The sequence below is a fragment of the Thalassotalea sp. SU-HH00458 genome (assembly GCF_040362795.1).
Lineage (GTDB): Bacteria > Pseudomonadota > Gammaproteobacteria > Enterobacterales > Alteromonadaceae > Thalassotalea_H > Thalassotalea_H castellviae.
The window spans coordinates 115343-173013 of the sequence record NZ_BAABWW010000007.1 but is presented as its reverse complement, the minus strand read 5'-3'; the positions used below and the strand labels follow the sequence as shown (position 1 = coordinate 173013).

The window sequence follows — 57671 nt, the reverse complement described above, 5'->3', positions numbered from 1 at the left end:
AATCAAAGCAAAAAAGGCACTTGATGCGGGTCTAGCACTCTTTGTTTCTGAATGGGGCACAGTGAATGCGAACGGTGATGGTGAAATCGCTAAAGAAAGTACCCAACAATGGCTAAGTTTTATGAAAGAGCATGCGTTATCTCATTGTAGCTGGTCTATTACCAATAAAGATGAAGGGTCGGCCATGTTAAAACCAACCACAACCAATGTTGGACCCTGGAAGGATGATGAATTAACTCCTAATGGTCTTTACCTTAAAAACATCATCAAACATTGGAGTATGCCTAAAAATGAGGATCGAGGTCTTTGAGGAATCAGGCTTAGCTACTTTGTAAATGACCCTGTTATTTCATTAGTCACTCATTATTTTAATGAGTGACTTAACAACCATTCATAAAAGTCACTACTGGCATACACACGCTTCCAAGCATCATGACCCATATCTTCATGGACAGTGAAACGCACCTCGTTATGTCCTAATTCTCTTAGCTTTTCGATACCTGCATAAAAGTATTGAATTTCTACTGCGTTATCAAGACCACCGGCAAATTGCCAAATAGGTAGTTGTTCAGCGGCAATGGCTTGCATTAAATCGGGATGTCCCCAACCAACCACAGGAGCAATAGCAGCAAATTTATTCGGGTACTGGCTCGCCATAAACCAAGTGCCAAACCCTCCATAACTTAATCCCGTTAAGTATGTTTTATTTTTATTAACATCATAGTTGGTACTTACTTCACTCAAAATATTGATTAAATCTAATTCAACTTTATCCCAACCCAATGGCAACAACGGTGATATTTCACTCATATCTTGCAGTGATGGTGCTCTTATAATCGGATTCTGAGGGCGAGATTCAACGCTAGGAGGTGTTCCTTGTGTTTGTCTTTGAGGTATATCAGAGTACTTCCTATTATCAATATAACCAATACCGCGTTGGTCAAAATCGAACATGTGTAACTGTGGAGAAATGATAATAAAAGGTAAATCTTGTTTCTGGATCCATGCTTGATAAACAGGCCCATGCTTTAAAACAAAATCTAATTCATCTTTACCATTACCGCGCTCACCGTTACCATGCAAAAACATCATTACAGGCCATTTTTTATCTGGCTCTGAAAAATAACCTTTCGGTAGATAAAGAAAATAATCTCTTTCTTGGTTATTTAGCTGACTGATATAACTTTTCCGAATGAGCTGCTCTTGAGAAGGGCTCTCTCGTTTTAAGGCACAAGCTGACAATAAACTTAACGTGCAAAGTAATATAAGAACCTTGGTATAATTTTTACTATACAAACTTAATCTCCAAAATGAATCCATTACATTTGCCCTTTTAAATAGGCTGTTCTTTCTACTTTGGTAAACTTTTCAATTGCATACCGTAGCATAGTACGTGGCATGTTTTGGTAATGTTTTTGCAAAAAACGCTCTGCAACTTGTTTATTTTTATTTCCGACTTCCCTTAACATCCATCCAACAATTTTATGGATTAAATCGTGTTTATCATGGAGTAGGATTTCTGCCAATATTAACGCATCATCAAATTGATGATTTTTAATAAAAGTGTAGGTTGACATCATTGCCATGCGCCTTTCCCATAAATGACTAGAAAGTGCTAATTGATGTAGGATTGATTTATTGCGATTAAGATAAAATTTTCCAAGGATTTTATGTGCCGAACTATCAACAATATCCCAACGGTTAATGTAGTGGGTATTCGCTAAGTAAGCTTTTACTATTTCACTTTGCTTGGCTTCATCTTTTTTTGATTGTTCAAAAAGCTGAACTAACAGCAATACCGCAAACAATCTTATTTCATGATATTCATGTTTGAGTAAGACTAACGCCTCCTTTAAAGTTGCGTTTTGATACAACTTAAGTGTCTGACGAAGCACAGGAATACGAATACCAATGAATTTATCACCTTCTCCGTATTCACCTTTGGCTGTTTTAAAAAAACGCTGAGAATGTTGAGCAATGTCTGGATTTCCAGCATTTATCAGTTGTGCTGTTATTTGCTCAACAAGCATGGCAGAGTCTTCATCATTGATTTTGATAAGTAAATGTTTCTTTTAATTTTATCTTATCTGACGAAGTACCAAGTTGCACTTCAAATTCTCCTGGCTCCACTAACCAATCATTGCTATTAGTATCCCAAAACGATAAATCTCTCTTTGTTAGGGTCATTGAAACCTGCTTTGTTTCCCCCGGCTGCAAGAACACTTTATCAAAACCTTTCAACTCTTTGATTGGGCGTTCAACACTTGCCGCTCTATCATGTAAATATAATTGCACCACTTCAGCGCCAGCAACTTTACCCGTATTCGTCACTTGTGCCGTTACCTGAACGCTTTGCTCATTGCTGATGGTTTTACTTGAAACTTGAATGTCACTTAAGGCGAAATTTGTATAAGAAAGACCATGCCCAAAGGCAAAAGTTGGTTTAATATTTTGTTGTTCAAACCATCGGTAGCCAATAAAAACACCTTCTGTATATAGCGATTCTTCCGCGTTATAATCATTCAAGGCAATAGGGGCGGTATGCTCTAATTTTTCCGGTAAGGTTATTGGCATTTTACCACTTGGGTTGACTTCACCAAAAAGAACATCAGCAAATGCATGGCCAGCTTCCATCCCTCCATACCAACCCCAAACAATCGCATTGGCTTGCTCAGCCCAAGGCATTTCAACAGCAGAGCCTGCAACTAAAAATACCACTGTTTTTTCGTTAGCCGCTAATAGCTTACTAATAATCTCATCTTGGCTGTTCGGTAATTTCATGTCGGGTCTGTCAATTGATTCCCGGTCATCACCATGACTTAGACCACCAAAGTAAATGACCGCATCGGCAGCTTTTGCCGCTGCCAAATATTCAGCTTCATCAGTAAATAAGTTCCCAGGGGCATCCCAACCAAGCGTGAACGAAGTATTGCCGTCGTATTTTATTTCAAAGGCATATTCTTTATCCGCATCAAGTTCAATATCATGACTTAATATTGCACTGTCAACACTGGTATGATTTACCACTACATCACCATCAACGCTCAAAGTAAAATCACCAACAGCTGATACATTTAACGTATGCACACCAGCTTTTAGCGGTTTAATTTGCGCCTTCATGGTGATGTGATCAACACCATTATCATTTAATGATGTAAACTTAGAATCAACTATCCAAGATTCTGAAGTTAGCTCTTTTCGGGCTTTATCTTTGAAATATGAAATATTCCATGCCGGTGTACCTGTCCAATGGCGAGAAGCAACATAATCACTTGCAATTGGTGCTAATACACTACTGCGAGCACGCATCACGGTAATATTAACGTCTTCGCCTAATTGTTCTTTTAATCCTGCTAAAGGTGTAATTTCATAGAGTGATTTTACTTCAGAAGACCCACCACCAGTGCCATGTTTTTTATCCGCATTTGGGCCTAACACTAATATGTTTTTAATGGCTTTTTCATCAAGTGGTAAGACATTTTTTTCACCAACGACTTCATTTTTAAGTAAAACCACACCTTCGGCCGCAATTTTACGTGCTGCTAACTGATGTGATTTGGTATTACGTTGTCCGGGCAATCGATTATCATCATACATACCAATGCTATATTGTACCCGTAAAATACGACGCACTTTATCGTCTAACACCGACTCAGGAATGTTACCTGCTTTAATTTCTTTCAATAGGGGTTGAGCAAGAAAATATTCATCATACGTAGGAACATCTGTACCCATTTCTAAATCTAAGCCGTGCAAAGCGGCATCATGGGTATTAATATCAACATTCCAGTCAGTTAAAAGTACTCCCTTAAAGCCCCATTCACCTTTTAAAATATCCATCACTAAGTGCTTACTTTGGTTCGCATTTGTACCGTAATATTCATTGTAAGCCCCCATCATTCCTAACACATTGGCTTCTTTTACCGCCGCCTCAAATGCCGGTAAATACACCTCTCGCAACGTACGTTCATCCGGTTTTGCATTAACACCGGTACGATTTAGCTCTTGTGTATTTAAAGCATAATGTTTTATCGTGGCAGCCACGTCATTTTCTTGGATGGCTTTAATTTGTGGGACAACAAGTTTTGCTGCAAGAATAGGGTCTTCACCCATATATTCAAAATTTCTGCCATATAAAGGTAAACGCGCTAAGTTTACACCTGGTCCTAAAATAAAATCTTTTTTACGATCTCTAGCTTCAGCTCCTAAAACCTTGCCATGTAAAATTGCCATCTCTTTATCCCAACTAGCGGCAACCGAGGTTAAATGAGGTAAGTAGGTAGCATGATCATCTGTCCAACCTGCAGATGCCCAATCATGTCGATTAATTTGGTGACGAACACCATGCGGCCCATCAGAAAGCCACATTTCTGGTATACCCACTCGCTCAATAGCATTGATATGAAACTTGCCGCTGGCATGAACTAATGACACTTTTTCTTCCAAGGTCAACTGAGCGAGCATTGCTTCAACGTTTGTCTCGACCGTGGCTAGTCGAGTATCGTGAGGTTTGTCTATTGACCCAGTTTTATTGACTGGCTCATTAGTAACTTTTGAGCAAGCAAGTAGCCCGATAATAGAAATTACAAAGCAGCTCTGTTTTAGATATTTTGTCATTGTTATACCTGATTAGTTTAAATAATTAACACACTCATGAAAGCGCTTACATTTATTATATGGAAGAATAATAAATATAGCAAAACCTCATATGTGAATTTACCTGTTATTGAAATAGCTTTTCGTTCAACTTCATCAATGATCCTAAAATTAAACGTTTTTTAACTTGATACACCCCGATTAAATAGTAATTTAACTACATATATTACTACTAAACCCGTAAAAACTTGTTAATCACCATGATTTGTTGTAATAATACAACACCACTAAATAGGTAGGTGAATATATATGACCGATGTAAATCAACAACCAACAGAATTAAGTAGCACTGAATTAAATCAAAATGAGTCAACTGAATTTGATTATGACAATTCAAATTTACCTCGTGATTTTGATATTCGTATTGAAAAAGCAGAACAACGCGAAGTGTTCGATATCACTTAATATTTACTGCAATTGTACTCTGAATAAAATCATCTGACATACGCTATCCTTGACAGTTTTTTGTAATATAGTCTTTGTGTAACGGCATTGTCTCTGCTGATTTATCTATCACTGATTTGATATGATCTAATCGGCGTTGTATTTCATCTTCGTCGAGAACATCAACCAAAGGATGATAGCCTTTAGGTTGTAAACCTTGGCCATGCATAACGGCAAGCCATGATGTCTCATTAAAAAGTTCGACATTCTCTCGGTAAATTCTGCCATTGGATTGATATAACTCAATTTTCGCTTGTAAACGGTCAGATACTTTCATATCTCGGCAAAACCGCCAAAATTCCGAATCGTCTCGATCTGTTACTTTATAATGTAAGACAATAAAATCTTTAATGTATTCGAGTTCAGATTTCAATTGTTGGTTATACGTATCGATATCAATTTGATCAAAACCTCGGTGAGGAAACAGCCCCATCAATTTAGCAATAGCACTTTGGATCAAATGAAGTCCAGTGGACTCTAGGGGTTCGACGAAGCCTGCAGATAAACCAATCGCAATACAATTTTTATTCCAGCCTTGTTTACGCATCCCCGTTTTCCAACGTAAAAAATTCGGTTTTGATAACGGTTCATTTTCCATTTGTTTGGTCAATATACTAACCGCTTCGTCATCACTCAGGTATTTGCTTGAATACACATAACCATTGCCAATACGATGTTGTAGAGGAATACGCCATGTCCAACCTACTTTCTGTGCAGTGGACTGGGTGAACGGCTTTAAATTTTCAGGTTCTTTGGCCATGCAAGGCATAGCAACAGCGCTATCACATGGCAGTTCATCACTCCAATCAATAAAGCCAGTTTTTAAAGCTCCTTCAATTAACAAGCCTTTAAAACCTGTGCAATCAACAAACAAATCACCTTCAATTCTCTCGCCACTCTCAAGCTTTATTGAGTCGATAAACCCATCACTATTTCTCAATAAAACATCGACGACTTTGCCTTCTGTGCGTTTTACGCCGCGAGTCGTTGAATAATCACGTAAATAATCTGCGTATAAAGTTGCATCAAAATGGAAAGCATAATTAATTTCGGAAAGTGGTGAGTTCCCCATATTTTGTGGTCGCATAAACCGACCTTGTCTAGCAGCAACAGCCGCAAGTGAATACGCTTCAAGGTCTGGTACTGTGCCTAGTTGATTCATCTTAAGCCAATAATGATGAAATTGTATCGCGTCCATACCTTTGCCATGATTGCCAAAAGGGTGCATATATCCGCCACCTTTTTTAGTCCAATCAATAAACTCAATACCGAGCTTAAAAGTGCCTTTGGTTTTCTTTATAAAGTCATTTTCATCTATACCTAAAATACGATTAAATAGTGTTATTTGTGGAATTGTTGCTTCGCCAACAGACACAGTACCGATGGCGTCAGACTCTATTAATTGTATCTCGCCGTAATTTTGACCTAACACTTTGGCCAGTGTTGCCGCGGTCATCCAACCGGCAGTGCCGCCACCGACGATCACTATTTTTTTTATATGATTATTTTTTGCCGACATAAACGTTCCATAACTGTTTGATATAACGATGCTAACACTCAATAAAAGAAAGTAAAAAGCCGATACTCAATTCTGAATACCGACTTTCACTAATACGATAATGTATGAGGGAAGTTACATTAATCGTATAAACTCACCTTAGAATGTGCCACGTACAACGAAGCTATAGCGTCTATCGTTGGTAAACCATGAGCGTGTTTTTTTATCGCCCGCTTGATTTATTTGCATCATCGTTTCGGTAATATTGTTATTTAAGTTAGTCCCTTGAATACCAAGTTTCCAGTTTTCAGTCACATCCCAAAATAACGATGCGTCAAGTTGCCCATTCGCTTGGTTATAAATAGGCAGGGTAGTAATAACATCACGCGTGGTCAGTAAGTACTCTGAACGCCAGTTATAAGCAATTCGCCCTGAAAAGCCATTTTTCTCATACAATAAAGCTGCATTGGCATTTTTTTCAGATAAACCTTCCAGTGGTAAATCATCAAAAGCAAAATCAGCTGCCTCACCACTATCCGGGTTAGAATCATTTAATCCGGCATTCGGTGAACCATCCTCATTAATATGTGTGTAATTTAACTGAATACCTAAGCCTGACAATGCGCCTGGTAAAGTATCAAAGAATTGTTGATAAGCAATTTCATAACCTTTAATGGTGCCTTTATCACCATTCGTTGCACCAGATACTTGCACCTGTTGAGTAGCACCATTATTGGTATAATCACGAATTGTAACGCCATTAATAAAGTAGTTACTTAAATCTTTATAAAATAGTGAAAAAGTAAGCGAGCCTGCTTCAGCAAAGTACCACTCTAAAGATAAATCATAATTATATGATTCCATTGGCTTTAAATATGGGTTACCTGAGTTTGCGGTATAACGATCATATGCCATAGACACAATATCAGGTTGGCCAGTTTCAGGATTAATATCACTACCATAAGTAATAACATTATCTTCACCAGTGATATCAACATAATTACGCAAATTTCCTAACGAAGGCAACGCAATCGCCTCAGAAAAGCCAAATCGTAATAATAGTTCGTCAGTAAGGTTTAATTTGAAATTAACGCTTGGCAGTATATTGGTGTACTCACTTGAAGCGATTTGGCTTTCAGAGCCACCATTACCAAACGCTTTTTGATCGGCAACTCGGTAAAAGTCACCATCAATAGTAACTGTGCCATCTCCATTATCGACCGGATCTTCTGGCACGTTATCCGGGTAAATAATAAAACCTGCGGTATCATTTTCTAATTTAACATAACGTAAACCAACATTGGCACTGTAATCTAGTCCGTCTATATCACCTTCAAAGTCAAATCTTACGTATGCTGCGGTACTTTTTTCTTGCGTATCATTAATTTCATTAGGAATAAAATCTCCGGTAGTATCGCCACGATCTGCTAACGGGTTCCACCCCCAATCAACCGCTTTAGCATTAGCCAATGATGCATTTAAATTACGATAATCACGCACTAAATCCATTGAAGGAAAAATGAAAGCATTTCCACCTTCCATCGATAATACGCCGCCCCGAGCAAAATTATCAAAACTGACAGTTTCATGAGGAACATCCGTATCGGAATACCAAATATTGCCTCCTGCCCAAGCTTCAGACAAGACGCCCCAGTTATAATCTGACTGACGAGTAGTTTGCTCTCTATCGGAATATCGCACACCGAATTGCACAGACTTAATAATACCTTCATCAAAGGTATATTCAGCATCTAATTGACTAGCAAATTCATCACCTTCATTATCCGATACATGGTCCATAGCACTTCTAAAAAAGTGTTTAGTTGGATCAGTAAATGGGTTTGCTGAAGTATCACTCCCTTCACCATCATAACCTGGATGATATAAGGTAATGTCTGCGACACCGCTACCGGTCAAATCCATTCCTACCACGGCACGCGTTGCTCCCATCAAAGAAACATCTTCAATCTCCATTGTTGAATCAACATATTGGATATCAAAATTAAATGCCCAAGAATCATTCGGGGTATATTTAACGTTAAAGCTGTAGTCATTAACAATTGATTCTTCAATACGTGAACGCGATTGCATATTGTGTTGCATTCCGTAACGCTGAGGATTGCCATCACCTCGCCACCCTGCTTCAGAAGTAATAACCCCACTCTCAAAATAACCATTTTCATCAAATTCAAACTCAGTACCCGCAACGGGTAGCATATTAGAATGAGAATCACTGTCATCCATTTCCATGACGCTTTCCCCCCAAGAGAGGCCAGCTTCAGAGCGAATATACTCACCGGTTAGTAAAATCGTTCTATCCGTATTTTCCCACTGTAAAGAGGTCGCAAAACCTTCACGGGTACGATCATCTAACTTTTTACTTAAACGCGTTGAGCGAGGAATAAACTTCGAGTTGTCCCAGCTTTGCATTTCATAAAGCCCAACCTGTACACCATTAGATTCTACTTTCATTTCAGAATTAGAATAATTTACTAAGAAGCCTAAACGACCTGTATCTAGTTGCCAAATATCGCTATATAACGCCGAAAAAGTCGGAGAAGTTTGTTCGCGTAAATCTGTGTATGTGGCATCGGCACTAAAAGCAAATACTCGCCCGTCGGCATCAAATGCTTTACGTGTATTTAAATTAACAGTCCCGGCAATTCCACCTTCAATCATATCGGCGGTTTGGTTTTTATAAATTTCAACCGATCCCATTAACTCTGGGGAAACATCTTCAAAGCTCAATCCTCGACCTGAATCTGCTGAAAAAGTATCTCTTGCATTAAACTCACTGCGAACATGTGTTAAACCACGAACAACCACGCCACCACCTTCAACACCAAAATGATCTGGATCGTCTGCTGCGGCAAAGCGCTCTATGGCAACACCAGGCATTCTTGAAATAGCTTCAAGCACACTTCTATCTGGTAATGAGCCCATATCTTCAGCGGAAATAGCGTCTATTACCGTATCGGCTTCCATTTTCATATTTTGCGCCGAAATTAAATTGCCACGTTGGCCTTTTACTTCGATAACTTCGATATCTTCTTGTTTGATCTTTTCTTCAGCTTGTACTGCTGTAGATGACAGTCCTACAATTGCAGAAGCAATTAAAGAATATTTAAATATGCCCCCTTTATTGTGATGATTTGAATTTTTTCGTTGAGAATTATTTCTCATGGTGCGAACTCCCCAAATGTTAATGCAGCGTTATAACGCTTGCTTATATTTTTTTGTTTTCAGGGTCTACGTTAGTCCGATGAACGACAAGAGTCGTTCAAAGAAAATAAATTTAAGGAGTTTGAACGTTCAACTTTAAGCAATACGTATAGATATACGATTGTGAACAGCAATACCTAGCATTTAAATCATTGAAATATAGATAATAAAAAACGCTATCAATAAATTTAATAGCGTTTTTTTAACGAATAATTATGGGAGGGAAATTACATTATACTCGTGCTAATTCTGCCTTTAGTTCATCTTTATCTATTTTGTTTTTATCTGTTTGCACTAAGGGTAGTGACTTTTTGTAAATGACCCGACTTGGGATCATATATGAAGCTAAGTGCTTTTTAAGTTCAAAGATAATTTCTTCTTCAGATATTTCACTCGCAGCGGAATACACCATAATAATCTCTTCTTCTATGAGTTCATTATCGATACCAAACACCGCACATTGATCAATTTGACTAATATTTTTTGCGACAACCGATTCAACTTCATAAGGCGATACCCTAAATCCACGCGTTTTAATCATATCGTCATGCCTTGAAACAAAGTAAAAATAACCCTCTTCGTCTTTATAAACATAATCACCTGTGGCCACGACAATTTCATCCGTTAATTGCCCTTCAAGTTTTATCACATCTTTTAAAATATCGATCGACTTGAACCGCAAAGCATTTTGGTTAGGTGCATTCCAAAAACCTTTATATATGTAGCCGCCACGATGAATCATTTCTCCGACTTCTCGCACCGCGCATTCTTTACCGTCTTCATTAATGATATAGAGTTCTACATCAGCAATAGGTTTTCCGATAGAATCAGGACGAATTTGTACTTGTGAGGGATCTAAATACGTTGAACGAAACGCTTCCGTTAAGCCATGCATCGAATAAAACTTAGCCTCAGAAAACGTATTTTTACAGTCATTGATCATTTTTTCTGTGACATTACCGCCAGATGAGGTAATTGTTTTCACATGAGAAAAGAGTGCTGCACTTGGGATTCGTTGACCTGAGTCTTCAAACATTTGTGAAATATTAACCGGCATTAACGGTAAAACGGTTACTTTGTCATTAATCACATGATTAAAAAAGTCATCCGGTAGAATAAACAAGTGTAATGCTAACGTGGCTTTTTTATAAAGGGTGCAAAATATTTGATTTAGACCGTAATCTAAATTAAAAATCAACGTACCTGAGATCACATCATCTTGTTCTAAGGCTAAATATTGCGAAACTACACGTGCTGAATCAATTAAGTTACGATGAGAAATTACAATACCTTTTGGTCGACCCGACATACCAAACGAATAAGTAATTACGGCACTGCTGTAACTATTAATATTGCAGTGATAAGGCTTATTATAATATTTGAAAATCTCTTCAAACGAAGCCATGTTGTTATCGGTGGTTTGATATGAAATGACTTTGCCTGAAAAGTTTATTTCTTCAATACTTTCAAGTTGTTGCTTATCAGTAATAATACACTGTATGCCACAATCGTTAATAATATACTCAACTTGCTCAGGTTTTAACAACTTAGTGAGCGGTACTAAAATATAGTCGGTCGATAAAATCGCTAAGATGGCAATTACTTGTTCAATACTTTTACTTGAATAGATACCAATGCGTGAATCTTTCGGTAAATCGAGCTCTTTCAAATAAAAAGCAACTTGATTCACTTTTGCAAAAAGTTCTTTGTAAGTTATTGATTTGTCGTTATATACAATGGCAGTTTTATCGCTATGCGTTTCTACCGCATTTTCAAGAAGCGTTCTAATACAGTTTATTGACATGCTGCTTTTCCTTTGGCACCTAATGTCCAGATATCATAATTACTATCTAGTACAGTCGCAGGATTGTGATCTGAATTCATAATTTTCTTATAAAAGAAGGAGATAATATCTTCAATTTCTTCCACGGTAAGCACTTTCGTGATCCCTCCGGTTAACACAAAAGAGTTCACAGATAATAATTTTAGGTTAACATATGCTTTTTTGTAATGTGATATTTTGCATAAAACTAAAAAAATGGCTAATTGCATCAAAATCTTAGTAGCTTTTTCACTTTGTTCTTCGAAGATATTTTCCGTCACTTTTAAATGCATTAATAACTCATAAACAAATTCGTTATTTTTCGCGGCAAAAATTAACGATTGTTTCGATTTATATACCCCTAATTTTTTGAACACTAAACGATCGTATTCATTTTCGGTGACAATGTTTTCATCAACTAAGTCTTTAGAGTAATGAATATCTGTGGTTGCGCCACCAATATCAAGCAAAACAAACGGATTGACCACTGAATATTTTGAATCAATAAACGGCAAGGTTTTATTGACTACGTAAGGCGTAGAAAAAATTTGATTATCGGTAATGTCGTATAAGTCTTTGATGTCTTCTTTGCCTTCAATATCTTGCTGATAAAGGTTAGTTAAATACTCTTTTAAGTCATCTTCAACAATATGCAACCGGTCATCAATAATATTGGGTAAGACCACAACATCGTTAATATTGTCTTTTATAAGTTGCGCATCACATTCGCTGCCTACATACACAATATTTGAGTAGGTCAATTTTGCTAAATAACGAAATAAATCATCAGAAAAATTATTCGCGTTTGAGTTAATGCCACCGGTAATAATCACCACATCAATTAAGTCACTCGGTACCGAATACGTTTCAATGTTTTGAAACAGTAGGGTATCGATAATATTGATGCCAGAATTAAAGGCGATATTGGTGGCATACTTTAACGAAAAAGAATTAGTCACACCGATAATAAGCGTACTTAAACCACCATTTGCTGAAGAACAAATATGAATATCTTTTTTATCAAAGCTGTCGATAGCATGGCCACATTTATGGGTTAAATCATCGATAATAGACTTATTAAAATCACGAAAATGTTGCTCAATACTGTTATTGGTACTTAATTTAAAATAAGTACTACCGACATCAATTAATAACTTTTCTTGGCCGTTATCGGCATTTTTTAGCTGGCTCATTGCATAATTCCTATGTCATGAATAATGTCGTTGACAATATCTGTGGTATCTTTTGTCAAATTACATTGAGCTTTTTCAAACGTGTAACAACGATCAGGAATCGGCACATTGCCACGTTTAATAATACGAATATTTTTGTTAGCATCGCGCACGGTGATCATATTATTGTGATTAATAATATGTGGTGAAAATGGCACATCAATGATGCCATTTTTAATTGAGTTAAACACTTTTCGCCATAAAGTATCAGCAGGATCGTTAAAAACTGCTTCCATAATCGCTTTCACTTCTAAAGTAAGAATTTCTTCTTCTTCTTCATCTACTACATTTGGTAAGCCATTTAAAATACCTAATGAATATTGCGTATTAGCTACGGTCTTTGCATTCGCTTCTTTGGTTGGAATACCAGAAGCTTCTTCACGGGTTTTAGTGATAATTTTATCTGCGCCAACCATAGAGGCAATCACCGTAGAAATACTAATTAATTGCTCGGCATAATTTTTGTTCATCGGAAATGCCCCCATCCATTGGTGATAAACCAAATTAATGGCGGCGTCTGAACAGTTAATTTCTGCGGCATAATGCTTAGCAAGTTTTTTAAGTACTGCACCGGTGACAATATCTTGATTCATTGAACCTTGTTGCGCGAAAGACACTGAAAACGACTTGACGCCTTCTTCTAATGACAACAACATTTCCAATAATTGAATAACAATGGTGATTGATGGCGGTACTAAGGTAGCGGTTAAAGGCCCAAATGACTCTCGGTTAATCGGCTCATTTAACTGTGAATAATTCGCACAAACTCGCTCAACATATTTCCAATACAAAAACGCTTTATCTAACGGAAAGTTCTTTGAATAAGGTAACAGATAAGTGATAGGTCCGCCTTCAATTTCAAAAATACCGGAAGCAATCGCCGTTTCAATTAGTAAGCGGGCATCTGGCGTACCATGACGTAAACTTACCGGCTTGTTAAAATGGGTGATCATTTTACGCGTTGTACGATAACCATGATTAACCAGCGGGTAACCATTTAACATATCCACATCGTTTTCTTCACTCAAACGTAGCATTTTCTTCGACGTAGCATAATCATTAAGGCGAGTATTAGAATCTATGGTAAGTGGTAATACATCAACATTGGCATCAACAAAAAATTCATATAACGCAAATTGCTTTTTGTATGTAGGAAATCCACCACGCGGTTGTACCAACATTTTCTTTTGATTTTTAAAATGATGTGAGATAAATAAATCTTTGCTGGCATTAGTGACAAATTCTGCCACTTCCGCAAAATCAAAACTATCAACGTATTCATTATTGAGAATAATTTCTCGTTCTTCTTGCAATAAACTCATTAGTTTTTTCTCACTTCTAATTGTCTTTCATTGATCATTTCTTCTAATGAGTCTAAACCAGTATTTAAATCTACTTGATGACAAACAATATCAAAACCGTAACCTTTGTAACGTGGAATAATGTCATCAGCGTTACCTGTACCAACCACTAAGTTGCCACCAATCATCATAATAACGTCATCTAGTTTCTTATATTTAGCTTTAAGCAGTTGTACTTCTCGCCCCCAACCTTCAGCTTCACCATTTAACGACGAGATCAATAAAACTTCTGCGCCAGTTTCGATAACAGCGTCAAAAAATTCCTCTAAATAAGTATTTACCCCGAGGTTAAACACTTCAAAACCCCTTGCTTGCAAGGAAAGATCAATCAAACGGTTGGCGACAACATGGATATCATTTCCCACAACGCCTGTTACAACTTTCATATGGTAAATTGCCTAATGTATATACAAGTATATTTATTCAATAAATGTGAATATATAGTATCAAATATTCTAATAAAACACTGCTTTAATGATAGAATACTGGCTTATAAGTAAGAACAGGAAAGATATATGACAATTTTCACTGCAGACCTTTGTGATGAATATAGTGACCAAGTACAGGTTTTGGCGGCTGGTTTTCAAAATTATGGCGGAGTAGATAACTGCCATGGCGAAATTATCACCATCAAACTCAATAAAAACAATAGTGATCTTATCAAACTACTTCGTGACGAAGATGGCACCGGAAAAGTCGTTGTTGTTGATGTAGATAAAGAATACTTTGCGGTAGTGGGTGAAAATTTAATGAAATTTGCTCATCAAAATAATTACGCCGGCATTATTATTAATGGTTATGTCAGAGACACGTTTCAAATAACCGATATTCCTGTTGCATTATACGCATTAGGGACCTGCCCAAGAAAATCAATTCCGGTAACTTCAGGCGAACGTGCCATTAAGCTCACTTTTGGTGGCGTTGAATTTAGCCAAGGTGGTTATCTTTATGCCGATACCGATGGTGTGATCGTAAGCAAGGATAAGATTGTTTAGCGATTGATAAAACTAAAGCTCAATTAAATTTAGACAAAAGCCCTGACTTTTAAATAAAGTCAGGGCTTTTTTATCAGTCTCTGAAGCTTTTAGCCTACAGTACTTTGGCAATTGACTGCGTTAAATAATCAACATTGTCAGTTGAAATGCCTGCCAAACTTATACGGCTAGAACCAACAATATAAATGCTAAATTCGTCTTGTAGACGTTGCACTTGCGCTTGATCTATACCTAAAAATGAGAACATGCCATTTTGACTCGTGATAAAACTAAAATCACGTTCTACACCGTTTTCTTTTAATTTATCAACTAACAACTGACGCATGTTATTAATGCGGTCACGCATTTCTTTTAATTCGCCATGCCATTGTGTTGTTAATTCATGCGAGCTCAAAATCGTTTCAACAATCGCTGCACCATGCGCTGGCGGCATAGAATAAGCAACACGTACTACAGAAAGTAACACTGAATTAATAATATCAGCAGCCTCTGCACTTCGCCCAATAATCGAGCAAGCACCAATTCGTTCACGATATAAACCAAAGTTTTTCGAACATGAACTACAAATAATCATTTGCTCAACAGTGTCTGCCATTAAGCGTAAACCGTATGCATCGGAGTCTAAATCAGTACCGAAACCTTGATAAGCCATATCAACAACTGGCATAAAACCAACATCTTTTGCAACTTCTGCTACCGCTTGCCACTGTTCTTGATTTAAGTCCATACCACTTGGGTTATGACAACAGGCATGAAGCAAAACCGCATCTTCTTGTGGAATATTTTTCAGTGCATTTACCATGCCTTCAAAATCTAAGCAGTTGTTTTCATAATCGTAATACGGATATGTTTTTACAATTAAACCTGCTGCTTCGAATACCCCTTTATGGTTTGCCCATGTTGGGTTACTGACCCAAATAGTCGCGCCAGGCGTACATTTTTTAATGAATTCACCTGCAACACGTAATGCGCCAGTGCCCCCAGGAGTAGACACAGTGCGAATACGATTTTCAGTAATAACCTTGTGATCGCCTAATATAAGGTCAGTCATTTTCGTATTAAATACTGGCGAGCCTGTTGAACCTAAATACGCTTTACTTGCTTCATTATCAACGCGAAATTGTTCCGCTACTTTTACACAGTCTAACACTGGCGTATTACCTGCAGCATCCTTATAAATACCTGCACCTAAATCAATTTTATTAGGGTTATTATCCGCTTTAAATTTAATCGATAAACCTAAAATTGGATCGGCGGGTAATTGCTTTAACTGGGAAAACATAACGATTGATACCTTTTACTGCGTTGATGAATATAGTTAGCGCGGATTATAACTCAAATTCGACTCAAATTCGTAGCAAAAACTGAAAGAATATACACAAAAAAGGAATAAATAATTACAAAAAGCAGGTAAAAATGCTTTTACTCTCTAAAGCAGAAAAATAGCTGCGTTCACATTAGCAATACTTGCGTGCTAAACACCTTGCTATTTCAATAATTATTTCACCACTGCAAAGCTAGGTAAGTCGCAAAGCTGAATATCCAATTTTCTGCTACACTCATCACATATGCAATAAATAAGGAGATTAGGTGAAAATTTTATTGGTATTTTTCTTGCTATTATTACCTAAGCTATCCGTTGCAAAAACAATCACCTTAAGTAGGGGACATGACGCGACTGTGCAAAGTGTTTCAGAAAGTGTGCTATTAAAAGCCTATCAAGATTTAGGCATAAATTTAACGATTATTCATGCTCCCGTAGGCAGATCATTACTTTTAGCCAACAATGGGGAAGTAGACGGTGAAGTATCAAGAATAACCAATGTAGAAAATCAATATAAGAATCTTATCAGAGTGCCTGTTGCGATTAATTATGTCGACATTAGAATGTTTACTTATAATAAAAAGCTCTTGAGCCATGAAAAAAACATAAGTAGTTTTTACCGGATAGGCTGTATCAAAGGAGTTGTTCTCGTTGAGAAAATTATCTCAAAACTCAATGAAACATGTCATAGTTTAACAGGCTTTAAACAAGCAATTGATATGTTGAATAAAAATAAACTAGATGCGCTCATACTTCCTTTATCGGTCGGATTACATTTCAAAAAAATAGACTCTCAGTTTTTTCATAGTATTTATGGCAAAACATTAGGGAAAGAACCGTTATTTCATTATTTGCATAAAAAACATCATGAATTAGTGCCTAAGTTAACGCATATTTTAAATAACATGGCACTAGATATTAATGCTGAAAGTTATCGAGAAACAATCAATAAAACACTTGTTAACCCCTCTACCATTAGACAATAACAAGAGAGTGTCATTTTTAAAAAAATGACTAACTTAGCGGCTAATCATGACAACTGCTAGTTGATTCTCTTTTTACTAAACTGGGTATATAACGATGCTTAAAGTCATTTTTCGATGCAGAGTTATTACCAAACTCGATCGCTAACTTGGCAGCATTTTCAGCCATATTTTCAATAGGATAATGCATAGTCGTTAGCTTAGGTCTTGAATACTGCGACAATAATACATCATCAAAACCGATCACGGACACATCTTCGGGAATTCGAATACCATTATCTTCAAGTACGGAAATAGCGCCAATCGCCATTGCGTCATTATAAGCAAAAACAGCTGAAAAAGGTTTATTTAGCGAGAGTAACTGTTGCGCCGCCATTTCCCCTCCTTTTAGCGTAGGTTCATGATTTATTTCTTGAATAATGGCTTGCACTGAATTCGCATTTTCAATGGTTTCAACAAAACCTTTACGTCTTAAATTTGGATCTTCAATATCAAAATTACTGTTTAATAAAGCAAAGTTAGCATGACCTAACGCCAATAAATGCCGCGCGGCAATTTTTCCGCCTTCAATATTTTCTAACCATATACATCTTTCTTCAATACCGGGAATGATACGGTCAATAAAAATGATACCTGGCACTTTTTTACTCAATTCTATTAATGTCTCATCAGCAAGTTTTTTGCTATGTACCACCATAGATTCACATCTTTGCTCAATCAGTAGGTTAATAGCATTCAGTTCACTTTCACAACTAAAACCACCAGTACTCAATAGCATATGTTGTTTCTTATCACGTGCGATACGTTCAACACCATTTGCTAATGAAGCAAAGAACGGATCATTTAAGGCAGGAATGACGACGCCTAACGTGGTATTTTTTTTCTTTACTAAGGCACGCGCATTTGCATTAGGCGTGTAGCCAATCTCAGCCATCACTTTTAATACTTTATCCCGCGTTTTATTGCCAACTTTAGGCCCGTTATTTACCACACGAGAAACGGTTGCAATAGAGACGCCTGCAATACTGGCAACATCTTTTATTGTCGACAAGGGTAATCGTTTAACCTTTACTGGGATATTTATATGACTAACTTAACGATTAATTAGATTGTATTCAATAAAAATCAGTAGAATTGTTGCAAATAAAAATGTAAACGTTTACCCTTTTATAAAAAGTCCAAGTGAATAAACAAGATGACAAATATATTTGATCCAACTGAACATCCTCATCGTCGCTTTAATCCATTAACGGATGAGTGGGTATTGGTGTCGCCACACCGCGCTAAACGCCCTTGGCAAGGGCAAATAGAATCAATAGAACAGATATGTCGTCCTAGTTATGACGAAAATTGCTATTTGTGTCCGGGGAATACAAGAATTAATGGCGAAGTTAACAACCAATATAACTCGACTTATGTTTTTCAAAATGATTTTGCCGCTTTAAAAACGGATACTCCTAAAATCAGTTCAAACGATCCGCTTTTTAAGTTTTCCGTAGAACAAGGAGAAAGTCGTGTCATTTGTTTTTCACCAGATCATAGCAAAACACTGCCACAGTTAAGTCAGAACGAAATTAGCGCCATTATCAAAACCTGGATTCAACAATATCAAGCACTGGGTAAAACGTATTGCTCAGTTCAAATATTTGAAAATAAAGGCGCAATGATGGGCTGCTCAAATCCACATCCGCATGGACAAATTTGGGCTCAACAACAAATCCCCACATTAATTGCAAAGAAACAACGCGGACAACATAAATATTTTCACGATTATCAACAACCGCTATTACTTGATTACGCCATTAAAGAGGCCAAAGCTGCGGAGCGAACAGTCGTTGAAAATGATGATTGGTTGGTGGTTGTTCCTTATTGGGCCGCTTGGCCATTTGAAACGATAGTGTTACCTAAATTCAATGTGCAGCGAATGGTAGATCTCACTTTAACCCAACAAACATCACTCGCGGATATTTTAAAGCAAATCACGATTCGTTATGACAATTTATTCAATTGCTCATTTCCTTATTCGATGGGGTGGCATGGTGCGCCATTTGATGACAAGCCCCACCCAGAGTGGCAATTACACGCAAGTTTTTTACCGCCATTATTACGTTCATCCACAGTACGAAAATTTATGGTGGGTTATGAAATGATGGCGGAAGCACAGCGAGATTTAACGCCAGAGCAGGCCGCTGAAAAACTCAGAAATACCTCATCAGTACACTATTTAGAGGATGTGTAATGGATAGAAAAACATGGATTACCAAGGCTTTTACGCAACATTTTACCTCCACACCCGATATAATTTGTCATGCTCCTGGCCGAGTTAATTTAATTGGCGAACATACCGATTACAACGCTGGATTTGTGTTACCGGCAGCGATTAATTTTGGCACAGATATCGCCGCCAAAAAGCGTACAGATAACATAGTCCGTGTTGTTGCGGTCGACTTAGATAGTGAAGTTATTGACTTTAACTTAGACGAAATTTCATTTAACCCAGACAGCATCTGGATTAATTATGTCGCTGGCACATTAAAAATATTACGTGAAGTTTTCCCACACTTTACTGGCGCAGAGCTTGTGGTAAGTGGCAATGTCCCTCAAGGGACGGGATTAAGTTCATCCGCAAGTTTTGAAATTGCCGTACTCAAAACTTTCGCACAACTTCATCACTTAGCACTAGATGGCGTCAAAGCCGCTTTAATTGGGCAGCAAGCTGAAAATACCTTTGTCGGATGTAACTGTGGCATTATGGATCAACTAATCTCGGCCCTAGGTAAGCAATCACATGCGATGTTACTAGATTGCCAATCATTACGTTATCAATATGCCAATATTCCTGATAATTTAGCTTTAATAATTGTCAATTCTAACGTTAAACGAGGCCTAGTTGACAGCGAATATAACACTCGCCGAGAGCAATGTGAGCAAGTTGCTAAGTACTTTAATAAGCCGACCTTACGAGCGGTTTCATTAGCGGATTTACAAGCTAATCAAGCAGAATTATCGCCAGTGTTGTTTCGAAGAGCCATGCATGTCATCACTGAAAATATTAGAACTGAAAAAGCGTTACAGGCATTAAACAATAATGACATGAAAATGATGAGCAAACTAATGCAAGACTCACATCTTTCCATGAAAAATGATTTTCAAATCACAACAACTGAAATAGATTACTTAGTAGAAATAGTTGCACAAGAGTTAGGGGAATATGGTGGAGTACGAATGACAGGAGGAGGCTTTGGTGGTTGTGTAGTGGCATTAGCACCCCATAAGATGACCCAACAGATCACCGAAAAAATCACTCGTTGTTACAAAGATAAAACCGGGTTAACTGCAGATATTTTTGTTTGTAGTACCACCAATGGCGCATTCTACGAGTAATCAAAAAAATTAATATATCTTAATATAATAAAAAACAGGTAGGTAGGAATAATGAATTTTGAAACTACACTAAGCACCCTAGATAGCGGTGTTTTTATGGTATATGTCGCAGGGCTACTCATCTTAGCCTTGTGGATTTCACGCAATGAAAAAAGTGAAGGAGCAAATACCGAAGATTACTTTCTTGCCAGTAAAGCACTTCCTTGGTGGGCAATTGGGGCGTCGTTAATCGCATCAAATATTTCAGCAGAGCAAATTATTGGTATGTCTGGTTCAGGTTATGCTTTAGGTATGGCCATTGCTTCATATGAATGGATGGCAGCAATTACTTTGATTTTAGTCGGTAAATACATGCTACCTATTTTCTTAGAAAATAAAATATTTACCATGCCGCAATACTTGCAACAAAGATATGATAATCGTGTTAAAACCGTTATGGCAATATTTTGGTTAGCGGTTTATATTTTTGTCAACCTTACCGCTGTTTTGTGGTTAGGTGGTTTAGCCATTGAAACAGTCGCAGGCGTTGATTGGATGTACGGTATGATATTTTTAGCCGTTTTTTCGATAGCTTATTCATTGTACGGTGGACTAAAAGCGGTTGCTTATACTGATATACTACAAGTAACCCTCCTGGTATTCGGTGGCTTATTTTTGAGCTATCTTGCCTTAGATGCGCTCGGTGCAGGCTCTGGTATTTTTGCGGGCTTTACTCGGATCACCACAGAAATACCTGGCCATTTCGATATGATTTTAAGCCCCGATCATCCAAATTATATGAGTTTACCTGGTCTTTCAGTGCTAATTGGTGGGATGTGGGTGATGAACTTCAGTTATTGGGGATTTAATCAATATATTATTCAACGAGCTTTAGCTGCTAAAAATATTAAAGAGGCACAAAAAGGGATCGCGTTTGCCGCCTATTTAAAATTACTTATGCCGTTAATTGTCGTTCTACCGGGTATTGCCGCCGTTATTTTACAACCTGACTTAACGACGCCCGATAAAGCTTACCCTTCAATGATGGCGTTAATGCCAGAAGGTATTAAAGGTCTTGTTTTTGCAGCCTTAGTGGCAGCAATCGTTTCTTCTTTAGCATCTATGACCAATAGTATTTCAACTATTTTCACTATGGATATTTATCATAAATTTAAGCCAAATCAATCAGAACGACACTATGTACGTATTGGACGAATTGCAGCTTTAGTTTCTCTTTGCATCGCATTAGTGGTTGCCGAGCCCTTACTCGGTAAGTTTGAGCAAGCGTTTCAGTATATTCAAGAATTTACCGGATTTTTTACTCCTGGCATTGTGGTGATATTTGTTATGGGAATGTTTTGGAAACGTACAACGTCCAACGGAGCCCTCGCTGCCGCAATCGGTTCAGCTGTTTTCTCATTAACGCTTAAATTTGCGTGGCCATCACTGCCATTTATGGATCGTGTTGGCTTAGTCTTTTTAATCTGTTTAGCATTATGTTACCTAGTTTCTTTACAAGGTAACACAGCTAATAGCGATAGCTGTGTTGATATCAAAAACATTAGCTTTTCAACGGAAAAAAGCTTCAATCTAGCGGCTCTTGGCGTAACATTGATTTTAATAGCTTTGTACGCGGCTTGGTGGTAATCAGTCGAAAAAATGCGCGAATCCCTAATAAAGAATCGCGCATTTACCTAAAATTATAATCGGTAATTTTCTTTGAATATAACGAGGTTGAATAAATTTCACCACGGAAGAATTTTTGCCTTACTTTGTTGCTGAAGATTTTATGACATCGTTACATTCTTTAACCATTGCTCAAAAGCAAATCATTAACAGTGCGTTGGACAAACCTATTAAACTTGTTACTTTAACCAACGATAATGGTTTAACCGTCTCATTATCAAACTTGGGAGCAAGTATTTGGTCTGTCACAGTACCTAGTCAGCACAACAACCAAGCTGATAAAGAATTAGTACTTAATTATCATAATGTTGCTGATTGGTCATCTAACCCATATTATTTTGGTGTGACAGTCGGGCGAGTAGCAAACCGGATCAGCCATGCTTGTTTTGCGCTTAATCGTAAAAAAATTAAATTATCAGCCAACGAAGGCGACAATCAATTACATGGTGGCCCCGAGGGAATAAGCAAAGCTATTTGGTCATTTGAAAGCTTTGAAAAACCGAATACTGTCGGCGTTATTTATCGATATCACAGTCCAGATGGAGATCAAGGTTACCCTGGAAACATGGACATTGAAATAACCTATAGTTTGAACAATAGCAATGAGTTAACACTCAGCTATCAAGCAATTGCCGATCAAACCACCCCTATTAATTTAACGAACCATACTTATTGGAATATTGCCGGCACAACATCCCGTGATATTTTAGATCTAACACTTGAGTTACCTGCCGAACATATCCTAGCGCTAAATGAACAACAAATTCCAACAGGAGCGTTACTACCTGTAACCAATACGGCATTTGACTTTCGCCACCGTAAATCCATAGGTAAAGATATTGAAACGCTTGCTCATGGTTATGATCATTATTTTATTATCGATCGTAAAACCCGTGATTTAATAAAAGTTGCTGAATTATTCGATCCAAAGTCGGGCCTTACCATGGAGGTTTTATCGACAGAAAAAGGCCTTCAATTGTATAGCGGCAACTTTTTAACCAATAGCCATTTTGGCGGTGATGGTAAACCATTGAATAAATTCAAAGGTTTATGTATTGAAACTCATGGCTACCCCGATGCGGTTAACCATGCAAACTTCCCCAGTATTATTGTCGAAAAAGGAGACATTTACCGACAAACTACTCTCTTTAAATTTAGTCAATTTTAACCGGTTCTTTACCCTCAATAACATTTTATTCTGGGTTTACTTGAGTAAGGTTACAACTGCTTAATTAATAATTCAAAGCCGTATTTCAGTGCTTTTATAAAGATATCTGCATCAGCTTTATTAAAAACCATAGGAGGCTTAATTTTTAAAATATTATGAAATTTGCCTTCTGTACTAAGAATTATCTGTTGAGCTTTTAAACACTCAATCAGTTGTTCAGTGAACTCCGTCGCTGGCTCCTTACTCGTTCGATCAACGACTAATTCAACACCAATAAATAAACCAAGACCTCGGATATCACCAATAACCTCATATACTTGTTGTAATTTTTCTAACTCTTGTTGCAAGTATTTCCCTGTCTCAAATGCATTGTCCATCAATTTTTCTTCTTGGATAACCTCTAAAACTGCCTGTCCAATAGCACATGAAACAGGATTACCCCCAAAGGTATTGAAATATTCCATACCAGTAACAAAAGCATCCGCTATAGCCTGTGTTGTGATCACTGCTGCCATTGGATGACCATTGCCGATAGGCTTACCTAAAGTAACAATATCTGGTACCACGTTTTGTGTTTCAAACGCCCACATATGGCTACCAACACGACCAAAACCTACCTGTACTTCATCTGCAATACAAACGCCACCTGCATCTCTAATCATTGAATACACAGATTGCAAATATCCAACTGGCATAATAATTTGTCCAGCAACCCCTTGTAGTGATTCACAAATAAACATCCCTGGCTTTTTATCTTGTGCACCAAGTTCAGTGATCACACGTTGTACATCTTCAGCATATGCCTGTGCACTAATGAGACTATTTCCGGAAAATTTTCCTCGATAGGGATCAGGTAACATAACTTGGTGCACATATTTTTTTGCTCCTTCTCCGCCTGGACCATCAAACTTATAGGGACTAGCATTAATACAGGCATTAGTATTACCATGATAGGCACCTTCGACGGTTAAGAGCTCTTCTGAACCGGTGTAATTTTTTGCCAATCGAAAAGCTAGCTCATTCGCTTCGCTCCCTGAATTAACAAACATACACACAGATAAAGGCTCTGGCATAGTTGCTAATAATTTCTCTGCATAAGTCACCAAGTTATCATGCAAAAAACGCGTATTCGTATTAAGTTTTGCCATTTGTGCTTGTCCAGCGGCAACCACTTTGGGATGGCAATGGCCTACATGACAAACGTTATTAACCATATCAAGGTAAGGAGTACCCAGTTCATCATATAGATATGTACCTTTTCCTCGGACAATTTTAAGCGGCTCTTTAAAACTAAGGCTTAATGTTTTACCTAGATGAGTTTCTCTAAAGGTTTTTATATCTTTTTTACTTTTCCCTGAGTCAGGATTTACATGACATGCCGCCTTTAGTTGACAAGTAATGGCAAAAATATGTTGTTGTTTGAAGTAACTAAGTAACTGCCAAGCGGGCGCTACTGAAACCGCTAAGTAGTCGTTATCGGGCTCTTTTTTCATGGCTAATGCTGCATTACACACACTGCTACACAATCTTAGTAGGATCAAACTCAGTAAAACATCGAATTCGTCGTTATTAAGTGGATACTCTTGATAAAAACCAACCACGACGCTTTTTAGGGTTTCAATTGGTTCAGCTTGTCCCATCATGGCATAAGCCGCTGTAACAGCGAGTTCATTGATAGAATGACTAAAAACCATATCGCCAAAATCAATCAACCCACAGATATTTTTAGGGTTAGTAATGTTATCGACTAAAAGATTATGATCATTTGCATCATTATGAATAACACTGCGTGGCAACTTCGCGAGAATCGGCATTGTCTGGGCTTGATAATTCATTAAACAGTCAGTGACAATTTTCTCTTGTTTTTTGTTGAGAAATTGTTTCTTTTGTTGGCAAATCGAAAAACCATGCGCTAGATCCCAGTCGAAATAACGGTAGGCGCCTGGATGTTGAAAATCTGCGAGCGCCGAAGTTACTGTTGCCATAAACTGCCCAAGGTTTTCCCATAACTCAGGCCCAACAGCTTCACAACTTGCTTGAGCGTAGAAATCACCTGTTAAATACGTAAGTACCCTTAAATAAAAGGTGTTATCGTCTTCGTCGTGAATTTCAGTAATGTAATAGCCATCTTCATTTTTTTGAGCCTGAGGAACAGGTAAGCCTTTCGCAGTTAAGTGCGCCATTGCACTGTTTTGCATTTCAAGCTCAACTTTTTTATCTGCTCCATTGGCAACTTTAATGACATAACGCTGTTGACCAGTATTTAATAAAAAATTTTGATCGCTATAACTTGCTAGAGGCGTTAACTCGCCTGCTAATTGATAGTGCTGCTTTAAATACGTTAATAAAGTATCCATTGTAAATGTTGGCTTTACTGAATTCATACTGATCTCTGTTGTGTAAGCTGATGCGAACCTCACTTTTTAGTAAGATTCACAACCATAAATACCTTAGTTAAGATTAATCGGCGATAAGGTAAAGCGATAACTTAAATCTGTCGCTTTAATGGAATATTTATCATGTACTAAACGCCCCCACGAGGTATCACCGCCTACCCCCATCTGCAAGTGATCGATATTTACTGTCGTTAAATCACGTCGAGGAACATCTATTGCGTGTTTCGTTGTTACCGGCACCAACCCAGATGCAGAAGCAGAGGCGTCACCTTTAGCAAAGTCAATATCAGCCTGTAAATAGGGCCATGCACTAACATTTAATAACTGCTCGCCTGCTGCTGTAAATCCGACACCGTTATCATTGGTGACCGTTAGCCAACGTACCTCAGTTTTATTGGCATTCTCTTGTGGACGAATATAGTGTTCAATTTGTTCATCTACTTTTGCTTTATACAATCCTACTTTTGCACCTGTTTTTCTATCCCAGTATGTCTCATGGGGTCCTCTACCGTACCAAGTTAAATTTTCAAATTGGCCTGGCATAACAAGTTGCATACCAAATCGAGGCAAGTTAGGTAACGTTTGACCATCGTCTAAATCAAGGGTTGAGGTAACTTGTAATTTGCCGTCTTTGGCAATCTCATAGTGTAAGCTAAATGAACCTGCAAAGTCCTTTGAACGGTAACGTGCTAACAACCCTGCATCGCTTACTTTTAAGCTAGTTAATGATAAACCTTGTTCTGCCGTTTGCCACATTGCAGCCCAGTTTTGCATATTATTACCTAAATCATTATCTGTAGGTGCACGCCAAAAATTAGGCTTTAAAGGTGCAAGCAACAGTTGTTCGTCATGATATTGATAAGCACTTAAATACCCGGTGTTTTTATCAAAAGTCGCCTTAAATTCATTTCCTGTGAAGTGGATAAATTGCCGATCTTTTGCTTGTATTAATTGTCCAGTCGCTGCAATGGTAAAAGGTGCTTGTTGTTCTTTGCTCTCAATAATAAATTGTTCAAAAGCAATTTCATGGCCGATAGGGAGTAAAGGTTGCTTACTCCTAATCACAGCACTTATCGTAATCACGTACTCTTTACTGTCATCAGTTAAAAGCTTACGAATAGGCAATGTTATTTTGCCTGTTTCACGGGGTGCGATAGCAGGCATAGATTGCTGGCCACTCGCTAGTTTTTCACCGTTTGCAGAAACCTGCCACTGTAATTGATATTCGCCGATATTGGTGAAGAAAAATTGGTTGTTAATTTCAAAAGTACCCGCTTTGGCATTTAAGGCGGTAAATTGAATATTTTGGTAAACCTTTTTTACTTCATATGCATGTGGGTGAGGTACACGATCTGGGTTGAATAAACCATTGTTTAAAAAGTTACCATCACTCGGTAATTCTGGATGAAAGTCTTTACCGTACGCATAGTATTTTTGACCATTATCATTAACATACTCCAATGATTGATCGACCCAGTCCCAGATAAAACCACCTTGTAATGAAGGATATTTTTCTATTGCTGCCCAATAATCTTTTAAATTGCCTACCGAATTTCCCATAGCATGAGCATATTCGATCATAATGCCAGGGCGATACGGATCAGACTCTGCATATTCAATTAAGCGTTCAATTGATGGATACATAGGCGCAAAAATATCAGTGTAATGCTCGGTACCAGCAGGTTCATATTGTACAGGGCGCGAATTATCGTTTTCTTTTAACCATTGGTAAGTTGCTTCGAAGACTTTACCTTCGCCAGCTTCATTACCAAGAGACCAAATAATAATAGAAGGGTGATTCTTATCACGCTCATACATACGACGAGTCCGTTCAATATGAGCAGGGATCCAGCTCTCTTCATTACCAATTTGTGTTGCTGGATTTGTTGCAAGCGGATGTGACTCAATATTTGCCTCGTCAATCACATATAGTCCATATTTATCCGTCAAATCATACCAATAAGGGTCGTTCGGATAATGGCTAGAACGCACAGCATTAATATTAAACTGTTTCATTAATTGAATATCACGTTCCATCGACGCTTTATCAACAACATGACCCGTGCGTGGATCCGTTTCATGGCGATCAACCCCTTTAATATAAATAGGCTGACCATTTACCAATAGTTGAGCATTTTTAATTTCAATATGACGAAAGCCAATATCATCTTTCACCGACTCTATTAACTGACCATTATGATCGAGAAGATTAATCACTAATGTATATAAGTTGGGGGTTTCTGCAGACCATAATGCAGGCTTGTCTAGCTCGCCTATTAACGAAATTTCCGTCGATTTTTTAGCAAAAAGTTGCACTTTTTTCTGACCACTAAGGACAGGTTTCATTCCATTTCTTGGATCTAGTAGTTTATATTCAATCTGAGAAACTTGCTTTTTATTTTGATAATTTTGAACGGTAACCGCTAAAGTAAATACACCTTGTGTAAAATTATTTATTAGACGTGGCTGAGCATGAAAATCGAAAATATGCTGCATTTTACTTGTAAATAAATAAACATCTCGTTCAATCCCCGATATTCGTAGCATATCCTGACTTTCTAAAAAGCTGGCATCGGTCCATCGTCTTATTTGAAAAGCTAAAAGATTGTCACCCGTTTGTATAAAGGGCGTTAAATCAAATTCAGCAGGTGTTTTTGCGCCTTGGCTAAAGCCCACTTTCTGTCCATTTAACCACACATCAAGCGATGACTTTGCTGCTCCTACATGTAAAAAGACTTTTTCCCCTCGCCACTGATCAGGTATGGTAAAGGTCTTCCGATAAGAGCCAATTGGATTATAGTCGGTAGGCACATTTGGCCACTTGGTAGTGAATGGAAACCTTTCATCTAAGTATATTGGGTAGCCATAACCTTCAATTTCCCAATTTCCCGGCACAGCAATTGTACCCCAATGACTATCATCAAACTCAGGTAAATAAAAGGATTTCGGTGCGCGTTTAGGTGTCTTTTTCCAGTCGAACGCCCATAAGCCATTCAGTAACATAAAGTTACTATTGAGTTCTTTTTGATCGATCAACGCGGCTTCTTCACTTTGAAATGGAAAAAGTGTTGCTCGTGGTTCAAGCTTATTAATTGCAAATACCGTATGGTCTCGCCATGGTTCTTTTAATTCACTTGCAACAACTATATTAACTAACAATAACAAGGATACTACTGCGAAAACTGGTTTTAATAACATTTTTATGCTCTTCTCAATCTTTATAGTATTTATACTACAATATATAATATAACAGACAAGAGAAAAATAGATATTTATTAAGCCTATTTCGTAATCACATGTAATTTAATGGTATTTTTATTATTAATGGGATAAAAATAAATGAATAATAAGTTAGTGCTGGAGTTAAGTAATTTACTCATTTATTATCAAAAGATTAAGTAAGCTTTCTCGGCTTTATTATAAATTCAAAGGGACCACATGCACGCTCGACATTTAAATTTAACTCAACAACTTGTCCATGAGCTTGGCCGAGCAATACTGAAAGGGAAATATAAAGTAGGCGATAAACTTCCTTCTGAAGCAGAGCTCGGTGAAATTTACGATATCAGCCGAAATGCTACTCGAGAAGCGGTAAAAATGTTAACGGCTAAAGGGTTGATTAATTCACGTCCCCGTAAAGGTATTCAAGTAGTTGAAAAGAACAAATGGAACTTGTTTGACACGGACGTACTCGGTTGGATTTTAGTAGGTAAACCTGATTTATATATGTTGCGTCATTTTTTACAGTTAAGGCAACCTGTTGAAGCACAAGCAGCATTTTTAGCAGCACATTATGCGACAAATGAAGACTATGAATCTATCGAACACGCTCTGTCAAATATGCAATTAGCTGAAGTTAATAATGATGCAGAAGCTACGCATCATTCTGATGTTGAATTTCATAAAGCCATTTTAAATGCAACACAAAACCCTTTCTTCATTCAATTAGAAAATTTTATTGAAACAGCATTACAAGTAAACTTACGCTACACAAATCGCATTAACCCAGTAACAGAACGTGAATACCAAGCACATGCCGATTTATTTGCGTCAATTAAAAATGGCGATGCCACTAAAGCATACAATTTCGCGATGAAAACACAATCAGCTACCTTAGCACTTGTTGATCAAGCAATTAAAAAGTTTGAAGCAAATCAATAGTGTAAAAACGGCTAAATTAAACTCATTAAGTAAAATTCAGCCCCCGACTTATAAAAAACAATGATTTAGCTATTTTTCCAGCGATAGCATGTATAAATGTGCTGCACTCCAACTAAAGTTTGTTGCTCCCTGCATTTCTCCTGTTTCAGGGTTATAATTTTCTCGAATTGGCTCGTTTAACACTAACCCTTGTGCATTATTAAACAGCTTATTAACCATAGTGTTTGCTTGCTTAGTGAAGCCGTAGTTGTTTAATGCTTCAATACCAAAATAGAATTGATCTAACCAAACACGGCCACGCCAATAAATATCTTTGTCATATGCAGGGTTTGTTAATGCTGCTGTTGGCATTGGAATTAGCGTATTAAATTGCTTTTCAGATAACATAGTTGCAACCACTTTATTTGCTTTTTCTGCAGAGGCAACTTCAGCCCAAAGCGGACTCCAACCTTCTGGCCCCATGCCACGATGTGTCAACAACTCACCCTGACACTCGAGTGGCTTCAAAGTTTTAGCACTTATTTGTAAGTCATAATAAAAACCAGTTTTTTGATCAAAAAAGCAATGATTGATCAAGCGAGTTAAGCTGTTTATATCTTTTAGCAAGTCATTTTTAAGTGACTCTTTGTTTAGTAAAGATGCCATCTCGGCTAATATTTTCTTTTCTTTCACCAAGTATGCATTTAACTCAACTGACTCTTGATCAATAGAAAAGCCAAGTAACTGACCTTGTCTGTCACGGTTTTCAAAAAACCTTACTTGCCAATCTTTTTTCGCTTTTGCTAAATTTCCTTGATAATGTTTTTGCGAATATGCGGTTAACTGGGTTTGATTAATAAAACCAAAGCGCGCCGCATTATCCATACCCGACTCCCAACCGGCGCCATGTTGAGCTCCAATGTCTAACTCTTTATAATCACCATTAGCCAGTACTTGCTCATAAAGTGCTAAACCTTGGCAAGACAACCATCCTTCATTAGCAGGCTGACAATGTTGTTTATATTTGTCATGACTTTTTCCGGTTACTTTCAAACTAAAACTGATATTGCCCTGTGCATCATTATGAAAACGATGTTTTGTTGCGCCATATTCAATTAATCCATTGTTATTATGGTCTCGATTTCGATACCACCAATCATGGTAATCTAATAAAGGTTCAAACATTTCTTTTACAAATGACAAATCTTGAGTTGTTTTATATATTTCCCAAACAGCCCAAGCGGCTAATGCGGGTTTGGTATTTCGTTCATTCCAATTGCCGCCGTCACCACTTCGCGCACTATCTTTGTTATAAAAAACAGCATCAATGACCATGCCATGATCTTGCGGACGAACTGGATCATTAGATTTGACCTGATAATCAAACATGGCTCTAATATTTTCTTTTGCCACTTCTGGGGCAAAATGCGCCATAGCAACTGCATGTTTCCAGCTATCCCATGCCCATACACCATTGAACCACCTTGCGGTGACTGAAGGCGTTACCCCATCATGTTTTAATTCACCAGCAGGGCTTCGCCAATTACCAATTAATGTTTCAATAGATTTGGCTGCGATATCTTGTTGTTTTTTATTTTCAATCAATTTAATACTGGTTAAGTATTGCTGCCAACGAATTGATGCATCTGATAAAAATTGTTCAGGGTTCACTAAAACTTTAGCGGTTAAATCCTCTCCAGACTTAGCTTCTTGTTCATTATGGTAATAGCTTTGCGTTGAATAAATAGTTTGATTTTCATTGGGTAATAAAGTCAGCGATGATTGGCTTGCATAAGACAACTGCTGCTGATCCAACGTTGTTTCGCTGTCAATTGAACGCTTAATAACATACTGAGAAGTTCCAGAAAACATCATGTTCCAAGTACTGCGAAGTCGTTCAAACTTAACCGTCACACCTTGTGCTGTTTTAGATAATTTACGTTGCCATCTCGAAAATTGCTCAGTCACTGATATTTCGGGCGTCCATTGCGATAATAATTCACCTGTCCATAACAAAGAAAGTTGTCTGGTTGTTGAGCTTAAATTATCGATTGAAGTGCTGACGAGTGCGGTTCGGTTTGACACAAATTGCAGGGTAAAAGTAACGTGGATATCTTCTCGACGATATTTCTGAACGAGCTTTCCAGGCAATGAATATTTTTCGTGGCTAAATGTTTGCCAGTCGATAACTTGACCATTTTCTTGATTGATCAGCGTTAGTTTTTCTAACTGCTGCGCGATAAATACTCCATATTCTTCTGCAATGACCATCGGGCCTGTAAAACCACCTAATTCACTATGATGAGTTGGTAACAAAAAGCCATGCCAACTACCAGCGTCAAATAACGGGTTATATTGTTGGTTACCATATTGGTCAAAATCTTGATGAGCAACCGGAGTGCCTGAACGATTAATCAAGTTTTTAAATTGATAATCTTCATCAAAAGCATGAACAGTACTCATTAAGAAAAGGGATAATCCCCCTATGAACCATCTATTTAACATAACGCCCTCTTTATTATTTATATCAAGTACTTATGGAAAAAATATTCACCCTCGCGATGAAACAATTTCGCGAACCCTTTCAAATATCCCATTTATACTATATATTTTACATTCTTCACATTTTTCGGGGAAAGTAAATGATTAAATCAATCGTTGTATTAGGTGGTGGTAGCGCAGGTTGGTTAACTGCATGCTTAATTGCCGCTAAACACGTTAACGAAAATTCTCCTTTTTCCGTAACCTTAGTTGAGTCTCCTAATATTCCAACCATAGGTGTAGGAGAAGGAACATGGCCAACCATGGTAAACACCTTACAACAAATTGGTATTAGTGAATTAACTTTTATGCAACGTTGCGATGCTTCATTTAAACAAGCGTCGAAATTTGTAAATTGGGTGAACAATAAACCAGGCGATGAATACTATCATCCATTTACCCCGCCACAGTCATTTGATCAAATCAGTTTAGGGAGAGCTTGGCAACAACAATACTCTGATAAGCCTTTTGCAGAAACCGTTTGTTTACAAGCATTACTTTGTCAGCAAAAACGTGCTCCTAAACAACTTAACCTTGGCGATTTCAAGACGATAGAAAACTATGGCTATCATTTAAATGCCAGTAAATTTTCACAGCTATTAACAGAACATGGCACTGAAAAACTGAGCGTTAAACATATCCTTGATGATGTTATCGCGGTAAAAAGTAAGTCAAACGGTGATATTGCATCATTAACCACCAAAGAACACGGAGATATTAACGGAGATTTATTTATCGATTGCTCGGGTCAAGCAGCAGCATTAATAGGTAAACATTATCAAGTGCCTTTTATCAGCAAAAAAGAGGTATTGTTTATAGATAAAGCCATTACAGTGCAGGTTCCCTACCCTTGTGAAAAAGCGCCAGTAGAATCTGCCACCATATCAACGGCACAATCCGCGGGCTGGATATGGGATATTGGCTTACCTAATAGGCGAGGCGTTGGGCATGTATTTAGTACAAAATATACAACTATTGAAGCAGCTACAGCACAACTTAAATCATATTTAGCACAATCTGTAGATAACATTGAACAACTTACTTTTAGAACACTTGATATCAACCCTGGATATCGAGCAACCTTTTGGCATAAAAACTGTGTTGCAGTTGGCATGTCTTCTGGCTTTCTAGAGCCTCTAGAAGCATCAGCATTAGTCATGGTGGAACTCGCCGCTAAAACACTTGCCCTGCAAATGCCAGCGAGTCGTGAAGCAATGGATGTTATCGCCCGCCAGTACAACAAAAATATGACCTTTCGATGGCAACGTATTATCGACTTTTTAAAGTTACATTATGTACTGAGCAAACGAGGTGATAGTGATTTTTGGCGTGATAACCGAGACCCAGCAACAATACCTGATTCATTAAAAGAGTTACTGACCTTATGGCAATACCAACCGCCAGAAAACAACGGTTTTTTAAGTCCTTACGATCTATTTCCCGCAGCAAGTTATCAATATATTCTTTATGGAATGGGGTTTAATACTCAAGTGAACTGTCTGGGTAACGAAACGGAATTAGCTAAATTATCAAACAATGCGATTGAAAAAGTAAAATCAAGACAGAGAAAAATGCCTGCTTTATTACCAACAAACCGTGAAATATTGACACAAATTAATCAATTGAATCGTGAAATTACTATAGACATTACTCAAGAAAATTTACCAACAAGTCAACCATGGCAATACGTACCCAACAATCATCTATCAAAAGTAAGCCAACAATATCCGGTGTTTTTTAAGAAAACAACATCCGGCTATTCACCTATTTATTTAACCCATTTAACTGACCAAGGTAAGCTTCTTCACGCTGACGATATCAATAGAAAAAGATACCTTGAGAATACGAATGCAACTACGCTATTACCAGTTAACGATGATGAATTATTAGAGCCGGTAAAACTCGACATTAGATTAAATGATGACACGGCAATAAAAGTGACCGGCTTATATGTATTTCAACAAATAAAATGGCAACAATTTAAGTCATCGCAACAATGTTCAGCAAAGTTAACCGAGCAGGTCGAATTAACGATGTCCTCTTTGCAACATGTATCACGGCTAATCGCCAAGGAAAACAAAGCAAGAAATATTTAATAAAACTGGTATTGGCGATAGCTTATGTTTGAATACTTACATTTAGTTTAATTCTGTACGATGCTGATTTAACAATTGTGTTAATTGCGCTTTTGTTTCTAAAGTATCCTTATGATTTCCCCCTAACACTACCGTTCTTGCTTGCAGCGTTTGTCGAAAGAGTGCTTCAGCAAATTTCACCCTTGTTGTTTCCATAAATAGCTTTGCTAAGTAATGATTTGCCTCTAACACTTCAGGGTGTTCTGAGCCATAAACAAGTGTGGCAGCTTTGATAAGTTGGGTTAATAAGTTTTCAGCCTGAGGATATTGCCCGTTTGCTAACTTTGTTAAAGCGAGCCCTTTTAAACAAAAAAGGCTATAAGGATTACTGATGCCTGATTTATTTAACCACTGTTCATAACAAAGCTGATAATATTGCTCTGCTTGTTTGTAGTCTTGCTGGGTATAATAAAGATCACCTAAATTTTCAACTGAATATAATGTATGACGAAAATTTTCGCCAAAAAACTCTCTACGCTTCTGATAAACCTGAGTAAAAATGTCTTCCGCTTGAGCAAATTCTTTGTTATTTAAATAATAACTTCCTAAATTGTCCAAGGCACCTAAGGTATCTTTATGATCATCGCCATAAATAGTTTTACTGACATCAATAGTTTCTTTTATTATCGTCAAATCATCCATGCCGTACTTTAAATTATTTAACCGGCTAAAATTGAACAATAAACCTAAATAACCTTCATCTTTTTCTAACTGATTTTCTTTGTATATATCAAACCCTTTAGATAAGTGTTGTTCTGCGGGGGCTATTTTCCCTAAATCAATATAAATAAGACCTAATGTTTTATGAAGTAAGGCTTCTACATGAGCGGGATAGGTATTTTGAGTAGGATCATTTAATTTTTTTCCGGCATCGATAAGCACATCAAGTAATGAGACTTCTTTACCTTGAGCAACAAAAGGGCTACTCGCCGCTAATGTATCTGTTAAAAATGTTGAAATTGCCTTTGTTTTTTGACTTTGCAGTAAAGCAATATCGCGCTCTTTCGCCACTTGTTTCGCTTGAAACCAAGTCAGAATGCTAAATCCCATAAGCGCAATAACGGCAAAGCTTAACACTAATTTTTTTCTTTCTTGGTAGCGTTTAGAACGCTTAATAAATGCAAGTTCGTTATCATTTAGCGTGATAGCTTTACTTTTGATTAAACCTTGAGCGTCGAGCACCTTTTGTTTGGAGTTAAGTAGTGCGTCATTCGCTTTGTGATTATCCAACCAAAATTGACAATCTTCCGCGAGTTGTTCTCGTTTATGTAGGGCAACGCTATTGTTGTTTAACCATAATTTAATACGTTGCCAATGCTGCAATAAAGCTTCATGAGCAATACTAATAAATTGAATATTTTGAGCACTGTAACCCCGATCTTCTGTTGAATAACGGCGTTGTTCACCGGTGTTAGTTTGAATGAGGGTGACAAATAAGCGGGCATTAAGAAAATGTTGAATGAATTTTTTTTCATCAGGCTTTTTAAAAAAATTTATCGGGACTTTTCGAGCAGTAACATTGTGTTTGTTTTTGTGGTCAACTTGAATTAACGCATGAAGAATATTATCCCAGCAAGCTTGTACACTTTTAGGCAACTCATTAAATACTTTTTCAGCTTGCTGTGCGATTGCCCCTTCAATCCCCCCCATTTTACGGTAAGCGCTCAGTAATAATACATTCTCTCGATTACGTTGCTGGTATAACAAATCTAAGGTGTATTCTAATAGTGGCAATGCATCGGGATTTTTTACTGCTGCCGCGAGTAATATTTCGTCTAAGCGTTCTTCGGTTTTTTCGTCATACTCAAAACTTAATCCTGCAGCAATGGCTGGATTTCTGATCATTCTAGTTATTTCAACCGGCGTAGGGGCTTGTAAGTCGTATTGTTTTCCTTGATCTTTTAATTCATAAAAACCATTTACATCAAGGCACTCAGCATAAAAGTCATTTCTAAGTATTGCGATGAAAAGTAACTGTTGGCATTGCGCGAGTATAGTTAAACAATTCACTAAATTTTGTTTATTGGCTTTAGTTAAATCTTCATCCAATAAAAATCTTTCAAATTGATCAATAACAAGCAATTTATAATCTTTAACTTGTTGAGATTGTTCAAGCTTAACTTCTTCATTCTTTTCACTAGGAATATCTTTTAAGGCACTTTTTAGCGCGAAAGGATCGTCAGCAATTTGTGAGATTAATGTTGGCAATTCAATAGAGGTATGTATTAAGTTAAGTTTTACTAAGGCATGTACAAGGGTTGCTATTGGTGATTCATCAATACTTTGGCTAGGGCTTACTATATGATATTGAGTTACTCTTAATTGTGAAAATCCAGTGTGACTGTTTAAAAAAGGTAACACTCCAGCTCTTATTAATGATGATTTACCACTACCGCTTTTACCTAAAAGCAATAAAAAGTTATTTGCTCTATTAACACTCGCTTTTAACTGGGAGATGACATCAACAATCGCTTTGGTTCTCCCGAAATAAACGTTACTGTGATGCTCATGAAACGTACTTAGCCCTAAGTATGGCGAACCTTTTGTCCACTTTTGTAATGATTGTCTTTCAGACACCTGGTTAGCTGTTGTTGGAAATTCAACTTCCGCTATTATTTTATAACCGCGACGATAAATGGTCTCAATATAACTGGGGTTTTTAGCATTACAACCAAGTTTTTTTCGTAACCCTGCAATACATTTTTGTACCGGTGCATCACCGTAAAAGGTACCGGACCAACAGGCAATTAATAATTGTTCTGCGCTAACCGTTTCGCCTATATGTTGGCAAAGGTAAATGAGAACATCCATCATTTTTGGTTCAATGACAAAGCGCTCACCTGCTTTTATCAGTTGGTTAGAATCGCCGTCAACTGACCATGCCCCTAAAACAAAAGTACGAGATAGATCTGATTGCTCTTTAGTCCTTTTAGAATCCACTCATTTCCTACCTTTTATTTAGAATAATGATAAATTTTTCCTAAAGCTTATAGTATAAGTTCAGGTTATGCCAATCAATGTCTATCTAAAAACCAAACTAAGCAACTGAATTTAATAGTTTTTATTAAAAACATTGAAATGGTAAGGAAACCGTAAGTCTTTTCTTCATTTTTTAAACAATAATGCTACGACATGGAGTAACCACTGAATATTAATACTTAGTATTTAACGTCGAAGGAGAAAATGATGAACTATACAACCAAACTATTGACAATAATTAGCCTAATGATTTTTCAAGCTTTAGCTAGTGCGAACAATATTAATGAGCATACTGTAAAAAGTAGTGAAAAATGGAGTTTTTCTAAAGAGTTAAAAGCACAGTTTGTTAAAAAAGAAAATGCTAATTACCTTGTTGTTAGTAATAAAAACAACGAAGTTATTGCTAAAAAGCTAATTCCAAGAGCTAAAAATTTATCTAACATCACTTGGTCGAGTAGCGATCAGTACTTAACATATACTGACAACGATCGAAGTTTATGGCTATTTAATATCGAAGAAAGCTCAGTAACGCTTATTGAACATAACCTGCTCAGCCAAACCCCTTTAAAATTTAATGCACAATGGTCACCAAATGGTCAATGGATGCAGTATATATCTAAAAACAACTCGCGATACCCAGCAAAAGTATATTCTTTACAACGAAAACGCTCTTACTTTGTACCTATTGCTTCAAATCTAATTTCTGATATTGCGTGGCATAGAGATAATAATGAATTAGTGATTAATGTTGAGCAACCAATACAATCACAACCTAAAATGTCGTTACTTGATATCAAGATGACCGTTAAATCTGGTACACAAGTAGTCCAACTTTATTAAAATATTATAAAAATTTAATTAGTTAGATTTTAGCGTCTAAGCAATTAATTAACTAAGGTATCAATAAAAAAACCCCTTAGAATCAACTAAGGGGCGACAGTGTTATAAAAACATAGTCAAGGAAATTCCTATTAAATCAGTTGCTCTATTTGCGCTGATTGACCCAGTGTTGCAAGTTTATCTAACCATTGTTGAGCAATTTCAGGTTGACTCGGTGCGGCATGAACACCTGCTGGAATATCGCCAGCTATCACAGCTTCTATGCCAAGCGCTACTGTAATAGACACTAAACGTGCCATTGCTTGCCCATTTCTATTACCGGCAGCGTCCATATAATAACGTTGATGCCAAATGGTGTTACCTGCTCGTTTTGCTTCAAGCTCAACAGACATAACGACACGGTCTGGTTCACCTTCTTCATAGCTATGCATGTCTTCTAAGTCCTTACTAATAGCTTCCATTTCTGCTAAACCAGCTTCGCCCTGTAAGTCACCTACTTGATCAAATAAATATTGCCACGCTTGTGACCAACCATTTAATCGTAAGGTGCCACGAACAAATTCTTCAATTTGCCACTCAGGTTCAAACTCATATTGCTCAACAAAAGGAAGAGAATCTCGGTTTGGATATGCTTGGAATGTTTCATTAACTGCACTAATGTGAATATCTTTTAATGCTTCCCATGGGCCTTTGGAAGTTTTTACAACCCCATTTTCTAGCCATTTTGCAGGCGATGTTAATGCTTTAAGTACGCCTAAAGGTGACCAGCTGAATTTATATTTGAAGTCATTTGCAACTTTAGGAAAGCCACCACAATAAGAACGAAAGTACAGTTTTGATTCCGTATTACATGCGTCACTTGCTTTAAAACGTGCGACTAATAAATGCGCAAATAAGTGATCAATACCTGGATCTAAACCAATTTCATTGATAAAAGTTAAGCCTTTCGCTTTTGCTTGTTGATCAAGCGCTTTCATTTCCGGAGAAATATAGCTGCTTGAAACAAAATGAGCCGATTTTTCTAAACAAAGCTGTGCTACTTCAACATGCATATTCGCCGGTAGCATGGATACCAAAATATCACCCGATTTCACTTTTTCAGCTAATGCAGGCCAATCTAATTGTTTCAATTCGCAGTGAATTTTAGCTTCGTTTAACATCGTTTGTGCTTTATCAATACGACGGTTCCACACCACTAAGTTATGTGAGGAGTTTGCTAAATATTTAATTCCTGGTGTGGCAGATAGCCCAACACCAAGCCAATGTATGGTGGATTTCATAAAAGGTACTCTTATAAATTTTTCGTTTTTTGATGATAAATATCGAGTGCTTGTTGCCAAACAGGTCGACTCAAATCATCTAACCTTGCTAAATAGGGCACTAATTGTTGGCCAAAATCTTCACTACTTTCTTTCGGTAATAACGACGGTAAATGATCAATCGCAATTAAGTGCAAATTATTTGGCTGCGGTATTACCTCTATTGTCGGTTCATTAAACGTGGTGCAATGGTCATAAATCCGAATAGGGTTATAATCACCATAAGGATCACAGCTAACATCACAAATAACGCTTAGAGTACGTTCAGCCGTATCAAGTGAGGTGTATGTTACAAACGGCGGTAGGTCTCGATTCACTAAAACACAGTTTACTAATACATCTGCATTGTTCACTTGCGCAAATGGACCACCAACCATCGTTTCTTCCATATCCCATTCAATGGTGTTTATTTGTAACGCTTTTGCTAAACCAATAGCGCCGGAGCCGCTTCGCCCTTTAGCGCCTATGACCATCATTGTTGGTTTAGTCGCGCACTGAGCAAGCAATATTGAGACCTCGCGAATCAACTGTGCTTGATCAGGAAAAGAACTGACGGGTGATAAGGCAGTTTTTCCCAGTTGTTTATTCGCCCAAGTCCATATCCCAAGTGCTGCGCCAGCAAAACCAGCCCAATAACCAAAGGCTGCAATGCGACATTGATTTTCGTCCACTAAAAATTCCAAATCATATAAGGCACCATCACCTTGTTTAAAACGAGATAAAATGTCACTAGCGCCTGTTTGCTCTTTATAAGCATGAGCGAAATAAATATGTTTATGAACCAAAGGAAAATTGTCTTCTGGTAATTCTTTTAGCCCTAAAATAAAAGCACTGTTGGGTGCTTGTGGCCAGCTTCCTTGTGCGACAATGTCACACCCCACTTTTCGGTACTTTTCGGGATCGAAAATATTTTGCTCACTTCGCTCAACTGACACTTTAAAGCCTGATTCAATTAATGTTTTAGCGCCTGAGGGGGTAAGTGCAGTGCGTTGTTCTTGTGGTTTTGTTTCGGCACGTAACCAAATATGCGTCTGACTCATAAAAATTACTACTTCTTGTTCAATGAATTCAAAAACAAAGTAAAAGTCAGTTAGCGTTTTTATTAAAAACAACTAACTGACTCAGCATCATATAAATTCTAAATTTAGAAATTGCCTCGAATACCGACCGAATATCTAGGTCCCGTTTCGGTCACAGTTAACGTTTGGTTAGCATATTCTGCGTTTTTAATATAAAGCTCGTTGGTTATGTTAATTCCTTCGAAAAATACCGTTAAGTTTTCAGTGAGATCATAACTACCGCTAATATCTACTTGTTTATAATCATCGACATAGTGACCATCGCGCCATGATTGCGGTTTAGATTGCATAAAACGGTCACGATTGTTGTAGGCAATCCTAAATTGAATCTCATCTTTCTCATAAAATAAGATTAAGTTTTGAGAATCACTTAAACCAATTAACGGTAGTTTTGCTCCGCCTTCATCAGCCGTTGATTCACTATCAACAAAGGTCATGTTTGCAATAACACCTAAGCCGTTAAAAGGTGATGGCAACTCAGTAAACATATGCTGAACAGCAATTTCAAAACCATCAATTTTGGTATTATCTTCATTAATAGGGCGCGACATTTTATATGTGTATGTACCACTTGGTACCGTCACAGTTTCTTCTGTTTCACCTGAACCTAAATACCCATCTACATCTTTGGTAAATCCAGCAATTGCGGCATAGCTGCCTTCTTGGTAATACCATTCAAGTGAGAAGTCATAATTGGTTGATTCAAATGGATTAAGTTTTGGATTGGAGCCTGAACCAAATAATTGATCTGTAGGACCATCACCGTAGTTAGCAAGCGGTGACATTTCAGACAACTCTGGACGCGTTAAACTTTTCGACCAAGCAAAACGTGCTATGACTTCATCGGTAATTTCAAGTTTACCATTTAAGCTTGGCAACACATTACTATAGCTATGACCAATCTCCACAGAGACATAATCATCAGAAGTAATAGCACGTACTTCGCCAGGCTTCTCATTAGACTCGACCAAGTTTAAAAGCGCTACTTGATTGCCTTTTGAAGTACTGTCAGTTTTCACATAACGAACGCCCGCCACTACTGACCAAGGCATTTCATTAACGTCTCCTTCAAAATAGAAGTCGGTGTACAGTGACATAAGTTCTTCATTTACATCATAGGCTGTCGGATCATCGACAATAGCAAAACCCGCACGGGTAAAAATATCACGTGCAACGTCTGGATCATCTAACTGGGCAATTGCTTCTTCTGTTCCTAAAAAGGCAAATAAATCATCTGAATTTAACGTTGGCCAAAATTCAGTAGGGCTCCCTGAGCCGCCCGATAAAAAGCCATCGGCATTGTATGTCGTTAACATACCGGCGGGTAACGGAATACGCGTGCTGTTATCGGCATAAATCCACGGCAATGGATTCTCTGTTTCAGCATAGGTTGAGCCTAATGTACGATCAGAATAATGCACGCCAAAGCCAACTTTCACTAATGCGCCCATTTCTACGAAGTAATCATTGTCGATTTTAGCTTCAAGTACTTCATCTTCTACCCGAGTACCTTGTAAAGATGCCCAACCAGCAGTTAAAACGTCACCATCTTTAAAGTTTTCAAAGGTCATAGTAGGCACTAGATCCCCTGATGTACGGTCATAGTTATATTCACCTGGACGACCAGCAACCACATCCGACCATCCTTTACCGGGATCATGCTCCGCTTTAGAGGTATTAATGTCTGCTGTTAATCCCCAGTTTTCATTAATTTGCCAATCGAGATTTAAGCCAAACGCTTTTAATTTATTATCCGCATCAGATTGACGTACTAAAGTTTCGATATAACTATCAACAAAATCAGCTTTTACTAAGGTGTTATTTTCATCGATAACAGGGTTTCTTACGTTGCCCGTTTCAAACCACATTGGGAAAACATCTTGACGATATTGCACATTAAAATCTGAGTACAATGCATCAGCAGTAACGGTAACATTTTTGCTGGGTTTATATTGTAAGACTAACGTGCCACTGTTTCTCTCTCGCGTTTCTGTTTGGGCAATTTGATCAAAGTTTTGAGGGAAGTATATTTCACCAAAATTTTGACCGTCTAAATCACTTTCTGTTTTATAGTAATATGCGGTATTAGCTTGGTCGTAACGACTTTCTCGTTTGTAATGCGAAAACGATGCGAGAACACCAAACTTGTCATCATCAAAGGTATTACTGACAAGACCAGAAAATTGCGGGCTCATTTTGCCCGTCATATCATCATATAAACCTTTAATGCTCCCTACAGCTTTAAAGCCAGGAAAGTCCATCGGTTTAACCGTACTTATATCAACCGTAGCACCAATAGCCCCTTCTTGGAGGGAAGCATTTTGAGTTTTATAAACTTCAGCACCATTGATTAATTCAGAAGCAAGTACATCAAAACTAAAAGCACGTCCACCACTTGTTGTTGCTAAAGTACGACCATTAAGTAATACCGAATTGAATTCTGGTCCCATGCCTCGAACGGTGATAAGTTGCCCTTCACCACCACTTCGATCAATTGAAACACCGGTTATTCGTTGTAAAGATTCAGCTACGTTTTGATCCGGAAATTTACCAATGTCTTCTGCAGAAATAGCGTCTACCACATTGCTCGAATCCTGCTTGATCCCCACAGAATTGATTAAACTGCCACGGATACCAGTGACAGTGATAACCTCAGTGTCATGGTCGGCTTCATTTTCTTCATTTGTAGTTTCATTCGCCCATGTAATTCCTGATACCCCAAGATTTAGCATGAGTAGAGATGATATATAGCTGAGTTTGAATTTCTTACCGTTTTTCATACCTATTCCCCATTTTTCATGTCAATAAAACGCATGTCTTAATGCATACTTATACTACTATCGTATTTATAGTATAAATCAGATAATAGTATTTTTATTCAGTGAATGTAAAGAGTGAATAGTAAATAATCATTTCATAGCTATAAAAACGTAGAGGGGTTTTAGGTACTTATGGCTCACGCAAAGCATTAATTCAGGGGGATGTTGATATAGAAAATAATAAACTATTGTTTATGTAAATTTTAAATTTAGCGCCTCTTTTATCAAAAGTGGTTAGGTTAGTAGGTTTATTTATTACCAATAAAAAGTAAAATTTACTGCACAAAACAAAGACAAAAATTCGATTTTCGATGAGGTATCTGCAGGTCATCACACAAGTGAGCGCATAATATAATTTCATTTTTATTAAACTAATTGCTCACTTTCATCGTATAACTGATAAAACTCAATATAGATTTATTATGTTATTCAATTTAATCGCATTTAATGCTTCTTGGTTAGGGTTAGTCTTGGTGGGAAATGCTGCTATTCCTATAGTATCTCTATGGCTTTTATTTCATATATATTCATCTAAACAGCGAATTGCTGAACTTAAATTAATTTTCTCCGTGACAATTGTTGGCGTATGTTTAGATACCATTTTAGTCGCTTTTGGAGTATTCACATTTAGTGATCATTTTATCTTACCATTGTGGTTAATCATGTTATGGGCAGCTTTTTCTGGCACTGTTGCACATAGTTTAAATTTTTTAACGGCGAATAAACGATTACAATTTGTTATTGGCTTCATCTTTCCGCCATTTAGTTATTTAGCAGGCGCTTCATTATCAAGAGTAGAATTAGGCTACCAAACCTTAACTACTTATTTGATCTTAGCGCCACTGTGGGGATGTTTATTCGTTTTTATTTATTTACTGAAAAATGCTTTTTATCTTGGGGAGGCGACAGAATGATTCGCCTGTTTTTATTAATACTTCTCTGCTCATCTAACACCTTAAATGCCAAAAAAAATCATTTACCTTTTAAGTTAACGGAAAACTTAACAACAGAAATGATCGAGTCAGAATATAAAAAAATAGGTAGTGCATTATTCAGTGTACTTTTTTGGGATATTTATAACAGTACTTTATATACCGAGTCAGGAAAATTCATTGAAGGAAGCGCACAACAAACAATTGTTTTTAAAATTGACTATTTTAAAGATATTACCCGTGACGACTTAATAGAACATACCGTTGAGCAATGGCAACATCTTAAAATTCATGAAAATGAATACCTACATTTCTTGCCAGAATTAGCTGAGGTTTGGCCAAATATATCAGCGGGGGATTCACTCACTTTATTGATTCAAAATCAAAATTCACGCTTTTATTTTAATGGTAATTTTATCGGTAGTATAGAAGAACACTCGTTCGGCTCCTTGTTCTTATCGATATGGTTATCGCCACAAACAAGCCAAAAAACACTTAGAAGTAAACTGCTTGGAGAAATTAAATAATGAACCGTTTATACAATATTCCATTGTTTTTTATAGTCTTTTTTTTAATATCAAGTTGCTCTACAGCTATCACCGATTACCAAAACAGTAATCCACCCTTTGACATTAAAAGTTACTTTAACGGTGAAGTTATTGCGTGGGGTATCGTTCAAGACTATAACAATAAAGTAAACAGAAGATTCTGTGTTGAGATAAAAGGAGATTGGCAAGGAAATACAGGAATTTTAGCTGAAACCTTTTATTTTAATGATGGCGAAGTTTCTTATCGAAATTGGCAGTTAACCAAAAAAGCTGATGGCACTTATCGAGGAACCGCTGAAGATGTAGAAGGAATAGCAATAGGTAAACAAAATGGCTTTGCTTTTCAATTTAATTACACCTTAAATCTTACACTTGATAATAAAACCTACCAAGTTGCGATGGATGATTGGATGTACCAAATCGACGAACATAAAGTGATGAATAAAACATCCATGAAAAAATTTGGTGTAGAAGTGGCAAACATCACGTTATTTTTTGATAAAGAACTCCCTGTAAAACAATGTCAAAAATAATCCTATTATTTTTGAATTAGATGGCTAAGTGCCGATTCAATGATTGGGTATTTAAACTTAAAGCCATTCTTTTGCAATTTATTTGGCACAACATGTTGACCAAAAAGTAAAAGGTCTGCCATTTCACCAAAGATTACTTTTAATATAAACGCAGGTGTTGTTATCAAACTAGGCCTATTTAATACTTTTGCTAATGTAGAAGTAAATACTTGGTTACTCACTGGATTCGGTGCCGTGATATTAACCGCCCCCTCTAACGTAGGTGTATTTTGAATAAATATAATAGCCGCGATTACATCCTCAATATGAATCCAAGACATCACTTGCTTACCATGACTAATTTTACCACCTAATCCTAATTTAAATGGCAATAACATTTTAGCTAAAGCGCCGCCTTTTTTAGCTAATACAATGCCCGTTCTCAAGATTGCAACACGAGTTTTTGACGATTTAGCTAACAGCGCAAAATGCTCCCAAGTGTTGCAAACACGATGAGTAAACTCTGGATGAAATTGCTGAAAATTTTCATCAATAACGTCATTATCTTGCCTGCCATACATCCCTATTGCACTGCCAGAAATGAATAAGCTAGGTGGATTTTTTGCTTGCTGAATATATGTGCTTATTTTTTCAGTAATATCCCAACGGCTCTTACATATTTTATTTTTTTGACTATAGGACCAACGTTTATCAGCAATCGGCTCTCCTGCTAAATTAATAATCGTGTCTTGGTTTTCTATATCCTCTAAAGAAAGGGAGCTAATTAACTTTATGTTTGCATTTAATAATTTTGAGGCTTTTTTAATATCTCTCGTCAAAACAGTAATCTGATCATTTTCAGTATTTAATGCATTAATCAAAGAACGACCAATAAGACCAGTACCACCAGTAATAAGTATGTTCATTTTATTCCTCTTACTTGTCGTTAAATACCCAAATTATTTTGTATTGTTAACTTAAATAATACGAATTTTTTTACGGTAGGGATCAGCAAAATAATTAAATATTTTTTTATTAATTTCTTGTGATCTCTGTTTGTTTTTTCGCCGTAGATTTCTCAGTAACATTAATTGAGAGAGCTAACATGAAATATTCAAAAATTATAAGCGTAACCCTTTTAAGTATGATGTTTTTGCAAGGTTGTAATGATTACGACAACAAAGTAATTGTAGAAGAATCAGAAGAAATTGCTGTCACTACAATTGTTGATGCTGCTGTGAGCAATGGTAACTTCACTACGTTAGTAGCCGCATTGCAAGCAACAGGATTAGACAACACATTAGCAGACACGAATAGCAGTTTCACAGTATTTGCCCCAACAGACGATGCATTCGCATTACTAGGACAAGAAACTATCGATGCGCTACTAGCTGATACCGATACGTTATCTGACATTCTTACTTATCATGTAATTGGTAGTGAAGTTGATGCTGAAACAGCCATTGGTTTAGCTGGCACAACGGTTGAAATGGTTAATGGTGATTTTATTGGTTTATCACTGGATGGTAGTCATTTATTAGTAAATACCGTGACAGTAACCACAGCAGATATTCAAACAGATAACGGTATTATTCATGTCATTGATGCGGTGCTTCTGCCACCTGAAGATATGATGGATCCCACGCTAAACATTGTTGAAACAGCTGTTGCCAATGGTAGTTTCACCACACTGGTTGCGGCTCTGCAAGCAACAGATTTAGATATTGTGCTCGCGGATGAAAGTACAATGTTTACTGTTTTTGCACCAACTGATGACGCCTTTGCACTGATAGGTGAAGAAACGATTACTACTTTGTTAGAAAACCCAGATGTACTTTCAAATATATTATTACAACATGTCATTGCTGGTAGTGCTGTCGACTCAGTAACCGCTTATTCATTAAATGGTACTATGGTTGAAACCGCTTCAATGGCAACAATTCCTTTAGCTATTAATTCAGCAACTGACATGCTGATGTTTGGTGGTGCCAATATCATCATGAAAGATATTTACACAACCAATGGTGTTATCCATGTAATAGATGCTGTGGTAGTCGGGGACGTTGAAGTGCCAGCCCCAGCAATGAGTTTAGTCGATGTAGCAGTCAATAATGGCAACTTCACAACACTTGTTGCTGCATTGCAATCAACCGGTTTAGACACAACACTAGCCGATTTAGACACTGATTTTACTGTATTTGCGCCGACAGACGCAGCATTTGCAAAGTTACCAGAAGGTACGTTAGATAGCTTAACGGCTGATCAATTAACCAATATTTTGCTTTATCATGTGCTACCTGGAAAAGTAATGTCTGATGCAGCAATTACCCTTGCACAATCTTCAGATAACATGGTTGAAGTTGCCAATGGAGACAAGGTTTCACTTTCATTTGTCGACTCTATGTTATTTGTTAACGGGGCATTGATAAGTACTGCAGACGTGATGGCTGATAATGGCACGATTCACGTCATTGATAACGTTATTTTACCACCAGCAATGATGGAAACTCCAACACAAAACATTGTTGAAGTTGCATTATCGGACCCTGACAACTTTTCAACGCTTGTTACAGCTCTAACTGCGGCAGATTTGGTAACAACATTATCAAATGAAGAGGCAATGTTCACCGTATTTGCTCCAACTAATAATGCTTTTGCAGCGATCGACCCTGATGCTTTATCAGCCTTATTAGCTGATACAGAAGCATTAACCAATGTATTACTAACTCATGTTATCGGCGGTGCAACTTTAAGTTCATTAGATGCTTACGCTGCTAATGGTAAAATGTTAACAACGGCTTCAGGCGAAACGATTGAAGTTATGATTAATGCAGAAACTGGCATGTTAATGATTGGCGGTGCACATGTCTTCATTTCTGACATCTATACCACTAATGGCGTTATCCATGTTATTGACACGGTGATCCTTAATTAACCAACAAACTCCCTTTCCACAATGCATACCATTTAATTGTACTGCATGGTTTTTGCCCCTGTCTTCAGGGGCTTTTTTTATCTTAAACTGATCAAGTATCTACGCTTGTTCGTATATCAATACATAGTTAAAAAAGAATATACTTATGAAAGCTGTAAACTCAAGATTACCTATTTTCCCTTTACCGGTATTTTTATTACCCAATGGCATCACGCGCTTAAGAATTTTTGAACCCCGTTATTTAAAATTGGTAAAAATAGCCTCCACAGAACAAGGGTTTATTATTTTATTAAACGCTAAATCATCATCTTTAACTGAAATAAAGTGGGGAAGCTGGGTCGATATCATCAACTTTGATGAAGGTGAAGATGGCGTATTGGAAATTGACGTTCAGTGTAAGTCTTTAGTAGAGATTTTATCCATTGAAAACGAGAAAGAACAATTAAATTTTGGCTGTGTTAAAGAAAAATCACACTGGTCCCAAAAAGTTAATCATATAAAACTTAGCGAACTTTCTTCATCACTAGAAGACGTTTTTGAAAACAATATCATGCTTAATACTCTTTACAATGAAAAGCCAACCCATAACGCTAGTTGGGTAGTGGCAAGATGGTTAGAACTTTTACCTATTAATTTAGCAATTAAAAATACCTTTATTAACGATCATTCTTATCAAGATGCAGAAAACTTTGTTCACGCTATTATTCTCAATGATTAGCCGCATCATCTTAATTACAAAAAAAATAGAATTAAAGTGATCTACTTTAAATTTTAACCCGTATAACTAACCATGTTTTAACCTAGTACTCGGTGATAAAGCGATGCAAACCCACTTGCTAAGCAAAGTGACAAATGCTAAATCTAGTAAAATGTCAGATAAAATAAATCATCCTCAGCTTTGCGAATGGCTTAATGCCGTAGCAATATCACGAGACAAAAAAGCGTTTACGCTATTGTTTAAGTTTTTTGGTCCTAAAATTCATGGCATTGCTCGCGGAAAGTTTCCTAATGAAGCGCAAGCTAGCGAAGTAGTGCAAGAAACAATGAGTAATGTTTGGCGAAAAGCTCATTTGTTTGATAAAAACAAAGGTGCTGCTACTACGTGGGTTTATACGGTAATGCGTAATGTAACTTTTGATATGTTGCGCAAAATTAAAGGTAATAGAGAAGATAACCTTAGTGAAGACATTTGGCCACTTGCAGAAAGTATGGTGAGTAACGATGAATCATTTGATGATCATCTTGAAAATAAGCAATTGCTTACCGTTATAGAAAAGCTACCTGAAGCTCAGCAACAAGTAGTAAAAGGTTTCTATTTTAAGGAAATGTCTCAAGAGCAACTCGCCGAACATCTCAAATTACCGCTTGGAACAATAAAATCTCGTTTGCGTTTAGCATTAGCAAAACTCAAAGTGCAGTTAGGAGAAAAAAATGATTAAACATCACCCTAAACTTGAGCTGATACAGGCCTTTGTTGACGGCGATTTACCAGCGTCATTATCAGCAGGTATAGCCATGCATGCTGAAATGTGTCCGCAATGCCAAGAAAAAATTGTCCAATTAACAGAGCATGCTGCTGAAGTTAGTTTCGAGGAAGGCTTCCTTGATAAATTTATTGTTGATGATAGCTCAAATAATGACATTGATTTTGAAGCGATGGCTAACCTTATTTCACAGTCAGATGATATTGCTATTTCAGAACCCATATTAGACAAATCAATTGTGTTTAATGATACAACTTATCAATTACCTAAAGTCCTGAATAATATGACAATAGGTAATACAATCAATATAGGCAAATTATCGAGAGCACGATTACAGTTAGATGAAAATGAAATTCACACCAGCCTATTAGAAATAAAACCTGGTGGCGGTGTACCTGAACATACCCATAAAGGATTTGAATTAACCCTATTGTTAGACGGCTCTTTTCATGATGAAAAAGGTGAATATACAAAAGGTGACTTCATTATGCTCGATAGTTCACACCAGCATCATCCAGTTTCAAACAACGGATGCCTTTGTTATACCGTAGCTAATGACGCTTTACACTTTACCCAAGGCATTAATAAATTACTGAACCCAATCGGCGCATTAATTTATTAATAACAAAAATAATAGGTGTACTTATGATTCATACCGTTGATAAAAAAGACTTACACATTGGTATTAGTGCGTGCTTAGTAGGAGAAAAAGTACGCTTTGACGCCAGTAATAAGCCCTCTAACTTTTGTATAAATGAATTGGGACAACATGCAACATTTAAATCCTTTTGTCCCGAAGTTGCGATTGGATTACCTATTCCACGCCCCACTATTCGACAAATAAAGCGTGATGATGTCATAAGTGTATCTAGACCAGATGGCTCTGGCGATGTCACTGAAGCACTAAGTGCCTACGGTAAAAAAGTGGCGTCTATGACACAAAACTTAAGTGGTTACGTATTTTGTGCAAAGAGTCCAAGTTGTGGAATGGAACGTGTAAAGCAATATAGTCCTGAAGGTAACTCATTAAAATCTGATGGCGTAGGTGTTTTCGCCAAAGAAATCATGGAGGCTAATCCATTATTACCTTGTGAAGAAAATGGCCGCTTAAACGACCCTATCATTCGCGAAAACTTTGTTGCTAGAGTTTATGCCTATAAACATTGGCAAACAGTTGAAGCCTCAGGTTTAACAAAGCATAAGTTAACCACTTTCCATAGCCAATATAAATACACGGTGATGAGTCACGACTTAGTTGCTTACAAACAATTAGGTCAATTATTAGCAAAAGCTGATATGCCATTAGCTGAAATGGCGGAAAAATATATTTTTGGATTAATGGCGGCTTTAAAAGTTAAAGCAACTCGTAAAAAACATGCAAACACACTTACTCACATTCAGGGTTACTTCTCAAAGCATTTAAAAAGTAATGAACGACAAGAGTTGTGTGAACAAATTGATGCATACCGAAAAGGTCTTATTCCTTTATTTGCTCCGCTGACATTAATCAAACACTATTTGTTGCAATACCCGAAAGATTATTTAGCAAAGCAAGCATATTTATCACCATATCCAGATGAACTTAAGCTGAGATATGCCTATTAATTTTAATACTGTAGTAATAAAAAAGGATTTGATTTGATACTTTGGTTTCGTAACGATCTAAGAACGCACGATAACCCCGCCTTACATTATTTTCTGACGCTTGCAAAGTCAGATTCCCCGCGTAAGGCGTTTTTTTTTGTGTCAGAAAAACAATGGCTAGAACATGATTGGTCCGAAATAAAAATCGATTTTATTAAACGTCATGCGAACGCATTAGTTTTAGAATTAGCTGAATTAAATATTGCTCTTGAGCTTGTGGTGCTACCCGATTTTTCCGCTCAAGTGACTTTTCTAAAAAACTATTGTGAAACCAATAATATTCAAGAAGTTGTAGCGAACAGTGAATTAGAATTTAATGAGCAACAAAGAGATGAAAATTGCATAGCGCAAGGTGTTCCATTAACCCTATTTGAAGCAGATGTAATTACCCCAAAAGGCAAGGTGTTAAATCAGTCAGGGACTATGTTCAAAGTTTTTACACCGTTTAAAAAAGCATGGATAAAGTATGTTCAATTATATGGCTTTGACTATTTAGGCAAGCCTGCAATATCAAACGAATCGTTAAGCAATACCATCGACACTAAGCCAATAGAACAGACTAACTTGTCTGCCGCATGGCCGTTGGCAAAAGAGTATGAATCAAACGCTTTAACGTCATTTTTTAGTCATAAAATCAGTGATTATCTTGACTATCGAGATATCCCTTCGATTAAAGGAACATCTGGCATTTCACCTTACTTAGCGGCTGGGGTAATTAGCCCTAGGTTTGTATTATTTTCATTATTACATCGTTTTCCTGATCTTTTACTCGCAACTGACAGTAAAGAGTTTTCCTGGCTCAATGAAATCATTTGGCGAGAATTTTATCGTCATCTTATGTTTCATGAACAACGCTTATGTAAGCATCAATGTTTTAATAAAAAGTATCAATCCCTTTCATGGAGTAATAATCAATCGTACTTTAAAGCCTGGTGTGAAGGTAAAACAGGTTACCCCTTGGTTGATGCAGCCATGAGGCAACTTAATCAAACAGGATGGATGCACAATCGTCTGAGAATGGTGGCAGCTAGCTTTCTAACCAAACACTTACTCATTGATTGGCGTTTAGGTGAACAATATTTTATGCAGCATTTAATCGACGGTGATTTAGCTGCAAATAATGGTGGCTGGCAATGGGCTGCTAGTACGGGTTGTGACGCTCAACCTTATTTTCGCGTGTTTAATCCAATAAGACAAAGTGAACGATTTGATCCTGATGGTAGTTTTATACGTAAATACTTACCAGAGCTAGAAAGTATTCCGGTAAAACATATACATTTTCCACATCAGTATATTGAAAACCAACAGTTAGCATTATATTGGCCGCCAATTGTTGAACATAAAACAGCAAGACTACAAGCTTTAGCGTTTTATAAAAAATAACTGACTGATATTTTTTATATTTTAAGGGGTTATTTTCTACAATTTATTTATTGCTGTAACAGAGAGTTCCAGCGTTAACTTGGGATTAAAAATGCAAACAAAAGTATTTAACGATCAACCTGAAAATAAGCCGTTATGGCTCAGAAATTTTGTGAGTATTTATCAAACGCTTTCTATAAGCAACCTAGATTTGTTGGCTCACATTTATCATGTTGATGTCACTTTTATTGACCCAATGCACAAGGTTGAAGGTATCGATGAACTCATCAAATATTTTGAAAGCCTTTATCAAAATATCGCCTCATGTCGCTTTGAGATTGATCATGTTATTACTGAAAAACATGAAGCCTCAATCTATTGGAAGATGACCTATCAGCACACTAAATTAAATAAAGGGAAAGATGTCACTGTTTATGGCAATTCACATATAAAAGGACAAAACGATAAAGTTATTTATCACCGAGACTATCTTGATTTAGGTGAGATGTTGTATGAACAGGTACCTATTTTTGGCAAACTGACTAAATGGATTAAAAACAAGGCGGCTAACTAATGTCGTCTAAACATATACTTATCACTGGTGCTACTTCAGGCATAGGTCAATCATTGGTTGAACAGTATGTTGCTAATGGCTATTCCGTAACAGCGTGTGGGCGCAATAAAGAAAAATTAACCGCACTTAACAATGTTCACAATACCTGTTTATTTGATTTAAATAATCAGAAAGAAATTTCACAATCTACAAAACATGTCGAAGAAATTGACGTATTAATTTTAAACGCAGGCGATTGTCGGTATATCGATAACGCAAAGCAGTTTGACGGTGAATTATTTGAAGAAATTATCTCAACTAACTTAATTTCTTTAGGTTACTTACTTCAATTTTTATTACCTAAAATGAAACAAGGTGGACAAGTAGTATTTATCAGTTCTAGTGCAACGATATTGCCCTTCCCAAGAAGTGAAGCCTACGGAGCTTCAAAAGCCGGTATGGACTATTTGGCAAATAGCTTACGGTTAGATTTATTAGCGCATAATATTGCAGTAACGCTAGTGCACCCTGGTTTTGTAAAAACACCTTTAACCAATAGAAACAACTTTGAAATGCCATTTTTAATCACCAGCGACGATGCCGCGAATAGGATCATTAATGGTATAAACAAGCGAAAAGCCTACTTACATTTTCCTAAACGTTTTACTTTTATATTAAAAGTATTGTCTTTCCTACCGTCTTCACTTTGGCAATGGCTTATCACAAGGAAACAATTCGCATGAAGCATATCGCAATTATCGGGTCAGGTATTTCAGGCTTAACAGCGGCTTACCTGTTATCAAAAAAACACCAAGTAACCGTCTTTGAAAAGAATAATAAAATAGGGGGCCACACGGCAACCGTTGATGTTAAAAAAAATGGTCAAAACTATGCTATAGACACTGGTTTTATCGTTTTTAACGATATAACTTACCCAAATTACCTAGCCTTATTATCGGAAATAGGGATAGGTAAACAAGCTACAGAAATGAGCTTTTCAGTACATAATTGCAAAACAGGAATGGAATACAACGGTCACAACTTAAATACCTTATTTGCGCAACGACGTAATATTTTTAACCCGCGATTTTGGATGCTAGTAAAAGAGATTTTAAGGTTTAACAAATTATGTAAAGCTATATTTCATCAAGGAAATTATCAAAAAGGATACGCTTTAGGGCATTTTTTAAAGGAAAATAATTTTAGTGAATTCTTTGCTGAACATTATATTTTACCTATGGGCGCAGCTATTTGGTCAAGCTCTTTAGCTCAAATGGAAGATTTTGAATTTCGATTTTTTGTCCAGTTTTTTCATAACCATGGTTTACTAAACATTGCTGATAGGCCGCAATGGTATGTTATTCCGAACGGCTCTCGCAGCTACTTAACGCCTTTGTGCGCTCCATTTGAGAAAAATATTAAACTAAATGCAGAGATTAGTGGCGTTACACGCTCTGACGAGAAAGTGCATTTACATTTTAATAATAGCTCGAGCGAAACATTCGACGAGGTCGTGATAGCCTGTCATTCTGATCAAGCACTTGCTTTATTAAATGATCCAACAGATGAAGAAGAAGCCATTTTATCAGCCATGCCTTATAGTGAAAACTCAGTCGTGCTTCATACAGATAAAAAGCTGTTACCCAAACGAAAAAATGCATGGGCAAGTTGGAATTACCAATTAAGTGATGATCGCAATAAAGCAGCTAGTGTTACCTACAACATGAATATATTACAGGGCATCAAAAGTGCAGATACCTTTTGCGTTACCCTTAACCAAAAAGAGGAAATAAATCCTGCCGAGATTTTAGGCGAGTATGTTTATCATCATCCAGTCTTTTCAACTCAATCAATTAAAGCACAAAAGCAACGTTCATTTATTTGTGGAATAAACCATACACATTTTGCCGGCGCTTATTGGCACAATGGTTTTCATGAAGATGGCGTAAGAAGTGCGGTAGAAGTCGCAAAGCGTTTTGATTGCTTTTTAGATGTTCATGCGAAAGGTGCTTAATGGATAATCCATTTAGTCAAAGTTATATATATTTAGGGGAAATATCCCATCGACGATTTTCGCCCAAAAAGCATAGTTTTAAATACCGTTTATATATGCTTGCTATCGATATTACAGACATTGAAAAACAAACCAATAAGCTTGGACTTCTAGGTTCCTCTTGGTATCACCCATTACACTTTGTTGAAAAAGATTACTTACCCGGTGAACCATACTCGTTACGACAACGTATAACTAACAAAGTACGTTTACTCAATGGTTATAAAGATATTGAGAAGATTGTCATGCTCGTACAAGTGAGGTGCTTTGGTATTTATTTCAGCCCAGCAAATTTTTATTTTTGCTATGACAGTTCTGGAAAATGTACTCAAATGCTCGCTGAGGTGAGTAATACACCTTGGAACGAGCGTCATTACTATTTAGTAGATTTATCGACAAACAACGAAAAGGTGAATAAAAAAGCGTTTCAAGTTTCACCTTTTATGGACTTAGACATGTCGTATTTTTGGCATGTTAAGCCGCCTTGTAACAAAGATAGCAAACTGGTGATTCATATCGAAAATAAGCGTATTGATAGCGACAAAAATATCAATAAAAAGTTATTTGACGCCAGCTTAGTAATGAATAAAAAACCATTAACAAAAACGAATTTAACCAAAGTTTGGTGCCAACTTCCAGTAATGACAATAAAAATAGTGTTCAGTATTTATTGGCAAGCATTGCGACTTTTTATCAAACGTATCCCGTTTTTAGGGTACCAAAAAGCAGATTAACTGAACGTATGAAAATGAATTATGAGGAACCAGAGATGGAAAAGATAAAAGGCCTAATGGTATTAAAAGAGGCAAATTGGTTTGATAAACGTTGCCGCTCAATCGTTCAGTCTGTTTTTTCGAAAATAAATTACGGACAACTTGAAGTTGTTGAAGGTACTACACGTTCATTTTTTCCTAACGAAATTATAGATAGCAGTATTAAAGGTAAAATACATATTCATGACATTAGTGTTTATCGAGACTTTGTTAAAGGTGGCAGCATAGGTGTAGCTGAAGCATATATTGACGGTAAATGGAGTAGCCCGAACCTGACAACTGTTATTCGTATTTTTGCTAAAGCTCAACAACAAACAGACAAGTTAGAAGCGAAAAAATCCTGGGCTAATAAAATAAAGAATGCCATCAGCCATTGGCAAAATAAAAACACTCAATCAGGTTCAAAGCGAAATATACTGGCACATTACGATTTAGGGAATGAGCTATATACTCGTTTTCTTGATCCTGAAATGATGTACTCATCTGCGATATACCCTAAAACAGATTCAACATTAAATGAGGCACAACTTTATAAATTAGACACTATCTGCCAACGTTTATCACTCAATTGCAAAGATCATTTATTGGAAATAGGCACAGGTTGGGGCGGCTTAGCTATTTATGCGGCTCAGCACTATGGCTGTAAAGTAACCACGACCACAATCTCAGATGCTCAATATAATTATGCAAAAGCAAGAATTGAAAAATTAGGGCTCTCAAATCAAATCACACTTTTAAAAGATGACTATAGAGATTTGTCTGGTTGTTATGACAAAGTGGTGTCAATTGAAATGATTGAAGCTGTTGGATATGAGTTTTTACCAAGTTTTTTTCAACAGTGTAACGAGCGATTAAAGCCCGGTGGAAAACTAC

The 57671-nt window shown here is 37.0% G+C and carries 44 protein-coding genes (2 of these 44 running past the window's edge); 25 read left to right on the top strand and 19 right to left on the bottom strand.

Annotated elements, in window-relative coordinates; genetic code table 11:
* Positions 1 to 310: the final stretch of a glycoside hydrolase family 5 protein gene (locus ABXH06_RS12395; protein ID WP_353518426.1), read on the top strand. Its footprint begins 731 nt before the window's first position; the window shows 310 of its 1041 coding nt (coding positions 732-1041); its start codon lies beyond the left edge, outside the window; it ends in the stop codon at positions 308 to 310.
* 53 nt (positions 311 to 363) lie between these two features.
* On the opposite strand, the gene ABXH06_RS12390 is transcribed toward ABXH06_RS12395, so the two are convergent.
* From ABXH06_RS12390 to ABXH06_RS12380, 3 genes are read right to left on the bottom strand one after another with little or no spacing between them, the layout of a single operon-like run.
* Positions 364 to 1320 (bottom strand): carboxylesterase family protein, encoded by a 957-nt coding sequence (locus ABXH06_RS12390; protein ID WP_353518425.1) that lies wholly within the window; start codon positions 1318 to 1320, stop codon positions 364 to 366.
* Positions 1320 to 2030 (bottom strand): DNA alkylation repair protein, encoded by a 711-nt coding sequence (locus tag ABXH06_RS12385; RefSeq protein WP_353518424.1) that lies wholly within the window; start codon positions 2028 to 2030, stop codon positions 1320 to 1322. The genes ABXH06_RS12390 and ABXH06_RS12385 overlap by 1 nt, the downstream gene beginning before the upstream one ends.
* A 13-nt stretch (positions 2031 to 2043) precedes the next feature.
* Positions 2044 to 4464, bottom strand: a complete 2421-nt coding sequence (locus tag ABXH06_RS12380; RefSeq protein ID WP_503012499.1) for a glycoside hydrolase family 3 C-terminal domain-containing protein — start codon at positions 4462 to 4464, stop codon at positions 2044 to 2046.
* A gap of 441 nt (positions 4465 to 4905) precedes the next feature.
* On the opposite strand from ABXH06_RS12380, the gene ABXH06_RS12375 reads away from it, so the two are divergent.
* Positions 4906 to 5061: a hypothetical protein gene (locus tag ABXH06_RS12375; protein WP_311582338.1), complete on the top strand. Its 156-nt coding sequence runs from the start codon at positions 4906 to 4908 to the stop codon at positions 5059 to 5061.
* Between the two features lie 43 nt (positions 5062 to 5104).
* On the opposite strand, the gene ABXH06_RS12370 is transcribed toward ABXH06_RS12375, so the two are convergent.
* From ABXH06_RS12370 to glmS, 6 genes are all read right to left on the bottom strand, one after another.
* Positions 5105 to 6619, bottom strand: a complete 1515-nt coding sequence (locus tag ABXH06_RS12370) for a tryptophan halogenase family protein (RefSeq protein ID WP_353518422.1) — start codon at positions 6617 to 6619, stop codon at positions 5105 to 5107.
* Between the two features lie 138 nt (positions 6620 to 6757).
* Positions 6758 to 9781, bottom strand: coding sequence for a TonB-dependent receptor (locus ABXH06_RS12365; RefSeq protein ID WP_353518421.1), 3024 nt, complete (start codon positions 9779 to 9781; stop codon positions 6758 to 6760).
* Between the two features lie 271 nt (positions 9782 to 10052).
* The gene (locus ABXH06_RS12360) at positions 10053 to 11624 is read right to left on the bottom strand and encodes an AMP-binding protein (protein ID WP_311582329.1); all 1572 of its coding nucleotides are present in this window, start codon (positions 11622 to 11624) and stop codon (positions 10053 to 10055) included.
* A complete protein-coding gene (locus ABXH06_RS12355; protein WP_353518420.1) occupies positions 11615 to 12835 on the bottom strand; it encodes a glutamate mutase L in 1221 nt (406 codons plus the stop codon). Before ABXH06_RS12355 ends, ABXH06_RS12360 begins: the two co-directional genes overlap by 10 nt.
* A complete protein-coding gene (locus ABXH06_RS12350) occupies positions 12832 to 14196 on the bottom strand; it encodes a hypothetical protein (RefSeq protein WP_353518418.1) in 1365 nt (454 codons plus the stop codon). Before ABXH06_RS12350 ends, ABXH06_RS12355 begins: the two co-directional genes overlap by 4 nt.
* Positions 14196 to 14621, bottom strand: coding sequence for a methylaspartate mutase subunit S (gene glmS / locus ABXH06_RS12345; protein WP_353518416.1), 426 nt, complete (start codon positions 14619 to 14621; stop codon positions 14196 to 14198). The genes ABXH06_RS12350 and glmS overlap by 1 nt, the downstream gene beginning before the upstream one ends.
* A 129-nt stretch (positions 14622 to 14750) precedes the next feature.
* Here glmS and rraA point away from each other — a divergent pair, with 129 nt between their 5' ends.
* Positions 14751 to 15230: a ribonuclease E activity regulator RraA gene (rraA, locus tag ABXH06_RS12340; RefSeq protein ID WP_353518415.1), complete on the top strand. Its 480-nt coding sequence runs from the start codon at positions 14751 to 14753 to the stop codon at positions 15228 to 15230.
* 94 nt (positions 15231 to 15324) lie between these two features.
* Here the strand turns inward: rraA and ABXH06_RS12335 are convergent, their stop codons facing one another.
* Complete coding sequence (locus ABXH06_RS12335) at positions 15325 to 16512, bottom strand: amino acid aminotransferase (protein WP_311582314.1); 1188 nt, start codon at positions 16510 to 16512, stop codon at positions 15325 to 15327.
* Positions 16513 to 16820: 308 nt separating this feature from the next.
* Here ABXH06_RS12335 and ABXH06_RS12330 point away from each other — a divergent pair, with 308 nt between their 5' ends.
* The gene (locus tag ABXH06_RS12330) at positions 16821 to 17540 is read left to right on the top strand and encodes a transporter substrate-binding domain-containing protein (protein ID WP_353518414.1); all 720 of its coding nucleotides are present in this window, start codon (positions 16821 to 16823) and stop codon (positions 17538 to 17540) included.
* Between the two features lie 40 nt (positions 17541 to 17580).
* On the opposite strand, the gene ABXH06_RS12325 is transcribed toward ABXH06_RS12330, so the two are convergent.
* Positions 17581 to 18588: a LacI family DNA-binding transcriptional regulator gene (locus tag ABXH06_RS12325; RefSeq protein WP_353518413.1), complete on the bottom strand. Its 1008-nt coding sequence runs from the start codon at positions 18586 to 18588 to the stop codon at positions 17581 to 17583.
* Positions 18589 to 18732: 144 nt separating this feature from the next.
* On the opposite strand from ABXH06_RS12325, the gene ABXH06_RS12320 reads away from it, so the two are divergent.
* The 4 genes from ABXH06_RS12320 (at position 18733) to ABXH06_RS12305 (ending at position 23754) form a co-directional block, all read left to right on the top strand.
* Positions 18733 to 19776, top strand: coding sequence for a UDP-glucose--hexose-1-phosphate uridylyltransferase (locus ABXH06_RS12320; protein WP_353518412.1), 1044 nt, complete (start codon positions 18733 to 18735; stop codon positions 19774 to 19776).
* Positions 19776 to 20921, top strand: coding sequence for a galactokinase (galK, locus tag ABXH06_RS12315; RefSeq protein ID WP_353518411.1), 1146 nt, complete (start codon positions 19776 to 19778; stop codon positions 20919 to 20921). The genes ABXH06_RS12320 and galK overlap by 1 nt, the downstream gene beginning before the upstream one ends.
* A gap of 51 nt (positions 20922 to 20972) precedes the next feature.
* A complete protein-coding gene (locus ABXH06_RS12310) occupies positions 20973 to 22547 on the top strand; it encodes a sodium/sugar symporter (protein ID WP_311582298.1) in 1575 nt (524 codons plus the stop codon).
* A 142-nt stretch (positions 22548 to 22689) separates the two neighbouring features.
* Positions 22690 to 23754: an aldose epimerase family protein gene (locus ABXH06_RS12305; RefSeq protein WP_353518410.1), complete on the top strand. Its 1065-nt coding sequence runs from the start codon at positions 22690 to 22692 to the stop codon at positions 23752 to 23754.
* 50 nt (positions 23755 to 23804) lie between these two features.
* Here the strand turns inward: ABXH06_RS12305 and ABXH06_RS12300 are convergent, their stop codons facing one another.
* Positions 23805 to 26138 (bottom strand): aminotransferase class III-fold pyridoxal phosphate-dependent enzyme, encoded by a 2334-nt coding sequence (locus tag ABXH06_RS12300; protein WP_353518409.1) that lies wholly within the window; start codon positions 26136 to 26138, stop codon positions 23805 to 23807.
* 66 nt (positions 26139 to 26204) lie between these two features.
* On the bottom strand, positions 26205 to 29348 hold the full coding sequence (gene lacZ, locus ABXH06_RS12295; RefSeq protein WP_353518408.1) for a beta-galactosidase, LacZ type: 3144 nt from the start codon (positions 29346 to 29348) through the stop codon (positions 26205 to 26207).
* Positions 29349 to 29588: 240 nt separating this feature from the next.
* Here lacZ and ABXH06_RS12290 point away from each other — a divergent pair, with 240 nt between their 5' ends.
* A complete protein-coding gene (locus ABXH06_RS12290) occupies positions 29589 to 30311 on the top strand; it encodes a FadR/GntR family transcriptional regulator (RefSeq protein ID WP_311582288.1) in 723 nt (240 codons plus the stop codon).
* Positions 30312 to 30380: 69 nt separating this feature from the next.
* On the opposite strand, the gene ygjK is transcribed toward ABXH06_RS12290, so the two are convergent.
* A complete protein-coding gene (ygjK, locus tag ABXH06_RS12285; RefSeq protein WP_353518407.1) occupies positions 30381 to 32795 on the bottom strand; it encodes an alpha-glucosidase in 2415 nt (804 codons plus the stop codon).
* 137 nt (positions 32796 to 32932) lie between these two features.
* Here ygjK and ABXH06_RS12280 point away from each other — a divergent pair, with 137 nt between their 5' ends.
* Positions 32933 to 34927 carry a tryptophan halogenase family protein gene (locus ABXH06_RS12280; RefSeq protein ID WP_353518406.1) on the top strand — a complete coding sequence of 665 codons (1995 nt, stop codon included), beginning with the start codon at positions 32933 to 32935 and terminating at the stop codon, positions 34925 to 34927.
* Between the two features lie 42 nt (positions 34928 to 34969).
* Here ABXH06_RS12280 and ABXH06_RS12275 read toward each other — a convergent pair whose 3' ends face one another.
* Positions 34970 to 37906 carry an nSTAND1 domain-containing NTPase gene (locus ABXH06_RS12275; RefSeq protein WP_353518405.1) on the bottom strand — a complete coding sequence of 979 codons (2937 nt, stop codon included), beginning with the start codon at positions 37904 to 37906 and terminating at the stop codon, positions 34970 to 34972.
* A 243-nt stretch (positions 37907 to 38149) separates the two neighbouring features.
* Here ABXH06_RS12275 and ABXH06_RS12270 point away from each other — a divergent pair, with 243 nt between their 5' ends.
* Positions 38150 to 38785: a hypothetical protein gene (locus ABXH06_RS12270; protein WP_311582277.1), complete on the top strand. Its 636-nt coding sequence runs from the start codon at positions 38150 to 38152 to the stop codon at positions 38783 to 38785.
* A 131-nt stretch (positions 38786 to 38916) separates the two neighbouring features.
* On the opposite strand, the gene ABXH06_RS12265 is transcribed toward ABXH06_RS12270, so the two are convergent.
* The 3 genes from ABXH06_RS12265 to ABXH06_RS12255 all read right to left on the bottom strand — a co-directional run bounded on the left by ABXH06_RS12265 (position 38917) and on the right by ABXH06_RS12255 (position 43963).
* Positions 38917 to 40065, bottom strand: coding sequence for a saccharopine dehydrogenase family protein (locus ABXH06_RS12265; RefSeq protein WP_311582274.1), 1149 nt, complete (start codon positions 40063 to 40065; stop codon positions 38917 to 38919).
* Positions 40066 to 40076: 11 nt separating this feature from the next.
* A complete protein-coding gene (locus ABXH06_RS12260; protein ID WP_311582271.1) occupies positions 40077 to 41144 on the bottom strand; it encodes a saccharopine dehydrogenase in 1068 nt (355 codons plus the stop codon).
* A gap of 104 nt (positions 41145 to 41248) precedes the next feature.
* Complete coding sequence (locus ABXH06_RS12255; RefSeq protein ID WP_353518404.1) at positions 41249 to 43963, bottom strand: TonB-dependent receptor; 2715 nt, start codon at positions 43961 to 43963, stop codon at positions 41249 to 41251.
* A 461-nt stretch (positions 43964 to 44424) separates the two neighbouring features.
* Here ABXH06_RS12255 and ABXH06_RS12250 point away from each other — a divergent pair, with 461 nt between their 5' ends.
* Genes ABXH06_RS12250 through ABXH06_RS12240 form a run of 3 tightly spaced genes read left to right on the top strand, consistent with a single transcriptional unit; the run spans position 44425 to position 46015 of the window.
* Entirely contained in the window at positions 44425 to 44916 is a 492-nt protein-coding gene (locus ABXH06_RS12250; protein WP_311582265.1) for a DUF2878 domain-containing protein, read from the top strand.
* Positions 44913 to 45461, top strand: coding sequence for a chalcone isomerase family protein (locus ABXH06_RS12245; protein WP_311582260.1), 549 nt, complete (start codon positions 44913 to 44915; stop codon positions 45459 to 45461). Before ABXH06_RS12250 ends, ABXH06_RS12245 begins: the two co-directional genes overlap by 4 nt.
* Positions 45461 to 46015 (top strand): DUF3833 domain-containing protein, encoded by a 555-nt coding sequence (locus tag ABXH06_RS12240; RefSeq protein WP_311582257.1) that lies wholly within the window; start codon positions 45461 to 45463, stop codon positions 46013 to 46015. The genes ABXH06_RS12245 and ABXH06_RS12240 overlap by 1 nt, the downstream gene beginning before the upstream one ends.
* A gap of 5 nt (positions 46016 to 46020) precedes the next feature.
* On the opposite strand, the gene ABXH06_RS12235 is transcribed toward ABXH06_RS12240, so the two are convergent.
* Positions 46021 to 46920, bottom strand: coding sequence for a TIGR01777 family oxidoreductase (locus tag ABXH06_RS12235; protein WP_311582254.1), 900 nt, complete (start codon positions 46918 to 46920; stop codon positions 46021 to 46023).
* A 179-nt stretch (positions 46921 to 47099) separates the two neighbouring features.
* On the opposite strand from ABXH06_RS12235, the gene ABXH06_RS12230 reads away from it, so the two are divergent.
* The 11 genes from ABXH06_RS12230 to ABXH06_RS12180 all read left to right on the top strand — a co-directional run.
* Positions 47100 to 48929, top strand: coding sequence for a fasciclin domain-containing protein (locus ABXH06_RS12230; RefSeq protein ID WP_353518403.1), 1830 nt, complete (start codon positions 47100 to 47102; stop codon positions 48927 to 48929).
* Positions 48930 to 49074: 145 nt separating this feature from the next.
* Positions 49075 to 49647, top strand: coding sequence for an LON peptidase substrate-binding domain-containing protein (locus ABXH06_RS12225; RefSeq protein WP_353518402.1), 573 nt, complete (start codon positions 49075 to 49077; stop codon positions 49645 to 49647).
* Between the two features lie 103 nt (positions 49648 to 49750).
* A complete protein-coding gene (locus ABXH06_RS12220) occupies positions 49751 to 50368 on the top strand; it encodes a sigma-70 family RNA polymerase sigma factor (RefSeq protein ID WP_353518401.1) in 618 nt (205 codons plus the stop codon).
* Positions 50361 to 51035, top strand: a complete 675-nt coding sequence (locus ABXH06_RS12215) for a ChrR family anti-sigma-E factor (protein ID WP_353518400.1) — start codon at positions 50361 to 50363, stop codon at positions 51033 to 51035. Before ABXH06_RS12220 ends, ABXH06_RS12215 begins: the two co-directional genes overlap by 8 nt.
* 23 nt (positions 51036 to 51058) lie before the next feature.
* The gene (locus ABXH06_RS12210; RefSeq protein ID WP_353518399.1) at positions 51059 to 52018 is read left to right on the top strand and encodes a YbgA family protein; all 960 of its coding nucleotides are present in this window, start codon (positions 51059 to 51061) and stop codon (positions 52016 to 52018) included.
* A 33-nt stretch (positions 52019 to 52051) separates the two neighbouring features.
* Complete coding sequence (gene phrB, locus ABXH06_RS12205; protein ID WP_353518398.1) at positions 52052 to 53440, top strand: deoxyribodipyrimidine photo-lyase; 1389 nt, start codon at positions 52052 to 52054, stop codon at positions 53438 to 53440.
* Positions 53441 to 53531: 91 nt separating this feature from the next.
* The gene (locus ABXH06_RS12200) at positions 53532 to 53993 is read left to right on the top strand and encodes a nuclear transport factor 2 family protein (RefSeq protein WP_353518397.1); all 462 of its coding nucleotides are present in this window, start codon (positions 53532 to 53534) and stop codon (positions 53991 to 53993) included.
* Entirely contained in the window at positions 53993 to 54715 is a 723-nt protein-coding gene (locus ABXH06_RS12195; protein ID WP_353518396.1) for an SDR family NAD(P)-dependent oxidoreductase, read from the top strand. The genes ABXH06_RS12200 and ABXH06_RS12195 overlap by 1 nt, the downstream gene beginning before the upstream one ends.
* Positions 54712 to 55986 (top strand): NAD(P)/FAD-dependent oxidoreductase, encoded by a 1275-nt coding sequence (locus tag ABXH06_RS12190; RefSeq protein ID WP_353518395.1) that lies wholly within the window; start codon positions 54712 to 54714, stop codon positions 55984 to 55986. Before ABXH06_RS12195 ends, ABXH06_RS12190 begins: the two co-directional genes overlap by 4 nt.
* On the top strand, positions 55986 to 56759 hold the full coding sequence (locus tag ABXH06_RS12185) for a DUF1365 domain-containing protein (RefSeq protein WP_311582223.1): 774 nt from the start codon (positions 55986 to 55988) through the stop codon (positions 56757 to 56759). Before ABXH06_RS12190 ends, ABXH06_RS12185 begins: the two co-directional genes overlap by 1 nt.
* Before the next feature lie 35 nt (positions 56760 to 56794).
* Positions 56795 to 57671 carry the 5' portion of a class I SAM-dependent methyltransferase gene (locus tag ABXH06_RS12180; RefSeq protein ID WP_353518394.1) on the top strand. It continues 350 nt past the right edge of the window, so only the first 877 of its 1227 coding nucleotides appear in the window; it begins with the start codon at positions 56795 to 56797; the stop codon falls past the right edge of the window.

Excerpts from the sequence above, each read along its gene's own strand:
- ABXH06_RS12250 (WP_311582265.1), top strand. The coding sequence starts at position 44,425 with ATGTTATTCAATTTAATCGCATTTAATGCTTCTTGGTTAGGGTTAGTC.
- ABXH06_RS12245 (WP_311582260.1), top strand. The coding sequence starts at position 44,913 with ATGATTCGCCTGTTTTTATTAATACTTCTCTGCTCATCTAACACCTTA.
- ABXH06_RS12385 (WP_353518424.1), bottom strand. The coding sequence starts at position 2,030 with ATGCTTGTTGAGCAAATAACAGCACAACTGATAAATGCTGGAAATCCA.
- ABXH06_RS12365 (WP_353518421.1), bottom strand. The coding sequence starts at position 9,781 with ATGAGAAATAATTCTCAACGAAAAAATTCAAATCATCACAATAAAGGG.
- ABXH06_RS12370 (WP_353518422.1), bottom strand. The coding sequence starts at position 6,619 with ATGTCGGCAAAAAATAATCATATAAAAAAAATAGTGATCGTCGGTGGC.
- ABXH06_RS12355 (WP_353518420.1), bottom strand. The coding sequence starts at position 12,835 with ATGAGCCAGCTAAAAAATGCCGATAACGGCCAAGAAAAGTTATTAATT.
- ABXH06_RS12350 (WP_353518418.1), bottom strand. The coding sequence starts at position 14,196 with ATGAGTTTATTGCAAGAAGAACGAGAAATTATTCTCAATAATGAATAC.
- ABXH06_RS12215 (WP_353518400.1), top strand. The coding sequence starts at position 50,361 with ATGATTAAACATCACCCTAAACTTGAGCTGATACAGGCCTTTGTTGAC.
- ABXH06_RS12320 (WP_353518412.1), top strand. The coding sequence starts at position 18,733 with ATGACAAATATATTTGATCCAACTGAACATCCTCATCGTCGCTTTAAT.
- ABXH06_RS12195 (WP_353518396.1), top strand. The coding sequence starts at position 53,993 with ATGTCGTCTAAACATATACTTATCACTGGTGCTACTTCAGGCATAGGT.
- ABXH06_RS12200 (WP_353518397.1), top strand. The coding sequence starts at position 53,532 with ATGCAAACAAAAGTATTTAACGATCAACCTGAAAATAAGCCGTTATGG.
- ABXH06_RS12360 (WP_311582329.1), bottom strand. The coding sequence starts at position 11,624 with ATGTCAATAAACTGTATTAGAACGCTTCTTGAAAATGCGGTAGAAACG.
- rraA (WP_353518415.1), top strand. The coding sequence starts at position 14,751 with ATGACAATTTTCACTGCAGACCTTTGTGATGAATATAGTGACCAAGTA.
- ABXH06_RS12235 (WP_311582254.1), bottom strand. The coding sequence starts at position 46,920 with ATGAACATACTTATTACTGGTGGTACTGGTCTTATTGGTCGTTCTTTG.
- ABXH06_RS12220 (WP_353518401.1), top strand. The coding sequence starts at position 49,751 with ATGCAAACCCACTTGCTAAGCAAAGTGACAAATGCTAAATCTAGTAAA.
- ABXH06_RS12230 (WP_353518403.1), top strand. The coding sequence starts at position 47,100 with ATGAAATATTCAAAAATTATAAGCGTAACCCTTTTAAGTATGATGTTT.
- glmS (WP_353518416.1), bottom strand. The coding sequence starts at position 14,621 with ATGAAAGTTGTAACAGGCGTTGTGGGAAATGATATCCATGTTGTCGCC.
- galK (WP_353518411.1), top strand. The coding sequence starts at position 19,776 with ATGGATAGAAAAACATGGATTACCAAGGCTTTTACGCAACATTTTACC.
- ABXH06_RS12260 (WP_311582271.1), bottom strand. The coding sequence starts at position 41,144 with ATGAGTCAGACGCATATTTGGTTACGTGCCGAAACAAAACCACAAGAA.
- ABXH06_RS12280 (WP_353518406.1), top strand. The coding sequence starts at position 32,933 with ATGATTAAATCAATCGTTGTATTAGGTGGTGGTAGCGCAGGTTGGTTA.
- ABXH06_RS12390 (WP_353518425.1), bottom strand. The coding sequence starts at position 1,320 with ATGGATTCATTTTGGAGATTAAGTTTGTATAGTAAAAATTATACCAAG.
- lacZ (WP_353518408.1), bottom strand. The coding sequence starts at position 29,348 with ATGTTATTAAAACCAGTTTTCGCAGTAGTATCCTTGTTATTGTTAGTT.
- ABXH06_RS12185 (WP_311582223.1), top strand. The coding sequence starts at position 55,986 with ATGGATAATCCATTTAGTCAAAGTTATATATATTTAGGGGAAATATCC.
- ygjK (WP_353518407.1), bottom strand. The coding sequence starts at position 32,795 with ATGTTAAATAGATGGTTCATAGGGGGATTATCCCTTTTCTTAATGAGT.
- ABXH06_RS12225 (WP_353518402.1), top strand. The coding sequence starts at position 49,075 with ATGAAAGCTGTAAACTCAAGATTACCTATTTTCCCTTTACCGGTATTT.
- ABXH06_RS12255 (WP_353518404.1), bottom strand. The coding sequence starts at position 43,963 with ATGAAAAACGGTAAGAAATTCAAACTCAGCTATATATCATCTCTACTC.
- ABXH06_RS12190 (WP_353518395.1), top strand. The coding sequence starts at position 54,712 with ATGAAGCATATCGCAATTATCGGGTCAGGTATTTCAGGCTTAACAGCG.
- ABXH06_RS12240 (WP_311582257.1), top strand. The coding sequence starts at position 45,461 with ATGAACCGTTTATACAATATTCCATTGTTTTTTATAGTCTTTTTTTTA.
- ABXH06_RS12375 (WP_311582338.1), top strand. The coding sequence starts at position 4,906 with ATGACCGATGTAAATCAACAACCAACAGAATTAAGTAGCACTGAATTA.
- ABXH06_RS12270 (WP_311582277.1), top strand. The coding sequence starts at position 38,150 with ATGATGAACTATACAACCAAACTATTGACAATAATTAGCCTAATGATT.
- ABXH06_RS12210 (WP_353518399.1), top strand. The coding sequence starts at position 51,059 with ATGATTCATACCGTTGATAAAAAAGACTTACACATTGGTATTAGTGCG.
- ABXH06_RS12380 (WP_503012499.1), bottom strand. The coding sequence starts at position 4,464 with ATGCTCGCTCAGTTGACCTTGGAAGAAAAAGTGTCATTAGTTCATGCC.
- ABXH06_RS12305 (WP_353518410.1), top strand. The coding sequence starts at position 22,690 with ATGACATCGTTACATTCTTTAACCATTGCTCAAAAGCAAATCATTAAC.
- ABXH06_RS12335 (WP_311582314.1), bottom strand. The coding sequence starts at position 16,512 with ATGTTTTCCCAGTTAAAGCAATTACCCGCCGATCCAATTTTAGGTTTA.
- ABXH06_RS12290 (WP_311582288.1), top strand. The coding sequence starts at position 29,589 with ATGCACGCTCGACATTTAAATTTAACTCAACAACTTGTCCATGAGCTT.
- ABXH06_RS12310 (WP_311582298.1), top strand. The coding sequence starts at position 20,973 with ATGAATTTTGAAACTACACTAAGCACCCTAGATAGCGGTGTTTTTATG.
- ABXH06_RS12265 (WP_311582274.1), bottom strand. The coding sequence starts at position 40,065 with ATGAAATCCACCATACATTGGCTTGGTGTTGGGCTATCTGCCACACCA.
- ABXH06_RS12300 (WP_353518409.1), bottom strand. The coding sequence starts at position 26,138 with ATGAATTCAGTAAAGCCAACATTTACAATGGATACTTTATTAACGTAT.